At 54.9% G+C, this 57,671-nt stretch carries 50 protein-coding genes and 1 other annotated feature (1 of these 51 running past the window's edge); of the genes, 5 read left to right on the plus strand and 45 right to left on the minus strand.

The genetic code is table 11. The features are described 5' to 3' along the window. The 5 genes from EJQ19_RS16740 to EJQ19_RS16760 form a co-directional block, all read right to left on the minus strand. Positions 1-2,702 (minus strand): AAA family ATPase (locus tag EJQ19_RS16740; RefSeq protein ID WP_164716587.1); only part of this gene is annotated, 2,702 nt, incomplete at its 3' end. 75 nt (positions 2,703-2,777) lie between these two features. Beyond that, entirely contained in the window at positions 2,778-3,956 is a 1,179-nt protein-coding gene (locus EJQ19_RS16745; protein ID WP_126142456.1) for a metallophosphoesterase family protein, read from the minus strand. A gap of 16 nt (positions 3,957-3,972) precedes the next feature. Then, a complete protein-coding gene (gene addA, locus EJQ19_RS16750) occupies positions 3,973-7,917 on the minus strand; it encodes a helicase-exonuclease AddAB subunit AddA (protein ID WP_126142387.1) in 3,945 nt (1,314 codons plus the stop codon). After that, on the minus strand, positions 7,895-11,470 hold the full coding sequence (gene addB / locus EJQ19_RS16755; protein WP_126142388.1) for a helicase-exonuclease AddAB subunit AddB: 3,576 nt from the start codon (positions 11,468-11,470) through the stop codon (positions 7,895-7,897). Before addB ends, addA begins: the two co-directional genes overlap by 23 nt. A gap of 251 nt (positions 11,471-11,721) precedes the next feature. Next, positions 11,722-13,089, minus strand: coding sequence for a class I SAM-dependent rRNA methyltransferase (locus EJQ19_RS16760; RefSeq protein WP_126142389.1), 1,368 nt, complete (start codon positions 13,087-13,089; stop codon positions 11,722-11,724). A 150-nt stretch (positions 13,090-13,239) separates the two neighbouring features. Between EJQ19_RS16760 and EJQ19_RS16765 the strand changes: the two genes are divergently transcribed. Then, on the plus strand, positions 13,240-14,274 hold the full coding sequence (locus EJQ19_RS16765) for a Na/Pi cotransporter family protein (RefSeq protein ID WP_126142390.1): 1,035 nt from the start codon (positions 13,240-13,242) through the stop codon (positions 14,272-14,274). Here the strand turns inward: EJQ19_RS16765 and deoC are convergent. The 5 genes from deoC to prmA form a co-directional block, all read right to left on the minus strand. Beyond that, a complete protein-coding gene (gene deoC, locus EJQ19_RS16770) occupies positions 14,237-14,917 on the minus strand; it encodes a deoxyribose-phosphate aldolase (RefSeq protein ID WP_126142391.1) in 681 nt (226 codons plus the stop codon). The two genes, EJQ19_RS16765 and deoC, sit on opposite strands and share 38 nt — an antisense overlap. A 112-nt stretch (positions 14,918-15,029) precedes the next feature. After that, positions 15,030-16,370, minus strand: a complete 1,341-nt coding sequence (gene mtaB, locus EJQ19_RS16775; RefSeq protein ID WP_126142392.1) for a tRNA (N(6)-L-threonylcarbamoyladenosine(37)-C(2))-methylthiotransferase MtaB — start codon at positions 16,368-16,370, stop codon at positions 15,030-15,032. 5 nt (positions 16,371-16,375) lie between these two features. Continuing rightward, positions 16,376-17,143 carry a 16S rRNA (uracil(1498)-N(3))-methyltransferase gene (locus tag EJQ19_RS16780; RefSeq protein WP_126142393.1) on the minus strand — a complete coding sequence of 256 codons (768 nt, stop codon included), beginning with the start codon at positions 17,141-17,143 and terminating at the stop codon, positions 16,376-16,378. Positions 17,144-17,271: 128 nt separating this feature from the next. Further along, positions 17,272-17,943 carry a site-2 protease family protein gene (locus EJQ19_RS16785; protein WP_126142394.1) on the minus strand — a complete coding sequence of 224 codons (672 nt, stop codon included), beginning with the start codon at positions 17,941-17,943 and terminating at the stop codon, positions 17,272-17,274. Positions 17,944-17,954: 11 nt separating this feature from the next. Then, the gene (gene prmA / locus EJQ19_RS16790) at positions 17,955-18,929 is read right to left on the minus strand and encodes a 50S ribosomal protein L11 methyltransferase (protein WP_126142395.1); all 975 of its coding nucleotides are present in this window, start codon (positions 18,927-18,929) and stop codon (positions 17,955-17,957) included. Between the two features lie 221 nt (positions 18,930-19,150). Here prmA and EJQ19_RS16795 point away from each other — a divergent pair, with 221 nt between their 5' ends. After that, on the plus strand, positions 19,151-19,960 hold the full coding sequence (locus tag EJQ19_RS16795) for a glycerophosphodiester phosphodiesterase (RefSeq protein WP_126142396.1): 810 nt from the start codon (positions 19,151-19,153) through the stop codon (positions 19,958-19,960). 58 nt (positions 19,961-20,018) lie between these two features. Here EJQ19_RS16795 and EJQ19_RS16800 read toward each other — a convergent pair whose 3' ends face one another. From EJQ19_RS16800 to EJQ19_RS16825, 6 genes are all read right to left on the minus strand, one after another. Continuing rightward, positions 20,019-20,294, minus strand: coding sequence for a BRCT domain-containing protein (locus tag EJQ19_RS16800; RefSeq protein WP_126142397.1), 276 nt, complete (start codon positions 20,292-20,294; stop codon positions 20,019-20,021). Next, positions 20,294-20,443, minus strand: coding sequence for a YfhD family protein (locus EJQ19_RS16805; protein WP_126142398.1), 150 nt, complete (start codon positions 20,441-20,443; stop codon positions 20,294-20,296). The genes EJQ19_RS16800 and EJQ19_RS16805 overlap by 1 nt, the downstream gene beginning before the upstream one ends. Before the next feature lie 81 nt (positions 20,444-20,524). Further along, entirely contained in the window at positions 20,525-21,349 is an 825-nt protein-coding gene (locus EJQ19_RS16810; protein WP_126142399.1) for an LptM family lipoprotein, read from the minus strand. A gap of 10 nt (positions 21,350-21,359) precedes the next feature. Next, positions 21,360-22,577: an ABC transporter permease gene (locus EJQ19_RS16815; protein ID WP_126142400.1), complete on the minus strand. Its 1,218-nt coding sequence runs from the start codon at positions 22,575-22,577 to the stop codon at positions 21,360-21,362. Next, on the minus strand, positions 22,574-23,254 hold the full coding sequence (locus tag EJQ19_RS16820) for an ABC transporter ATP-binding protein (RefSeq protein ID WP_241242948.1): 681 nt from the start codon (positions 23,252-23,254) through the stop codon (positions 22,574-22,576). Before EJQ19_RS16820 ends, EJQ19_RS16815 begins: the two co-directional genes overlap by 4 nt. 83 nt (positions 23,255-23,337) lie before the next feature. Then, complete coding sequence (locus tag EJQ19_RS16825) at positions 23,338-25,077, minus strand: alkaline phosphatase (protein ID WP_241242949.1); 1,740 nt, start codon at positions 25,075-25,077, stop codon at positions 23,338-23,340. 226 nt (positions 25,078-25,303) lie between these two features. On the opposite strand from EJQ19_RS16825, the gene EJQ19_RS31865 reads away from it, so the two are divergent. After that, positions 25,304-25,462: a hypothetical protein gene (locus EJQ19_RS31865; RefSeq protein WP_164716588.1), complete on the plus strand. Its 159-nt coding sequence runs from the start codon at positions 25,304-25,306 to the stop codon at positions 25,460-25,462. Between the two features lie 81 nt (positions 25,463-25,543). On the opposite strand, the gene dnaJ is transcribed toward EJQ19_RS31865, so the two are convergent. The 11 genes from dnaJ to gpr form a co-directional block, all read right to left on the minus strand. After that, on the minus strand, positions 25,544-26,659 hold the full coding sequence (gene dnaJ, locus EJQ19_RS16830) for a molecular chaperone DnaJ (RefSeq protein ID WP_126142401.1): 1,116 nt from the start codon (positions 26,657-26,659) through the stop codon (positions 25,544-25,546). Positions 26,660-26,771: 112 nt separating this feature from the next. After that, entirely contained in the window at positions 26,772-28,616 is a 1,845-nt protein-coding gene (gene dnaK, locus EJQ19_RS16835) for a molecular chaperone DnaK (RefSeq protein WP_126142402.1), read from the minus strand. A gap of 80 nt (positions 28,617-28,696) precedes the next feature. Then, positions 28,697-29,278, minus strand: coding sequence for a nucleotide exchange factor GrpE (gene grpE, locus EJQ19_RS16840; RefSeq protein ID WP_126142403.1), 582 nt, complete (start codon positions 29,276-29,278; stop codon positions 28,697-28,699). Between the two features lie 87 nt (positions 29,279-29,365). Then, entirely contained in the window at positions 29,366-30,904 is a 1,539-nt protein-coding gene (locus EJQ19_RS16845) for a TCP-1/cpn60 chaperonin family protein (protein WP_126142459.1), read from the minus strand. Next, positions 30,901-31,929: a heat-inducible transcriptional repressor HrcA gene (gene hrcA / locus EJQ19_RS16850; RefSeq protein WP_126142404.1), complete on the minus strand. Its 1,029-nt coding sequence runs from the start codon at positions 31,927-31,929 to the stop codon at positions 30,901-30,903. Before hrcA ends, EJQ19_RS16845 begins: the two co-directional genes overlap by 4 nt. A 112-nt stretch (positions 31,930-32,041) precedes the next feature. Beyond that, positions 32,042-32,509, minus strand: coding sequence for an N-acetyltransferase (locus EJQ19_RS16855; RefSeq protein WP_126142460.1), 468 nt, complete (start codon positions 32,507-32,509; stop codon positions 32,042-32,044). Positions 32,510-32,671: 162 nt separating this feature from the next. Further along, positions 32,672-33,823: a radical SAM family heme chaperone HemW gene (hemW, locus tag EJQ19_RS16860; RefSeq protein ID WP_126142405.1), complete on the minus strand. Its 1,152-nt coding sequence runs from the start codon at positions 33,821-33,823 to the stop codon at positions 32,672-32,674. 146 nt (positions 33,824-33,969) lie between these two features. Next, entirely contained in the window at positions 33,970-35,784 is a 1,815-nt protein-coding gene (gene lepA, locus EJQ19_RS16865) for a translation elongation factor 4 (protein WP_126142406.1), read from the minus strand. Between the two features lie 76 nt (positions 35,785-35,860). Continuing rightward, the gene (locus EJQ19_RS16870; protein WP_126142407.1) at positions 35,861-36,250 is read right to left on the minus strand and encodes a DUF3679 domain-containing protein; all 390 of its coding nucleotides are present in this window, start codon (positions 36,248-36,250) and stop codon (positions 35,861-35,863) included. 41 nt (positions 36,251-36,291) lie between these two features. Continuing rightward, complete coding sequence (gene spoIIP, locus EJQ19_RS16875) at positions 36,292-37,521, minus strand: stage II sporulation protein P (protein ID WP_126142408.1); 1,230 nt, start codon at positions 37,519-37,521, stop codon at positions 36,292-36,294. A gap of 151 nt (positions 37,522-37,672) precedes the next feature. Beyond that, on the minus strand, positions 37,673-38,671 hold the full coding sequence (gene gpr, locus EJQ19_RS16880; RefSeq protein WP_126142409.1) for a GPR endopeptidase: 999 nt from the start codon (positions 38,669-38,671) through the stop codon (positions 37,673-37,675). 195 nt (positions 38,672-38,866) lie between these two features. On the opposite strand from gpr, the gene rpsT reads away from it, so the two are divergent. Then, on the plus strand, positions 38,867-39,118 hold the full coding sequence (gene rpsT / locus EJQ19_RS16885; RefSeq protein ID WP_126142410.1) for a 30S ribosomal protein S20: 252 nt from the start codon (positions 38,867-38,869) through the stop codon (positions 39,116-39,118). A 107-nt stretch (positions 39,119-39,225) separates the two neighbouring features. Here rpsT and holA read toward each other — a convergent pair whose 3' ends face one another. The 6 genes from holA to EJQ19_RS16915 all read right to left on the minus strand — a co-directional run bounded on the left by holA (position 39,226) and on the right by EJQ19_RS16915 (position 46,466). Next, the gene (holA, locus tag EJQ19_RS16890) at positions 39,226-40,245 is read right to left on the minus strand and encodes a DNA polymerase III subunit delta (RefSeq protein WP_126142411.1); all 1,020 of its coding nucleotides are present in this window, start codon (positions 40,243-40,245) and stop codon (positions 39,226-39,228) included. Positions 40,246-40,452: 207 nt separating this feature from the next. Next, positions 40,453-41,724, minus strand: coding sequence for a zf-HC2 domain-containing protein (locus EJQ19_RS16895; RefSeq protein WP_126142412.1), 1,272 nt, complete (start codon positions 41,722-41,724; stop codon positions 40,453-40,455). Further along, positions 41,721-42,269, minus strand: coding sequence for an RNA polymerase sigma factor (locus EJQ19_RS16900; protein WP_126142413.1), 549 nt, complete (start codon positions 42,267-42,269; stop codon positions 41,721-41,723). Before EJQ19_RS16900 ends, EJQ19_RS16895 begins: the two co-directional genes overlap by 4 nt. Positions 42,270-42,565: 296 nt before the next feature. Beyond that, positions 42,566-45,175 carry a DNA internalization-related competence protein ComEC/Rec2 gene (locus EJQ19_RS16905; RefSeq protein WP_126142414.1) on the minus strand — a complete coding sequence of 870 codons (2,610 nt, stop codon included), beginning with the start codon at positions 45,173-45,175 and terminating at the stop codon, positions 42,566-42,568. A 107-nt stretch (positions 45,176-45,282) separates the two neighbouring features. Then, positions 45,283-45,795 (minus strand): deoxycytidylate deaminase, encoded by a 513-nt coding sequence (locus EJQ19_RS16910; RefSeq protein ID WP_126142415.1) that lies wholly within the window; start codon positions 45,793-45,795, stop codon positions 45,283-45,285. An 89-nt stretch (positions 45,796-45,884) separates the two neighbouring features. Then, positions 45,885-46,466 carry a ComEA family DNA-binding protein gene (locus tag EJQ19_RS16915; RefSeq protein WP_206438441.1) on the minus strand — a complete coding sequence of 194 codons (582 nt, stop codon included), beginning with the start codon at positions 46,464-46,466 and terminating at the stop codon, positions 45,885-45,887. Positions 46,467-46,591: 125 nt separating this feature from the next. Between EJQ19_RS16915 and comER the strand changes: the two genes are divergently transcribed. Beyond that, positions 46,592-47,419 (plus strand): late competence protein ComER, encoded by an 828-nt coding sequence (gene comER / locus EJQ19_RS16920; protein WP_126142416.1) that lies wholly within the window; start codon positions 46,592-46,594, stop codon positions 47,417-47,419. A 62-nt stretch (positions 47,420-47,481) separates the two neighbouring features. Here the strand turns inward: comER and leuS are convergent, their stop codons facing one another. From leuS to EJQ19_RS16980, 12 genes are all read right to left on the minus strand, one after another. Next, entirely contained in the window at positions 47,482-49,941 is a 2,460-nt protein-coding gene (gene leuS, locus EJQ19_RS16925; protein ID WP_126142462.1) for a leucine--tRNA ligase, read from the minus strand. A gap of 91 nt (positions 49,942-50,032) precedes the next feature. Next, positions 50,033-50,271, minus strand: a binding site (T-box leader). A 67-nt stretch (positions 50,272-50,338) separates the two neighbouring features. After that, positions 50,339-51,100, minus strand: coding sequence for a class I SAM-dependent DNA methyltransferase (locus tag EJQ19_RS16930; protein WP_126142417.1), 762 nt, complete (start codon positions 51,098-51,100; stop codon positions 50,339-50,341). A 1-nt stretch (position 51,101) separates the two neighbouring features. Then, positions 51,102-51,992 carry a CvfB family protein gene (locus EJQ19_RS16935; RefSeq protein ID WP_126142418.1) on the minus strand — a complete coding sequence of 297 codons (891 nt, stop codon included), beginning with the start codon at positions 51,990-51,992 and terminating at the stop codon, positions 51,102-51,104. Then, complete coding sequence (rsfS, locus tag EJQ19_RS16940; protein WP_126142419.1) at positions 51,989-52,336, minus strand: ribosome silencing factor; 348 nt, start codon at positions 52,334-52,336, stop codon at positions 51,989-51,991. Before rsfS ends, EJQ19_RS16935 begins: the two co-directional genes overlap by 4 nt. Before the next feature lie 19 nt (positions 52,337-52,355). Continuing rightward, positions 52,356-52,922: a bis(5'-nucleosyl)-tetraphosphatase (symmetrical) YqeK gene (yqeK, locus tag EJQ19_RS16945; RefSeq protein ID WP_126142420.1), complete on the minus strand. Its 567-nt coding sequence runs from the start codon at positions 52,920-52,922 to the stop codon at positions 52,356-52,358. Continuing rightward, positions 52,912-53,499, minus strand: coding sequence for a nicotinate-nucleotide adenylyltransferase (locus tag EJQ19_RS16950; protein ID WP_126142421.1), 588 nt, complete (start codon positions 53,497-53,499; stop codon positions 52,912-52,914). Before EJQ19_RS16950 ends, yqeK begins: the two co-directional genes overlap by 11 nt. A gap of 204 nt (positions 53,500-53,703) precedes the next feature. Continuing rightward, positions 53,704-53,997, minus strand: a complete 294-nt coding sequence (gene yhbY / locus EJQ19_RS16955; RefSeq protein ID WP_126142422.1) for a ribosome assembly RNA-binding protein YhbY — start codon at positions 53,995-53,997, stop codon at positions 53,704-53,706. Between the two features lie 20 nt (positions 53,998-54,017). Continuing rightward, positions 54,018-54,881: a shikimate dehydrogenase gene (gene aroE, locus EJQ19_RS16960; protein WP_126142423.1), complete on the minus strand. Its 864-nt coding sequence runs from the start codon at positions 54,879-54,881 to the stop codon at positions 54,018-54,020. A 24-nt stretch (positions 54,882-54,905) separates the two neighbouring features. Then, entirely contained in the window at positions 54,906-56,021 is a 1,116-nt protein-coding gene (gene yqeH / locus EJQ19_RS16965) for a ribosome biogenesis GTPase YqeH (protein ID WP_126142424.1), read from the minus strand. A gap of 8 nt (positions 56,022-56,029) precedes the next feature. Further along, on the minus strand, positions 56,030-56,524 hold the full coding sequence (locus EJQ19_RS16970) for a YqeG family HAD IIIA-type phosphatase (RefSeq protein WP_206438442.1): 495 nt from the start codon (positions 56,522-56,524) through the stop codon (positions 56,030-56,032). A 90-nt stretch (positions 56,525-56,614) separates the two neighbouring features. Beyond that, positions 56,615-57,391, minus strand: coding sequence for an alpha/beta hydrolase (locus EJQ19_RS16975; protein WP_126142425.1), 777 nt, complete (start codon positions 57,389-57,391; stop codon positions 56,615-56,617). Between the two features lie 60 nt (positions 57,392-57,451). Further along, on the minus strand, positions 57,452-57,671 hold the 3' portion of the coding sequence (locus EJQ19_RS16980) for a transglutaminase-like domain-containing protein (RefSeq protein WP_126142426.1). Its footprint extends 2,018 nt past the window's final position; the window shows 220 of its 2,238 coding nt (coding positions 2,019-2,238); the start codon falls outside the window, past its right edge — the gene reads right to left on this strand; the stop codon is at positions 57,452-57,454.

Consider the following 57,671-nt stretch of genomic DNA (forward strand, 5'->3'; position numbering starts at 1 on the left):
CGGCGCTGCTCAGGCGCCAGCGCCGCCGCTGCGGCGGCTTCGCGCGACGCGAAGCCGCTCGCCTCGAGCGCGGCGCGCAGCGCGCGCTCGGCCTGCGCCAGCTGCCGCGCCGCGGCGGCAGCGGCTTCGGCGGCGGCGCTGGCGCGCTGCGCCGCCTGGGACTGCGCCGCTTGCGCATCCGCGTGCGCAAGCTTGGTCGTCTGCGCACGCCGGCGCAGACGTTCGAGCGCGGCGGTCTCCTCCGCGATCAGCTGCGCCACGTCCGCGCCGCCGGCGCGCGCTTCGAGCTGTCGCGTCTTGTCGGCAGCCAACTGTGCGAGCCCCTGCAAGCGCTCATCGAGTTGGAGCGCGAGGCGGTCCTGCTCCTGCGCCGTGCGCTGCAAAGCCTCAAGATTCGCCTGCAGCTCCTCGAGAAACGGCACGCTTTTCTCAATTCGTCCGCGCAGTTCCTCGGCCAGCCGCTCATTGGCGAGCAGCTCCTCGAGCTGCTGGTCCGCCTGCTGCCAATCCAGGCCTGCATACGTCCGTATCCACTCGCTGCGCTGCGCCTCCAGTGATACCCGAATACGCAAAGCATTCGCTTTCGCTTCTTCCAACGCAGCCAGCGCCGTCTCCTTTTGCGCTTGCAGCAGCACGGCTTCCTGTTCCAGCGCTCGCTGCACGCGTTGAAGCTCTCCGAATGAATATTCCAGTTGTTCCCATGCGCTACCCAAATCGTCTAACTCCAATTTAGCGGCCCGCCAAACGCGCTGCCACGCCGCAACCGAAGCGACCTCCGCTTCCGTCTCTCCATTGACGGGCGCCTCTAACAAGTCCGCATGACCCGCCGCAGCTTCATGCCGTGCCAACAGCTCATCGCCAGCGGCCGAGGCATCCACGTTGTTCTCCCAACGCATGCCCAGCGCAACAGCCTCTTGCCATAACGCTTCCTGCTTCCGATCCAATTGGGCAACTGAATACTGCCCTTCCCGAACCTGCAGCAGCAACTGTTCGGCAAGCTGAAGCTCATCTTCTCGCGACACAGCCGGCAACTGTGCGGTAACCCCTACCTTGACAGGGGAGTGGTCAGTCGAACCACACACCGGGCAAGGTTCACCGTCGCGCAGCTCGCTGGCCAGAAGCTCAGCCAGCGCGTGGCGCTCCTGCCGCTTCCACCGTTTGCGTTCTTCGTCCAGCCATGTCTGAAAACCGCTGAGCAGTCGGGAAAGAGCGGCAAGCCCGCTTTGCATCCGCTCCCTGGCGGACACAGCCTCGCTCCGCCAGGAAACAAGGCGGCGGCCCAAGGCGTCTTGCTTTTCCCCAAATGCTGCTTCCCTCGCCAACACGGCTTCAAACGCCATCTGCTTCGCAGCCTGATGTGACTCCATTTCCAGCTTCTGCTCGTTCTGCTGCTCAATCGATCGCTTGGCTTGAACCGCCGCTTGCAGCATCTGACGGGTCGCTGCACTCGTGCCAATCCCGCCAAGCTGCGCCTTGAGATCCGCTTGCTTGGCAAGCGCTTTTTGCTTCGTCTCCTGCGCTTTGCCGATTTTCGCTTGGACTTTGCCCCAAGCATCGCCGGCTTCCTTCCGCTGCGCGGTTACCGCCTGCATTTGCTGCTGCAAGCCGCTTAGCTCTTGCGCCAGCACGCGCGCCTGCTCCAATTGGTCCAGACGCAGCAGCAGCGGGCCTTCCTGCGCGCTTAGCTCCTGCTGTGCCTGTTCCGCTGCCTGAGCAGCGCCAGAATACGCCTGCTCAGCCTGCTTAAGAGCTTCGGTCGTCTCAAGCTGCTTGGCTTCGGCCGCCGCAATCTCCTTCACCGCCAGGTCATGCTGCGCCAAGAAGGGCTGTACCTGCTGCGCCTTCTCAGCGAGTTGCAGCAACACTTCTTTTTCCTTGATAGACGGCTCGCTCTCCTGCAGCTTCCGCTGCTGACTTTCCAAGCCTTCAGCTTCCGACTGCCAACCTTGGATCAGCTTGTGCTCCTCATAGACACGTTCTTGCTCCGCCACATGAAAACGGCTCTGAGCCTCTGCCTGCTCGGCTTCCTCCAGCTTGCGCCTGGCATCTTCCAGCGCCTGCGCAGATGCATCTCCAAGCCCTTGCTGCTCGGCAGCGAGCTGCTTGACGCTGCTGTCCGTTTCTTTTACCCTGGAGCTCACTTTCTGGCTTAGTTGGTCGCCGTAGGACTCCAAATGGAACAACCGCTGCAACATTTGCCTGCGGTCTTTGCCCGTCAACGTCAGGAACTCCGCGAACTTCCCTTGCGGTAGTACAACCGCTCTCGTGAAATCCTGCATCGACAACCCCAAAATATGCTGAACCTGCTGGTTCACCTCGCCTGCCTTATCCGCCAGTACGACGGTCTCTCCATCCGCTATGCGGACAAGACGCGCAATCGTGCCGTTGATCGAAAGCTCCGTTCCCCGCTTGAATTGGCGCTCGACCTTATATCGTGCGGAGCCCGCCGCATTCGTCAGCTCGAAGGTAAAAGAAACGAACAACGTCGTTTCCGCATGGTTCATAATCGCCTGCGTGCCTCCGCTCGCCCGCTCTACTTTCCCGTAAAGCGCCAGCGTAATCGCATCGAGAATCGAGGACTTGCCGCTGCCCGTAGGTCCGAAAATTCCGAAAACCCCCGCATCGATCAACCGGCTAAAATCAATCGTCTGCAGTTCCCGGTAGCTCTGTAACCCGGACATTTGTAATTGAACCGGACGCATGACGTCCCTCCTTCCTTTCCATTCATCCGCTCTCGGGCCAAAGTTATCCACAGTCATCCCTTTCGGATAACTCCCCTATTCGCCGGATGCTTCCTCCCTTGCACCATCCTCAAGCAGCTCCAGAAATAGCCGCACCAGCTCCGGTTCTGGTTGTGCGCCCCCTGTCTGCCTTGCATAGAATCTTGTAAAATGCTCCTCCATCGAGAGCGCCTTCTTCGGCAGCGCAATCCGGGCCACTTCCATTTCCGGATAGATCGGACGAATATGAATGAAGCCGTCATACGCCTTCCGCAGCGACTGAATCTGCTCCATCGACATTGCAGACGTCATGGATATCTCCAGATCAATCCAGGCATTGGCATCGCGTTTCTCATCCAGCCACTGATAGACTTGGCCAATGCCTTCTTTCGCTTTCCAGCTGACTAAGGACCTGCCCGAAGTCAGAAAAATCTCTTGCGGCTCCGCCACCTGCCCCGGCGCCAAATCAAGCAGCGTCACCGACTTCGCCTGCCCCGCTTCCGAGAAGCTGTACGCCAGCGGCGAACCGCTGTACCGCATGGGCGATGCCGCCTTCACCATTTGCGGGCGGTGCAGGTGTCCCAGCGCCACATACTGTGCGCCGCAATCCAGTGCCGTCGTATCGACGGTATAGGCGCCGCCGACTTGAATCGGACGCTCCGATTCCGTCTCTTGGCCGCCCAATACATAAAGATGGCTCATCAGCAAGTTGACTGTACCCGATTCAAAAGAAAGGGCTTGCCTGCGAATGAGCGAAGCCACCTTATCGGAATATTGGCCCCGCAGCAATTCTTCATCGGCAACATCGGACAGTAACTCTTTCAACCGGGATTCCGACGGATACGGCAGTGCAATCACGCGCGCCAGCTCACCGGTACGACTGACGCCGATTGACAAGCACTCGGAGATTGGCGAACCGACCAACGTTATACCCTGTGCAGCGGCAAGCGGCCCCGAAGCCGCAAGCCGATCGGGGTGATCATGGTTGCCGGAAATGACGGCGACCTGTCGCATGCCGCCATCCGACAATCTCGCTATGCCTTCATAGAACAGCTGCTCCGCTGCAGCCGGCGGGTTGACGCTGTCGTAGATGTCGCCTGCAATCAGCACAACATCGACACGCTCATGGCGCACCACATCCACAAGCTCGTCCATAAAAGCGACCTGCTCTTCCATCCGGCTGCGGCCTTCCAGCGTTCTGCCAAAATGCCAATCCGCTGTATGTAAAATACGAATAGCGTTCTCCTCCTTTTTACATTTCCAGCAATCTCGCACCGTCAAAAAAGTACAAGAACTTGCCGCGCACAGGCCGCTTCCAAATCTGTTCAACCGCGCGCGCATACAGTGAAATTTGCTTCTCATACCGCTGCTTGAGCTCCTCGTCGCCGCTGCCCCGAACCGCATCCGTTTTGTAATCGACGAGCACGAGGCCCAGCTCATCTTCAAACAGACAGTCAATGACCCCCTGAATCAGGACGGTTTCTCCTTGGAAAGCCGGATCATCATCGCCGTATACTTCCCCGGCCGGCAAGCCGTAGCTGAACGGCACCTCGCGCTGCACGTTCCGGGCAGCCAGCATGCGCTGCCCAACCGGCGTATCAAAGAACGTCAGCATAACCGGGATGTCAACCACTTCCCGCTGCGCAGGCGTGAGCGTCTGTTTACGCAGCATCTCATCCAGCGTCGCCTCAATGCCGGCTTGCGTCGGCTTGCTGTCCAGCGTAAGATTTTGCATCACGGCATGCACCACCGTACCGATTTCCGCAGCCGTCAGCTTCTTGTCGCTCATGAATTTGGGTCTTCGCCAAATTGTACCCGGCGCCCCCCTCTTCACCTTTGTCGCTTCCAACGCCTGACCAAGCGCCGCCGGAAACTCCTGTTCAGCAGAAAGGCGATTTAGCTCCGAGAGCCGCTTCATTTCGGAAACGGTCGTCTTGGCAAACCGCTTGGACGCCTCCGAGAACGCATATTGCCAGGAAAGGTTAGCTTCAAGCTGTGCCTGCCATTTCCCCTCAGTCTGCACATGCTCCCCTGCCCGAAGTGCTTCCAGCCGCATAAGATCAGGGACATCGTCAGCTTCGGCTGCCTCATCCTCGAATAGCAAGCTTTCCGGCGTATGGACGGACACCCGCCACGCCGAGCCGTCCTTCAACAGGCGGACGTCCGAAGTATCGTTCGAGATGCCGATACGCTCACGCCACGCCGCTGCATCCGGATGCCGCAGCACGGCCGGTCCTACCCAGTCCAGATAGCTTTTCGCTTTGGCAAGCTCGAAATCCGGCAAATACCACTCACGCCGGGTCAGCATCCGCCCCCAGTTCCGCAGCAGCTTGTCCAGCGACTTGACGGTGCCGACGAGATACAGCTTCTCCCGCGCCCGCGTCAGGGCAACGTAGAGCACACGCATTTCTTCGGCCAGCATCTCCAGCTTCAATCTTTTCTTAATCGCGAGCAATGGAAGCGTCGGGTAGCTGACACGCAGACGCGTATCGACATAACGGGGACCGAAGCCCAGCTCTTTATGTAGCAGGAACGGCTCGTTCAAATCGCGCTGATTAAACATTTTGGACATGCCCGCCACAAAAACGACAGGGAATTCAAGCCCTTTACTCTTATGAATGGACATAATGCGCACAACGTCCTCTTGCTCGCCAAGGGCCCGCGCCGTACCCAGATCGCCGCCGCTTTCCTTCATCCGCTCAATAAAGCGCAGGAAGCGGAACAAGCCGCGCAGCGACGTGCTCTCGTACTGTTTGGCCCGGTCATACAGCGCGCGCAGATTCGCTTGCCGCTGATTGCCGCCAGGCAAGCCGCCAACATAGTTGTAGTAGCCCGTCGTCCGGAAAATGCCCCAAATCATCGACGCCAACGAGCCCTGCCGCGCTTCATCACGCCAGGCTTCAAGCTGCACGAGGAACGAGGTCACTTTCGCATACAGCTCCCCCTGTTCCTGCTCAGCGCCCTGCTGCACCCAACTGCAGACCGACTCATAGAACGGAACGGATTTGTCGATCGCTCGAATCTGTGCGAGCTCCTCCGCATGCAGTCCGACGATCGGAGAACGCAAAACTGCGGCAAGCGGAATGTCTTGAAAAGGATTGTCGATCACTTTGAGCAAGGAAAGCATCACTTCCACTTCCGTTGCCGCAAAGTACCCGGTGCTTAGCTCCGCATAGGCCGGAATGCCCTGCTTCTTGAGCTCATCGATTAGAATTGGCGACCACGCTTGCGTGGCGCGCAGCAAAATCACAATATCCCGGTACGTAGCCGGACGATCCCCGCCGGTTCGCTTATCGAACACTTGGAACCTCGGCCTTCCGCCTTGTCCTAAAAGTTCCTTAATCTGCTTCGCGATCGTACGTGCTTCAAGCTGCGCCGTCTCCAGCTCCTGCGCTTCCGCAGCCGGATCGCCGGCACCATCCTGACCATCGCTCGCATCATCGATATCGCCGTCTTCAGCACCCTCGTGCTCCTTCTCTGCTCCCGCATCCAAACCGCGATCAATCAGCATGAGCTCTACTGCACAATCTGAGGCCGAAGGCGGATACCCTGCGCCATAAACCAATTCCGCACGCTCATCATAGGAAATTTCGCCGACAGTCTCGTTCATCACTTGCTTAAAAATAAAGTTAACCGCGTCCACGACTTCCACCCGGCTGCGGAAATTCCGCGCGAGATCGATTCGTCCGCCCGCTGCCGCCGGGAGCTTCATCGCATTTTTATCCGAGGTGTATGCCTTGTATTTCTCCATAAAGAGCCCCGGCTCCGCCAAACGGAACCGGTAAATGCTCTGCTTCACGTCGCCGACCATAAACCGGTTCCCCGGCCTCGCAGTTGAGATCAATTCTACGATGGCTTCCTGTACGCGATTCGTATCCTGATACTCGTCGAGCAATACCTCCGCAAACTGTCTGCGGTAGGCTTCCGCCGCCTCGGAAGGAATTAGCTCTCCCGGCATTGAGCCTGGCGCGCTGAGAATTTGCAAGCAGTAATGCTCCAGGTCGGCAAAATCGATCAATCCTTTTTCCGCTTTTGCTTGCTGGTACCGATCGCCAAAATCGACGACCAAATCAACAAGCGTATGGAGCAGCGGCGCCATATCCGCCACTTCCTGCTGGAACTGCTCCGGCGTTCGCCCAAACAGTTCTTCCTTCAGCTTGTTAATGCCGTCTTTGGCTTTGTTGCGAAGCTCTTTGACTTGCTCTTGCAGCGCCTTATCGTACCCGTCGCCCTTGCAGGCTTTCAGCTTGCCAAATTCAACCGTCTGGAACCCGCGATACAAAACGGACCACGGATATTCAATCGTTTCCAATAAATTATGAACGAGTTCCAAATCCTCGCGCAAATTGTCCAGGTACGGCGCGGGCCCGCCAGGACTATCGGCGATCGCCTGCGCCTGCTGCAGCAGATCCGCCGCACCTTGCAGCTCCAGCGACAAATCGCGCTTCAAGCTATCCTCCCACAGCGCAAAATCGACTGCTGCCGAAGACGCCGCAACGAGCGGCAGTGCCGCATGAAGCTCTTGCTCGGCTGTCACGCCCTCCGTTCCTTCCTGTGACGCCTGGCCGAACATCGAAGCCGTCGTCCGCAGCCAATGCTCCGGCCAAGGATGACTGCGCGATACATCGTACAGCTTCTGAATCAGCTGCATAATAGCGCTGTCGTTCCGTTCACCGCTGAACGAATCGACTAACCGCCAAAACGCGCTGTCTTCACCGCTCAATGCGTAATAGGACTCCAGCATCTCGCCGAGCAGATCCTGCCGGAGCAGATCCGCCTCCGTCTCATTGGCGATGCGAAAGCCCGGATCCAGCTGAATCAGGCTAAAATACCGCTGAACCACCTCAAGACAGAACGAGTGGAGCGTCGTGATCGACGCCTTGCCCATCAAGGCAAGCTGCTTGCGCAAATGCTGCGAGTTCGGCTGCTTAACCAGTTCTTTCTCGAGCGCTTCCCGAATCCGGTGCTTCATTTCCGAAGCCGCCGCCTTCGTAAAGGTCGCGACTAGCAATCGATCCACATCCAGCGGCTCCCACTCATTCGAGATACGGCGGATAATGCGCTCAACCAGCACCGCCGTTTTGCCGGAGCCGGCCGCCGCCGCAACGAGCATATGCTGACCTTTTAACGTAATCGCATCCCACTGGTCGTCCGTCCACGTGCTGCCCGCCGGTTTAGGCTCTTGAACTTGATTCATCGGGTAATCCTCCTTCCTGCCAAGCTGAATGGCCGCTCCTGCTCGCCATATCGGCCCAGAGCTGATCCTTGGACGGCTGACGCAGCACCTGAATGTCGTTGCCTTCAAACAAAGGGTCAATTTGGCAAATTGACGCATAGTCGCAGAACGTGCACGCTGTTTTCTTCCCTAAACGGAATGGCGCAATCTCAACGTGACCGTCCGTAATATCGGTGCCGATTCGCTTCACCTGCCCGCGCACATACTGGCGCAAGGTATCCCACTGCTCTTCCGTCGCCACGGAAGAAGTCGAATAGAAACTGCCATCCTTCTTGAGCGCCACCGGAATGAGCCGGGAATGACCCGCTTGCACCGTCAGCTCATCATCCATCAGGCCCGCCACTTCGGCATCCGCAGTGACAAGACCTTTCATTTTATATCGTTTGAACAGTTCTTTTTCGACTTCGTCCGAATAGAGCGCATTTTTACGCTGCAGCATCGGGTTGTGCACGTGGAAATAAAGCACCCCGGCCGGCTTCGCTTGGACGCCTAACCATGTCTTGGCATGCGTTAAAATGACATCCAGATACGTCAGCATTTGCAGCGACAACCCGTAATACACTTCCGACAGCTGCAGCGCTGTTTGACTCGATTTATAATCAATGACACGCAAAAGTACGCCTTGCTCACCTTCTGCACGGTCCACACGGTCAATTCGTCCGATAATTTCCATCGTGCAGCCATTTTCCAGCTGGAATGTGAGCGGCGGCAGCGTTTTGCCCGGCCCAAAATCAATTTCAAGTCCAAGTGGCGCAAACTTGCCATGTTTGGCATGCTGGCCCAGCATCACAACGGCTTTGCCGACCACCTGCTTTAGTTTTCGAGCAATATACCCATAACGGCTAGAGCTGAGCAAAATCTCGCTTTGCAAACGCGGCGTGAGTTCGTCCACGACAGCCGCCGAACGCTCCATGCATGCCTCTGCCGAAAGCTCGCCCCATTCCAACTGATCCTGCTGCAGCCCTTGCACAAAACGATTTAGCGCAGCGTGGAACAATTGCCCAATGTCCGGCGCTTCCAGTCGGTACACATGGCGATCCTGCAGCCGGAGGCCGTGAGAAACGAAATGGGAGAACGGACAGGCGACATATTTTTCCATGCGTGATACGCTGGCTCTTAAATGCTGTCCGTACAGCAGCTTGCTCGTCGATGCCGACAGCCGCTTCTCTGCGTTTGTATAATGCAGCGCCTGAATCAAGGTGTGCAGCTGCGGACGCCACACCGGATGATCGGCATACCAATTGTACGCCTCCCACCACAAGTCGGGCAGCTTGCCGCCCAGCATCCAATGTTTGAGCCTCGTCCCCAGATAAGCAATTGCCGGAACAGGGTGAGAAAGGTACTCCGCTTGCTCCTCAAGCGGCAGCTCCGGCGACGGCTCCGCCAGCAGCAGAGGCGCTTCCGTCCCTGGAAATAAAGTGCGCATTTGCTTGATCAGCTCGGAAGGGAGCAACGATTTGCCCTCCTCGTCGGCAAGCGGATAGCTGAGCCAGAGCCTGCGCCCTGGCACGGTCAGCGACGTGTAGATAATGAACTGCTCGTCCAGCAGCTTGCGCCGGCTCCCGTCGGCCATCGGCAAACCGGAAGCAAGCAGCGTCTCGCGCTCGGCTTCGGTCAGGACGCCTTTTTCCTCCATCTGAGCAGGAATGACACCGTCATTCACTCCTAAAATGTACGCATAGCGAATACCGCTTGAGCGCGTTCGATCCATACTGCCGATCAGCAGTTGATCCATCGATGGAGGAACAAGTCCCAGCTTCATGCTCTCCATGCCGGTTTCAATCAACGAGTTGAACAGCTCGGCCGACACCTCGTCTTCGCCCATCGTTTCGACCAACTGATCGAACATATCCATGATGGAGCCCCACATCTGGCTGTGTTCACGCGCTTTCTCCGGATGCCCGGCTTCCGTCGCTTCCTGGCCCCAAATCTCCAGCTTATCGGGCGCGTTCACATCGACGAGCAGCTCGTATACAGCCTCCACGCGCTGCTTGACCGTGCGGGCTTGCCCCAATCGTTTGGCAAACGCCTGCAACGGCTGTGCGACCCAGTTGCGGCTGCGGTGGATCGCCTGCTGCGCTTCATGATCTGAAGGCTGCGACTGCTCCTCCTGCTCCAAATTGGCACGCAGGGAATATGTCCAAGGCTTGTTATCCGTCCAGCGGTAGCCTTGAATACCGAAAGCCAGCACATAATTTTCCAGCTTATCCATGTCTGCGCGATGATCCTTCGCTTCAAGTGGCAGCAGAAAATCCGTCTTGATACAGCGGAACACGGCATCATAATGCCAGTTGTGCATCACGACCTCAAGCGCCGAACGAATAAACTCGACGAGCGGATGATGCAGCACAGAGCGCTTCTGGTCAAAAAAGTGCGGTATTCCTTGATCCGTCAGCACCATGTCCAGCAGATCCTGATAACCTTCCATGTTCCGTACCATGACAGCCATTTCGCGCCAGCGGACCCCATGTTCGCGAACGAGCCGCAGCATATCGCGAACCGCTCCCTCGACCTCTGCGCGCCTGTGCACCGCTTCCCGGATCACCAGCTGATCGCTCAGCTTCTCGCCGTCCCGCCCCTTATACTTGGCGGCGCGACCGCCAATGCGTCGGTCAAACTGCCGCTCCAGGTAGGCCAGCGCAGGAGCGCTTTCGTAGCGCGGAGATACTTCCGGCTCCAGCACGATCACCTCCGGCGCATCCAGGCCAAGCTGATGAATCAGCTCCTGCAGCCGCACCATCGTCTTCGCTGTCCCGTGAAACAAATCTAGTTCGTCCGGCGCATCCCCAGCCTGCAGCTCCCGATCCAGACAGAGGGTAATCGTCACTTGCTTGCTCGCTGCAAATAGCGCACCTAGCACCTGGAATTCCTGCGGGGTAAACCCGTGAAAACCGTCGATCCAAACTTCGGCGCTGCGCAAATATGACGATGCCGGCACCTGTTCGGCCAGCAGGGTCAAATAATCCTCGCCGTCCAAGTACTGCCGGGCAAGCTCCGCTTCAAACTGCCGGTAAATGAGCTGAATATCGTGCATTTTGCTGCGCAGCAGACCGCTTTCGCGAGCTGACGCCGCACGCCCGCTTTCATGCTTAGCCAAGTACTCAGCGCTGACGCAGTACCGCTTCATTTCCGTAAACAGTTGGTTCAACCTGTCGACAAAGCCCATTTGCTCGGCGGAATGACCGAATAAGCGCAGCTCGTCCTTATATTTATGTAAAATGCTGGTCAACAGCAGTTTCTTGCCGGTATCGTCAATCGGCAGGCGCGCTGTGCCGCCTTCTTCTTGCATCACGCGCCATGCCAGCCGGTGAAAGCTCAGCACCTGCGCTCGGATCATGCCGCGAATCGCGGGATCGGCCACAAGCGCATGCTCCGCTTGAAACGTCGCTTGCTCCGGCACGAGCAGAATGAGTGGCGCTCCTTCCTGCGACGCAGCCAGCTGAAGTTTCATCTCCGTCAGGCAGCGTTCACTTTTCCCGCTTCCGGCTCTGCCGATCACAAATCGTATAGACATACAGCGCCTCCTCTATCCTCGCATCAACCGTGATGCACGCTTGCCATCTACGGTTATCTTCAGCACCCCTGATATCGATTCTACCATTCTATCATAATTCATAACGGAACTAAGTGTGGTAGATGATGGGGAAATCCCAAAAATAGGAACATATATTCTATTCTATCATTGCAGCGAAAAAAAGCAAAGCTCGAAATAAGAGCTTTGCCCGTTCATTGGCAGCCCGCAGCTGCCGACAACCTTCACGATCACTACGCTTTGCTGCGCACCTCAAAAATCGCAAACTTTAAATAATGCCCCTCATCCACACCCAAAATGCGCGGGTGGTCCATCCCGGCTGCGCGGAACTCGACGAGACGCAGGATTTTTCCGGCATCGGTCGCAGCGGCATGAATCGTCTCCAGGAACAATTCCGGATGCATGTGGTAGGAGCAGCTCGCCGTAACCAGATAGCCGCCTTCATTCACGAGCTTCATGCCGTGCAAATTAATATCTTTATAGCCGCGGCAGGCGCCTTCGACGGCGCTTCTTGTCTTGGCGAACGCCGGAGGGTCCAGAATGACGACATCCCACGTCCGGCCGCCAGCAGCGATCGGCTTCGAGGTATCGACTTTCGCGCTGCCCGTGCTGCCCGCTGCAGCTCGCTGCTTGCGCTCATCCAGCCCTTTGACTTGCGTGCGCAAGTAGTCAAACGCATCCGCGACAACGAACTCGACGCGATCTTCAAAGCCGTTCAGCCCGACGTTCGTTCTCGCGCTTTCAATCGCATGCTCGGAAATGTCGAGACAGGTGACTTTTTTGGCTCCGAACTTGCACGCATTGAGCGTAAAACTCCCCGTATGCGAGAAGCATTCCAACACCGTAGCGCCGTCCCAATACGGAAACGTGACGACTTTGCCGTTGGCATTCACAGGCTGCAAACCGCTGCCTTCTACCTCTTGCAGTGCAATGCCGCTGCGGTGTCCCCAGCCGGTCATGAGCGGCGCAATCGCGGCGCGATTCTCACGCTGATCGAAGAAATAGCCGGTTTTCTGCCCCTCTTCAATGTCCACGCGAATGCGCAAACCGTTCTCCAAAATATCGACATGGCGTTCACACGTGCCGTACAACAGGCCTTTCGTCTGCTGCAAACCTTCCAACTCACGAACCGGCACATCACTGCGCTCGTAGATACCATCCGGTTTCATAACGGCCGCCAGTGCTTCAACGATACGGTCGCGGCAGCGGTCCATGCCAAGCGTAAGGATCTGGACGACGAGCGTCCCCTCAAATTTGTCCACAATCAGCCCTGGAAGGAAATCCGCTTCACCGTACACGAGCCGGTACGATGCAGCTCCCTTCACGAACCGCTCACGGTGCGCCAAACATTGCGTAAAGCGCTCGATAAAAAAGTCAGTCGTCATTTCCTCCAGCGGGTGATAGGCGACAACGCGCACCGTAATTTGCGATGCTTCGTTATAGTAGCCTGTCGCTACATATTTACCGGTGTGCGTATGAACCGCAACTAATTGTCCCGGAGCGATCTCGCCGTCTACACGCTCAATTTCGCTTTTATACACCCAAGGGTGTCCTTGCTCTAGGCGCGGTTTGCGCTTTTTATGTAAGAATACTGCTGACATAAGATTTAAGCCATCCTTTGCGTGAAGGCAGGCAGCCTCCGCCCTGCTAGCCAATCTTCTCAAGACCAGCTTGTCATGCTCGTCTGCCCCATCACATATATTGATGAAAACCGAAAAATCCGACACGCCTTTGAAAAGGAGAATCTCGCCATGATGCATGCGATTATTCTGCCTGTGCTCGCAGGCTTAGCTTTGTTCCTGCTTGGCATGAAGCTGATGGAAAACGCGCTTCAGGCCTGGGCAGGCCCCCGCCTCCAGCTGTGGCTGGAGCGGTTCACCCGAACGCCGGTCCGCGGACTCGCCACCGGCACTGTCCTCACCGCGGCGCTGCAAAGCAGCTCCGCCATCACCGTCATCGCCATCGGCCTTGTCGGCGGCGGCGTCTTGACTTTCCCGAGAACGCTCGGCGTCATTCTCGGAACAAACATCGGCACGTGCCTCACCACCGAGCTGATCGGGATCAGCCTCGGCGGCATCGGCGTGCCGCTGCTCCTCGCGAGCGCCGGCGTCTGGCTCGCGAGCTGGATCGCCGGTCCGCTGCCGCCGGCTAGCGGACCCGATCTCCCCGCCGCCAAGCCCGGCGCGGCGGCGGCAATCACCGCAGCCGCCTCCGCAGGCGGCCGGCCCTGGCTCCGCGGCGTGCGCTATGGCGCGCTCGCGGCCAGCGGGTTTGCTCTCGTGCTGCTCGGCATCGAGATTATGCAAACCATCGGGCCTGCGCTGCAGTCCCGGGGGCTTTTCGCCTGGTTCGTGCTCCAGGCGCAGTCCAGCCTGCTCTGGGGCATCCTCGCAGGCGCAGCCGTAACGGCGCTCGTGCACAGCAGCGCCGCCGTCATTGCGATGGCGATGGGCCTCGCCGCCGTAGGGGGCATCCCCGTCGAGCTCGGCGTCGCGATCACGATTGGTGCCAATGTCGGCACTTGTGTGACCGCGCTCATCGCCGGGATGAGCTCGACCCGCGCCGGCCGCTACGTCGCGTGGTCCCATATCCTCCTCAACGTCGGAGGAGCGGTCCTCTTTTACCCGTTCATCCACCAGCTCGTCGCCGTCTCCAGTCTGTGGGCAACGGACGCGTCCTCACAAATCGCGCGGTCGCAAACGATTTTCAACGTCGTCTGCTCCCTGGTGGCCCTGCCTTTGTGCTACCTCAATACGTGGAAGCGCCTTGAGTTCCGTTCACAATAGCGACGCCGGAGCTTGTGCCTAAGCGCGTTGCGCCCGCTTCAATCATCGCAATCGCCGTTTGCAGATCACGCACGCCGCCGGACGCTTTGACGCCGATATGGCTCGATACGTTTTGGCGCATCAAACGAACGTCTTCCACTGTCGCACCGCCAGGACCGAAGCCTGTCGACGTTTTCACGAAGTGAGCGCCGGCTTCTTCGGAAAGACGGCAAGCCTTCACCTTTTGCTCTTCGGTCAAAAAGCCCGTTTCCATAATCACTTTCACAATCGCCTGGTCTTTCACCGCTTCGACAACCTGCTGGATATCGGAGCGCACCGCATCATAGTTGCCTTCCATCAGCAGACCGATCGGCAGCACCGTATCGATCTCGGAGGCGCCGCTTTCCACAGCTTCAGCCGCTTCAAACGCTTTAACCTCGCTAAGGCTCGCGCCCAGCGGAAAGCCGACAACCGCCGCCACCTTAACCCCCGTCCCTTCCAGCGCCTTCGCTGCCGTTTCTACGAATTGCGAATTCACGCAAACGCTGAAAAATTGATGCTCCGCCGCTTCCGCGCACAGTTTCAAGATCGCTTCAGTGCTGGCATCAGCTTTCAATAGGGTGTGGTCGATATAGGATGCGATTTCTTTGGCACTTAATTTCATGATTGTTAATCTCCCTGTCGTTTTATGGAATAACCGTGAAAACCTCTAGGCCAGCCCTGTCCCGCAGCGACTTCACCTAGAGGTGCATACCGTCCCAGCGGGACGTCCATTCTTACAAATTCACAACAGCCACAGGCGCCATCACGCGAACCAGTTGGCCTTTATTTTCATTGACGCCGGCTTCCGTCACTTTCACACGGCATACTTCGCCGATCATCTCTTCCGAACCTTCAAAGACGAGCTGCAGATAGTTGTCCGAATAGCCCATGTACAAGCCGCTGTCCTCCGCGCCTTTATACGCGCGTTCCGGAATGACTTCAAGCACTTGACCAACGAACTTTTGCGCATAAGCGAGCTGCATTTTCTCGGAGAGATCGATCAGCTCATGCACACGCTGGTTCTTGATCTCTTCGTCGATCTGGTCGTCCATCCGTGCCGCAGGCGTGCCTGTCCGTTTGGAGTAAGGGAAGACGTGCATCTCGGAGAACTTCATACGCTCCATAAAAGCATAGCCGTTCCGGAACATCTCTTCCGTCTCGCCAGGGAAGCCGACAATAACGTCCGTTGTAATCGCCACGTCTGGCATAATTTCGTGCAGACGTTCGATTTTACGCGCGAATTCTTCGGTCGTGTATTTTCTGCGCATACGCGCAAGCACCTGGTCGTCACCGGCTTGCAAAGGGATATGCAAATGACGGCACATTTTATCCGAAGCTTTCAGCACCTCGATGACTTCGTCCGTAATTTGGCTTGCTTCAATCGAAGAAATCCGAATGCGCTTCAACCCCTCCACTTTGTCGAGATCCCAAAGCAGCTTCGCAAGGCTGTAGTCTTCCATATCTTCGCCGTATCCGCCGGTATGAATCCCCGTCAGTACGATTTCCTGATAGCCTGCGGCTACGAGCTGCTCCGCTTGCGCGATTACGCTTTGCGGTTCACGGCTGCGCATCAGACCGCGCGACCAAGGAATGATGCAGAAGGTGCAGAAGTTGTTGCAGCCTTCCTGGATTTTAAGAAATGCGCGTGTCCGATCCGCAAAATCCGGCACGTCCAGTTCTTCGAACTGGCGTGTTTTCATAATGTTGCGCACCGCATTGATCGGTTGGCGATCTTGCTCAAACTGCTTGACGAGCGGAATGATCTTATCCCGGTCCTGTGTCCCGATGACCATATCCACGCCTGGAATCGCCAAAATTTCGGCTGGCGACGTCTGCGCGTAACAGCCTGTCACCGCAACAATCGCTTCCGGATTACGGCGGATCGCCCGGCGAATCATTTGCCGGCTCTTCTTGTCGCCTGTATTCGTTACCGTACATGTATTCACAACGTAAACATCCGCGGTCTGCTCAAAATCAACCTGCTCATAGCCCTCGTTCTTAAATAGCTGCCAGATCGCTTCCGTATCATAAAAATTCACTTTACAACCCAATGTATGAAACGCTACCGTTGCCATCTTGCTTATCCTCCCATTTCTCCGGTTTCATAAAGCAGGCAGGTCAGCCCTACCATCGCAGCCGTTTCCGTCCGCAAAATGCGCGCGCCCAGCGACACCGAGCGAAAGCCCGCATCTTCGGCTTGCTGAATCTCCTGCTCGGTAAATCCGCCTTCCGGCCCTACCGCGATCAAAACAGACTTGCCGGGAGCTAACCGCCCCGCATCGACCGCCGCCTGAATCGCCGGACGGAGCTGCTGGCCATCTTCTTTTTCATAGCATATCCAAGCGACGTCCGCTTCCTTCGCTCGCTGCAGCAGTTGTTTCCATGTATAGACGGATTCAATCTGCGGCACGCGATTTCGGTGCGCCTGCTCCGCGGCTTCTTTGGCGATTTTTTGCCAACGCTCCGTCCGCTTCGCTTCTTTCTTCGCATCGTATTGAACGATCGTTCGCTCCGATAAAAAAGGAAGAAACCGGGCTGCCCCGATCTCGGTCCCTTTCTGAATAATAAGTTCCATCTTATCGCCTTTGGGCAGGCTCTGGGCGATCCATACCTGAACCGCGGCCTCCGCGTTCATCGGCAGCTCTTGCACGACCGTCCCCGTTACGCGCCCTTTGTCCAGCTCCGTAAGCCGCACGAGCACTTCACGATCCTGTCCGTTGCTGCAAATGACTTCGTCGCCCTCTTCTGCGCGCATAACCCGCATCAAATGATGGGCGTCATCGCCCTCAATCAACACGGTTAGTCCGTTCGCAGAAAACTGTTCAGGCGGTAAAAAATAACGCTGCATGTACAAGCCCCTCTATCTGCATTCATATCATTCGTTCAAGTAACGTGCGTTGTAAAACGTCCACTCACCATCATACTCTGTTTATCTCAGAAAAGCTATATGGGATTGGGTGGATGACGAATTTTTCACTACATCCCGAGCATAAAAGCAATGGGTTTCGCAAACCAGCGAACGATGTCATTCCCTAAACTTAAATATGGATCCAGGGTGACCTGTCGAAGCGGTCTAATAAATACGACCAGAAGGAAAATAACCGAAGCCCATTGTTCAAACTTTTGCAGTCCCTCCGAATACTTCAGATCGACTAAATCTTGAATAATCCGGTAGCCGTCAAGCGGCGGAATCGGGATTAGGTTGAACAAGAACAAGGTAAGGTTGATGCTCAGCATCAGACTCAGAAAAATCTGGATCGCATCGCCGCTTCCCGTGGACAGCCCGTCAAACCAGCCGTTCTTATGAAATAACGCCAATATAAACATCGAAATAAAAGCAAGAATCAAGTTGCTAATCGGTCCCGCAGCCGTTACGATAATCCCGTACAGACGCGGCTTTTTGAAATTCCCCCGGTTCACCGGCACCGGCTTCGCCCAGCCAAACCCCGCGAGCAGCAGCATAATCGTCCCGAATAGATCCAGGTGAACCATCGGGTTCAGTGAAACCCGGCCGAAATGCTGGGCCGTCGGATCCCCCAGCTTGTACGCGCTGTATGCATGCGCAAATTCATGCACTGTAAATGAAAGGACTAGCACTAAAATCACAAACGGCAGCGTATTCCAATCGTAAAACAGTAAGCCTCCCATGTGCGAACCACCTACATCTTTCTGGCTACAATCACGACCCAGTTGTTCTCATAGTTTTTCTCTACAATCGTAAACTGAGCGGCGACAAGCGCTTTTTCTACTAGCTCTTCTTTTTCCGTAATAATGCCTGACGTGATGTAGTAGCCGCCTCGCTCCAGCACCTCATACACATCGGAGACGAAGGTAACGATCACTTCCGCCAAAATATTCGCCACAACCAGCTGCACCGGAATCGTCACGCCAAGCTGAGAAGCGCTTTCCGTCTCGCTCTCTTTCAATACGCCGAGCAGATCGCTTTGTTTCACCGTGATGAGGTCTTGCAGATGGTTCTGTGCCGTATTCTCATTCGCACTGTCCACGGCAACCGGATCGAGATCGACCGCCAACACGTGCTTCGCGCCAAGCTTCGCCGCCGCAATCGCCAAAATACCGGAGCCCGTGCCGACATCAATGACGTCATCGCCGGGCTTCAATACTTTTTCCAGCGTCCGCAGACAAAGCGCCGTCGTCGCGTGCGTCCCTGTGCCAAACGCCATGCCGGGGTCAAGCTCCAGAATCAGCTCTCCTTCGGAAGCCTCATACGCCTCCCACGTTGGCTTAATTGTCAAACGGTCGGTAATGCGGAACGGTTTAAAATACGCCTTCCACGCGTGCGCCCAATCTTCATCGTCCACTTCTACAACCGCATAAGTTGGATCTCCCGTATCGATGTCGAACGTGCTGAGCTCAGCGACGGATGCCTTCAAACTCTCAAGAATCGGCTCCATCTCTGTCCCTTGATAAAAGTACGCTTTAATGACGGCCCGGCCTTCCGGAATATCGTTCAGCGGCGATTCGTACAACTGCCCATAGGACGTGTCCCGCTCTTTATTTAAGGTGCCGGACTCTTCGATGGAGACGCCTCCGGCTCCCAGCTCGTGTACAAAATTCGTAATCATTTCAATCGCTTCTTCTGTCGTATGTACGGTTAATTCCTGCCAAAGCATATGTACAGCTCCTTCTATAAATAATCGCCTGTGAAGCTTTGACCGAAACGGGCCTATTTTCACAAAAACCATTGTACTACACTTCGGTCATCGGGTAAAATAAAGGAGACATGTAAGCGTTTTATTTTTCCTGAAATACCTAAATCTTTTCTAAAACTTTTTTGCTACGATTCACGTATAGAGTTTATCCATTTCCCCCAAGAGAGAACGGTGACACACGTATGAACAAATTATTATCAGCCCTTTTCGTTGCGCTTTCCTTGCAGCTTGTTGTTCCTATGTCTACTCAAACGATGCTGGCTGATAATTATAGTCAAGTGACCGCCCATCGCGGCAGTTCAGCGGAAGCTCCTGAGAATACGATGGCCGCTTTCCGGCAAGCGATTAAAGACAGGGCCGGCCTCTCCGAGCTTGACGTTCAGGAAACATCCGACGACGTCGTGATGGTCATGCATGACGACAGTGTGTACCGGACAACGGGGATTCGCAAAAATATGTGGGAAGCCACATCGGCCGAGCTGAAGGCTGCGGATGCCGGCAGCTGGAAAAGCGCCAAATACAAAGGGGAACACGTCCCTACGCTGGAAGAAGTCATTCAAGCGGCAAAGGGACATATGAAATTAAACATCGAACTCAAAAACAACGGTCACAGCAAGCGGCTTGTGGAAAGAACCGTAGCCTTGATCGAAGCGAACGATTTTGTAAAGGATTGTATCATAACCTCCTTCGATGCGCAGTTTCTGCATCGGGTGAAAGAACTGAATCCCGCCATCAAAACCGGTCTCATCGTGGGGCAAAAGCCGTCCGACTGGGAGCCGATCCTCAGCAGCACCAATTATGATGTCATTTCAGCCGCCTATACGCTTGTGAATGGGCGTTTCGTCGACCAGTGTGCGGAACACCGCAAAGAGGTCTATGTCTGGACGGTTAATGACGCTCGCATGATGAGGCAGATGCTGGCACTCGGGGTGGCGAGCATCATTACGAATGAACCGGCTAAGCTCTCAGAATTGATGAGTCAAGAGTTGTGACAAAAAAATCACCGGCCCTGCGCGCCCTCAAGGCGATCCGCAAAGCCGGTGATTTTTTTCATATTTTGCCGCCTGCGTCTTCGATAACACGCGCCGCCTGCTCGCGCGTCTCCGCATCAACGACAGCGGTCAGCACGACGTCCAGTCCGACCGTATCCACGTCATGATCGCTGCTCACGATGCTATCTGCCATCGCGTTTTCCAGCTCGAAGCCGAGATTGTTCGTGAAGCGGTCAACTCGCACATCAATGGCGCGTAAAGCTTTCAGTTTGGCTGCCGCACCCTCTGCTTGCTCCGGGGAATGAAAATAAGCTAAAATCGCGACCTCAGCCATTACTGCTCTTCCTGCCGAAAGTCTGCTTCCTGCGCACGCTCCGCTGCCTCAAAATCGTCGGCGTCCGCTACCTCAGCGGAAAACTCGACGTCCTCGTTTTTTGCAACGGGCAGCTTATTGGTCGTTGTCTCGCGATTAGGCTGTTTCATGGCTATATTCCTCCTGCTGTCTGGTTTTGAACCATTTAGTAGTGTGCCTAACTGGGGAGGAATTATGCCGACAGATTCCCGCTATTCCTTGATCTTCTCAAACGAAGCGTCGTACAGCCGGAACATCGTTTTGTAGCCGGATTCGTCGAGCTTGATGCCGACGTCCAGCCTGCCGGTGATTTTCAGCGGCCCTGACGTATATCGCAGCTTCACACTGTCCGGCACGAAGACAATCATAATTTTGTTCCAATACGTCTCGTCCCCGTTATCGAACGGGCACTCGGCACCGGGCTTTGGAATAAGCAGGAACCAGTGCTTGTCAAAAGAGAGCACTTCGCCCATGAATCCTTTGATCTCAACGGTTTTTCCGCTCAAATCCCAGAAGCGGTTTGAAGGCGTATCCTGCTTCTCCGTGTCAAAAAATTGATCCCACGTGATCTCGTTCCCCGTGTGAGCAGGCTTCTCCGGCACGGGTGTCGCCGCCGGCGAAGCCGCAGGCTTGCTCGTCGGCGCGGCTGTCGGCGACGAAGCCGTCGCCGGGCTCGCTGCGGGCGCCAAGTCCACCGCCTGCGGCGCGGCGGATGCGGCGGGCGCGGCGCTCACCGCCGGCACAGACGCACGCGCCACGGGCGCTGCCGACGCCGCAGGCGCCACGGGCGCCGCAGCGCTCGCTAGCGGCGCGCTATCAACGGCCGCCGAGCTTGTCGGCACCGGCGCCGGGCTGCTGCTCGCAGCCGCGCTCACGGCGGCTGTGGACGCATTTGCCGCGGCGGGCGAAGCCTCAGCCGACGCCGCTTGCAGCGCGCTCCCGAAGGATTCGCCTCGGGGCTCCGCCGGCTTTTGCCCGCAGCCTGCCAAAAGACTGAGGCTCATCATGACGCTGATCCAACCGATAGTCTTGTTCATAGCCCCCTCCTTATGATCGGAACAACTGCAACGGCTCGACGCGATACGCCTGCCAGGACGGCCCTAATGTTGCCGCAACCGCCACGAGCAGCGTCCCGCCGATGAGCCACCATTCGCCAGGCAAGAACTGCCACGACTGAATTTGCAGCCCCATCCAGTCAAAAATCGCCTCCCGGCTCACATAACCGCCAAAATGCCCGAGCGCGAGTCCGAGCAGCAAGCCGACCAGCGTCAGCAGCAGCCCTTCGCCCAGCAGTGAAAACCAGATAAATCGCCGTGATTTGCCGATCAGCCGCAGCAGCGCAACGTCCTTCTTCCGCTCCTGCACCGCCGCCATCAGCGACAGCAGGATCGAACAAGCGGCAAGCACCACGCAAATCACCGTAACGCCGCTCACCGCCTGTGAGCCTTTATCCAGCACGTTCACTACGTCAGCGACCGCTTTGCTCGTGTAGATGGCCTGGACGTTGCTGACCCCACCGTAGGTCGTTTTAACCGCTTGCGCGCCAAGCAACGACCTTGGCTTTACCAGAATCGTCGTCACTTCCTTTGGCTTGTCGGGATCCAGCGCGTGAACGGCCCAGGCATAATCCAACGTCGTGAAAATCGCTCGATCATCCGCCGTCAGCAGCGGCGGCAATATACCTACAACCGTATAGGCAAAGCTGTGGTGATGCGCCTCTTCTTCACCGTCTTCGTCATCGTCGTCTACCGCTTCCGCGCCTTGAACCAGGCCGTGCGCGCCTGTGAACGTATCGCCGATATGAAGTCCGAGCGCCTTCGCCACATGGGCGCCAACCACCGTATCGCCCAGCTTCGCATACAGCTTGCCACTTGCCATCGCAGTCTCCGTCCCGTACCTCGTCGCAAAATACCCCGGTTCCATGCCAACAATCGGATACCCGTTATAATTGTCACCGGTCGTCATCGCATAAGCGGCTTCTACCTGATGATTAGCGCGCACCTCCTCCAGCAGCGAATAAGGAATATTTCCCGTCGGCGCGCCGAGGTGGTAGTACGTGTTCAATGCAAGCTGCGTAGCGCTTCCCTTCGCCCCGATCGTCACTTCGAAGGGGCCGTACCCTTTCTCCGCACCAACTTCCACACTCTGCCGATACAGAAGCAGCAACACAATAACGGCAGCCGTCACCGCCACAGAAAAGATCGTTAGCAGCGACAGCGTCTTACGATGCCAGACATTGCGCCAAAGCAGAATCAGCACACTCATGCCGTCACTCCTCTGCGGATCGCGTTCAGATCCTCAATGTGCACCTGACGCGGATAGGAGGCTGCCAAATGCACATCGTGCGTCACCGTCAGCAGCGTCAGGCCCTCCTCCTCGCAGATCTGCAGCAGGAGCGACATCATGGACGCCGCCGTCTCATAATCCAGACTGCCGGTCGGCTCGTCGGCAAGCACCAGGCTCGGCTTCCCGATCAGCGCACGAATCATGGCCGCCCGCTGCTGTTGACCCCTGGACACCTGCGAAGGCAAGCGATGCTGCTGCGTCGTCAGTCCTACGCGCTCGAACCATTGCGCGGAAACTTCGGCGGCCTCCTTGTTCGACATGGAAGGCTGCATAATTAATTCCACGTTCTGCTTCAAGGTCAAGGACGAAATCAAATGAAATTCCTGAAAAATATAGCCGACCGACTTCGCCCGATACTGGTCGCGCTGCGATTCGGACAGCCGATGAATCGGCTGATCCTCGATCCAAATCTCTCCGCTGTCCGGCTGCATCACACCGCTTAGCAGGTGCAGCAGCGTGCTTTTGCCGCTTCCGCTCGGCCCGAGAAACGCGATGCGCTCGCCCCGTTTCACCTGCCACTGTTCAATGTGCAGAATCGGGATATGCTCTCCATTTTGCTTAAACGATTTGCGAACTTCTTTAAGCGTTATCATCATCCAACCCCGCTTCTCATCCAAAGTTGAAAAGAGGACACCGCAGGCCAAAGCCCCAGTGTCCCGCTTCACATTAACAAACGCACTTATTGCACAATGCGCTCATTGAAAGAATCCCATGTCAACGTCTTGCCTGTCAGTTGATTGAACGCTTCGATGGCCAGGTACAGCTTGCCGTTGTCCACTTGACCGACAATCGTGCTCGCTGCGCCGTTCACTGTAACCGCACTTGTCGTAACGTCAACAACCAGCTTCTGGGCATCCTTGTTCAGCGTGACCGTTTTCGAAGCTTCGTCCCACTCAACTTTTGCACCCAGCGTTTCCGCCAGCGATTTTGCCGTAAACAGCGTTTTGCTGTCTCTTGTTACTTTGAACATCGGGTACAAGTACTTGTCTTGCAGAGCTTTCGTAGCAGCGGCAAGATCTGCACCGATGACTTTTGCTCCGCTTTTCGCAATGTCCGTGTTGTCAACGTCACCTTTTACCAAGGAAGCGATCGGCCCGTATGCCCATACGCCTACGTCCACACCGGTATGACCGTGTCCCGTCCAACCAACAGCAAGACGTTTGGATATAACTGCGTTATAACCGCCTGCACGGCCATAGGAAGAGCCGTCACCTTTCAGAATCAATTGCACCTCGTCGTCGGTCAGATCGGTAAAGCCGATGTTGTCTGCCACGATTTGGCGAACATCTTCAGCTGTTTGCGCTTTTTTCAGAATGCCATCCAGATACTCATAGGAATGCTTTTCTTTGTTAAACAAATCTACATTCAACTCGTAAACGTTATTAATCGCGAGGGAGAGGCCGCCCGTCTCATGGTCAGCGGTCACGACAACGGAAGTGTTGCCATCTTTTTTTGCAAAATCAATCAACGTTTTAAACGTAGCGTCCAGCTCCAGCGTTTCTTGAATGTTCGCTGGAAGATCGTTCGCATGACCTGCATGATCGATACGGCCTTGTTCCACCATCAAGACGAAGCCATCTTTATTTTGGGATAAAATATCAAGCGCCTTCTGTGTCATTTGCGGCAAGCTTGGGTTCGATGCTGTCCGATCCAGCACATAGGGGATTTCAACGTCCGCGAAAAGCCCAAGCGCTTTGCCCGCTGTTGCCGGGATTGCCTCCAGACCCGCTTTATCGAATGCCGTTTGGTACCCTTTGGCCTGGAAGTCAGGAATGATGTTTTTATCCGTCCGTTTGCCCTTCTCTTCCTTGGTCACGAAATTCACTTTGCCGCCGCCGAAGAACACATTGACACCGCTGTCCAGGAACTGCGAAGCGATCGCATTTTGATTGCTGCGCTGACGAACGTGGGAAGCCCACACCGCAGGCGTCGCGCCGGTAATCGCATCTGTCGTAACAAGACCGGTCGCTTTGCCTTGTTTCATTGCCGCTTCAATCACGGATGCAAAAGGCTTGGCCACATCGCCGTTAGATACGGAGATCGCATTATTGTAGGTTTTGTTCCCGGTGGAGAACGCCGTACCTGCTGCGGCAGAGTCCGTAACTGCACCGGATTCTGTCGTGTATGGGCTAGCTTGAGAATACGTCGTAGCTTTACCAACGTAGTAGCCGCCGTCCAACTCCAAGCGGTCTTTATGTAAAAATTGTTTGGAATAGTAACGAGCCGCCGTCACTTCGGCAGGACCCATGCCATCCCCGATCAGGACAATCAAATTTTTGGAAGCAGGTACCGATGTTGTTGTCGTTGCAGGCGATGCAGTTGTCGTCGTGTCTGCCGCAGCCGCCGTTCCCGCCAAACTCATCGCAAGCACAGAAACAGTGAGGCCTGAGCTCATTAGATGCTTGAATACTTTTTTCAACGGAATCCCTCCACGATATAATGTCTCACCTCTCTAGCATAAGGATGTCAGATTCGGAGAGCATCAGAGGGACATGGAGGAAATGTAAATTTGGACGGATTTGTAAACTGTCTGTAAAAACAAAGACTCACGTCACCGAAGCGGGAAATTCGGCATGTGTCGATGGGGGTCAATTGAGGTATAATATAGGAAAACTGAGGTTTTCAGATGAGGAGGCGTCCCCCTGATGAAGATCATGATTACCGCACAAGAAGCCATGAACAAAGGCGTTTGGCCGCAGCTTCTGCTGCTTTTCGGTAGAGACAAGGACGAAGAAGTGTGGCCGGGCGAACAGTTTATTTTGACGGAGCAGCAGGCGATTCAGTTAAAGCTGATCAAGGTTTAGTACGGACAGACGCAAAAAAAAGCACCCGCAGATCGGCTCGAAGATTCATCCCTTCAAGCCCCTTGCAGGTGCTTTTCCTATTTATTCGCCACGAAAGGCGCGCTTCATGCGTTCAAAGATCGATTGGCTCTGCTCATGCGTATGCTCGCCGTTTTCCTTGCCGAATTGGCGCAGCAGATCTTTCTGCTCCTCGGACAAATTCGTCGGCGTCATGACGATCACTTTCACATGCTGGTCGCCTTGACCGAAGCCGCGCAAATGCGGAACGCCTTTGCCTTTCAAGCGGAAGTACGTGTCCGTCTGCGTGCCGGCTGGAATTTTCAGCTTCACTTTCTCCGTCAGCGTCGGGATTTCGATTTCATCACCCAGCGCCGCCTGCGTAAACGTAAGCGGAACCTCGCAATAAATGTCGTTTCCTTCGCGGTGGAAGAACTCGTGCGCTTTCACACGAATGACCACATACAAGTCGCCGGACGGGCCGCCGCGCGTGCCTGCTTCCCCTTCGCCGGAAACGCGCAGTTGTGCGCCGTCGTCCACGCCTGCCGGAATTTTAATATGAATCGTGCGCTGCTTCTTCACTTTGCCTTGACCGTGACACGTGCTGCATTTATCTTTGATGATTTTGCCGGTGCCGTTACAGGACGAGCAGACGCGGCGGTTCACGATGCGGCCGAACGCCGTATTCTGAACCACTTCCTGCTGACCCGTACCATGACAGCCGCCGCACGTTTCCGGCTTGGTGCCAGGTTTGGCGCCGGTGCCGCTGCACGTATCGCAATTCTCTGTCCGTGGAATGTGAATGTCCGTTTCTTTACCAAAGACGGCTTCCTTGAATTCAATGGACATCGTATATTGCAGATCGTTCCCGCGCTGAGGCGCGTTCGGATTTCTGCGACCGCCGCCGCCACCGCCGAAGAACATATCGAAAATATCCCCGAAGCCGCCGCTGAAGTCTTGCCCGCCGCCGAAGCCCTGATTCGGATCGACATGCCCGAATTGATCGTATTGAGCTCGCTTCTGATCATCACTCAGTACATCGTAAGCATCCTTCGCTTCTTTGAACTTGTCTTCGGCATCAGCCGCTTTATTCACGTCGGGGTGGTACTGACGCGCCATCTTGCGGTACGCTTTTTTAATTTCATCCTGCGAAGCGCCCTTGCTTACGCCAAGCACCTCGTAATAATCTCGTTTACTCATCGTTCCACTCCCATGTCCAAGACTACAAACGGAAAGTCAAAGCCAGTGGAGACTTCTCCGGCTGGCTTTGACTCGTTCACTTACGTGATCATACCCTTACGTTAGGATATGTTTATTTCTTCGATTCGTCAACGACTTCGTAGTCAGCGTCAACGACGTTTTCTCTGCCTTTCGGCGCTTCGCCTGCACCGGCGCCTGCACCTTCTGCTGCGCCTTGCGCCGCGGAAGCTTGCTCATACAGCTTCACGGACAGTTGTTGAATCACTTCTGTCAGTTCAGCCGTTGCCGCCTTGATTGTTTCCAGATCGTTGCCGGCAAGAGCTTGCGTCACTTTCTCTTTTGCTGCATTCGCTTTATCGATTTCGCCTTGGTCGACTTTGTCGCCGAGGTCTTTGATCGTTTTGTCAACGGAATATACGAGTTGATCCGCTTCGTTGCGAGCTTCAACCATTTCTTTGCGTTGACGGTCTTCTTCCGCGTGCGCTTCCGCGTCTTTCACCATTTGTTCAACTTCCGCGTCGCTCAGGCCGCTGGACGATGTGATGGTGATTTTTTGGCTTTTACCTGTACCTTTATCGAGTGCGGATACGTTTACGATACCGTTCGCATCGATGTCGAAGGAAACTTCGATTTGCGGTACGCCGCGCGGAGCCGGAGGAATGTCGCCAAGCATAAAGCGGCCAAGTGTTTTGTTGCCGGAAGCCATAGAGCGCTCGCCTTGCAGAACGTGGATTTCTACGCTTGTTTGGTTATCCGCATAGGTGGAGAACACTTGGGATTTCGTTGTCGGAATCGTCGTGTTGCGGTCGATCATTTTCGTGAACACGCCGCCTGCCGTTTCGATACCAAGGGAAAGCGGAGTTACGTCGAGCAGAACGACGTCCTTCACTTCACCTGTCAATACGCCGGCTTGAACGGCTGCGCCAAGGGCAACAACTTCGTCCGGATTAACGCCTTTGTATGGCTCTTTGCCTGTCAATTTTTTGATCGCTTCAACAACAGCTGGAATCCGTGTGGAACCGCCGACCAGTACGACTTTATCGATGTCGCTTGTGGACAGGCCGGAATCTTGCAGCGCTTGACGAGTCGGACCAAGCGTTCTTTCTACGAGATGAGCGGAAATCTCTTCGAATTTCGCGCGCGTCAAGTTCAGCTCCAAGTGCTGAGGAACGCCGTCTACTACCGTAATGAACGGCAGGGAGATCGTTGTTGTCAGGACGCCGGAAAGCTCTTTTTTCGCTTTTTCCGCAGCATCTTTCAGACGTTGAACAGCCGCTTTATCTTTGGAAAGGTCGATGCCGTGCTCTTTTTTGAACTCAGCTACCAGATGGTCGATAATCACTTGGTCGAAGTCGTCGCCGCCCAGCTTGTTGTCCCCGCTAGTCGCTTTTACTTCGAAGAAGCCGTCGCCCAGCTCAAGGATGGATACGTCGAACGTACCGCCGCCAAGGTCATAGACGAGGATCGTTTGGTCTTCCGCTTTCTCCAAACCGTAAGCCAGTGCCGCAGCCGTTGGCTCGTTCACGATACGAAGCACTTCAAGACCTGCGATTTTACCGGCATCTTTCGTTGCTTGACGCTGGGAGTCATTGAAGTAAGCCGGTACGGTAATAACCGCTTGGGATACGGTTTGACCCAGGTAAGCTTCTGCGTCGGCTTTCAGCTTTTGCAGGATGATGGCGGAAATTTCTTGCGGCGTGTACTCTTTGCCGTCGATATTTTCTTTGTGATTGGTCCCCATGTAACGTTTGATGGAGATCACGGTTTTGTCCGGATTCGTGATCGCTTGGCGTTTCGCTGTTTCACCAACGACACGCTCGCCGTCTTTTTTGAAACCTACAACGGAAGGTGTTGTTCGGTTGCCTTCAGGATTTGGGATAACAACAGCTTCCCCGCCCTCCATTACGGCTACGCAGGAATTTGTTGTCCCTAAGTCAATACCAATTACTTTACTCATGTAAAGCTGCCTCCTTTAGTTCACTCGGAACTTATTCATATATGGAAATGGTAAATGTAATCATCGTTGAGTGAGGTCAGCTACATGCTGACTTTCACCATCGCCGGGCGGATGACTTTATCCTTCAAGACATAGCCTTTTTGCAACTCTTCCACGACGATGCCTTCTTCATGATCCTCAGACTCCACTTGCATGACCGCTTGGTGGAATTCCGGGTTAAACGGCTGGCCAACCGATTCAATCGGCTTGAGACCTTCCGCAGTCAACAGTTGGTCGATGCCGCGGTACGTCATGTCAAGACCTTTGGCCAACGCGTCGAAGTCTTTGTTTTCTTTGCTGGAAGACAACGCGCGTTCAAAGTTATCGACGATCGGCAGAAGCTGCTCAATCAATTTAAGCGAAGCGTACTTCGCGAAATCTTCTTTTTCGGCTCTTGCGCGGCGGCGGAAGTTGTCAAAATCCGCTTGCACGCGCAACATGCGCTGATAATTCTCTTCAGCTTGCATACGCGCTTTCTCAAGCTCGCCGTCTACCTTTACTGCCTCTTCGGAAGCCTCAATGTTGTCGCCGGCTTCTTCGGGAGCTGCGGTAGCTTGCTCTTGATCGGCTGCGTATGTAGAGTTCGTTTCTTGTTCTGCAGTTGGGTTGTCATTTGTACTCAATGTGCTTCACCTCCTAAACATAATCCATAAATCCGTAAAATGAGAATTGAATTGCCTCGTAATTGGATCTTAGCTTGCCCATTTTGGCTACTCATCACCAAGCGTCTTCATCTTGATGACCGTATGAATGCGCAGGACAGCCGCAGCGACTTCGCCTGCCGCTTGCAAGGCATGAATTTTCACATCGGTCGGGTCGACGATCCCTGCTTCCAGAAAATCGGCGATTTGACCTGTATCACAGTCAATGCCTAACCGGTCGGAGCCGTGCGCAATTTGGGCCGCCTTTAGCTCCTCCACCTTTTCCAAAGGGTTGTACCCTGCATTCACGACAATTTGCGACAGGGGCTTCCGCAGCGCGCCAGCGACAGCGGCAACGCCGAAGCCTTCCATGCCCTTCATCGTCTCGCGCATGCGCTCCAGATCGTGCGCCACTGCCATCTCTGCGGCGCCGCCGCCGGGCAAATACCCGCCGCGCACCGCGGCCTGTACCGCCGAAGCGGCATCCTTCGCGATGCGCGAGCGCTCATGCGCCGCTTCGCGCGTCGCGGCGCCGACGATCACGGTCACGTACGCTTCGCCGTGACCCTGCGCCACGCGCACGCGCTCCAGCCGCTCATCGTAAGCGGCATGGCCCGCGCGGCCGAGTGCGTCGCCGAGCTCCGGCGCGCTCTTGCGCAGCGCCGTTCGGCGCACCGGCCGGGCGCCGGTGTGCTCGCTGAGCTGCAGCAGGTCCCGGCGGGACACGCGCTGCAGCACGAGAATGCCGTGGTCGGAGCAGAACTGCTCCGCCTCCGGGTCCACCCCGCGGTCTGACGCGATCAGACCGACGCCGAGCTCCAGCAGCTTCCCGAGGGAGCTGCGGAACTGCTCGCGCAGCTGCATGTACCGCTGGAAGCCGGCCTCGGTGACGAGCGATTCCTCGCTCACCGCCTCCGGCTCCAATGCATCCTGCAGCACAAGCACTCGGGCATCCCGGCGCTCCAGCGCGGCATGCAGGTTCGCCGGCTTCTGGCCGAGCAGAATGCCGGTCCAGACCTCGCTGCTCGCCTCTTCGTGGGCGAGCACGCTGTCCGCGAAGCGGTAGCCCTCTTCGCGCAGCTTGGCCTCGCCGACGGCCTCTGCCGCCTGAATGACGAGCTTCGCGATGTCCGCTTGCTCCCGGCCGGCGGTGTACGCGATGCGGTACAGCTCGCGGTCGTCCAGCCCCTGCACGGCGCGGCTGCGCTCCCGCAGGGAGGCGGCCGCCAGCTCAATGCCCGTCTGCATGCCGGACACCACTTTGGCGACCGGCACGCCGCGCGTTACCTGCGCGACGCCTTCCTGCACCAGCGCGCCGGCCAGCACTGTGGCCGTCGTCGTGCCGTCGCCGATCTGACGCTGCTGGCTGCGCGCCACCTGAATCATCAGGCGCGCGGCAGGATGCGTGACGTCCATCTTTTCCAATATCGTGACGCCATCGTTCGTAATAATGACGTCGCCCTGCTGTCCGACGAGCATCGTATCGAGCCCTTTCGGACCGAGCGTGCCCTCAACCGCCGAGCAAATAGCGCGGACAGCCGCCGCATTATTCACGAGCGTGGAATATCGTTCTTCGTTTTCGCCTGGGACACCTTTGATTCCGGTCATTTGCCGTACCAACGTCCGAGGACCCCTTCAAGATGCCTTGACAAATAATCCATGAGCGTAATCACGCGCCCATATTCCATGCGGGTCGGACCCAGAATGCCAATCGTGCCGAGCGGTGTGCCGTTATGCGAATAAGAGGCCGTAATCAAGCTGCAGTTCGAAATCGCTTCAAGGCTGTTCTCCGTGCCGATTTTAATCTCAATGCCCTCGTTGGACGGCGAAATCAGCTTGATCAGCGTCGGCGCTTCTTCCAGCAGATCAAAAATGCTCTTCACTTTCTCAACATCCTTGAACTCCGGCTGCTTAAGCATATTCGTCATACCACTTAAGAAAAGCCGGTCCTTCTCATTGCTTTGCATAACGCCTTCAATAACACCCAATAACTCTTGATATCCCGTAACATACTTGCTTAGTTCCTGTGAAATTTCATTATAGAGCTTTGATTTAAAATGAATGAGCGGCACGTTGTGCAGTCGCGTATTGAGCAGGTTCACGACCTTCTCAATCTCCGACATCGCAATGCCCTCAGGAATCGTAATCGTTTTGTTCTCTACATGCCCGGTATTCATCACGAGGATGGCAACAGCCGTCGTCTCGGACAAAGGCACGATCTGCAAATGCTTCAGCGTCGTGCTGAACACTTCCGGACCAAGCACAATCGACGTGTAGTTCGTCATGGAGGACAAAATGCCCGCCACGTGCTGAATGACGCCCTCCATCTCTTGAATCCGATTGGCAAACGCGCCTTTCATCGAATCGAGATCTTGGGTTTGAAGCGTGCCGTGCTGGAGCAGATGGTCCACATAATAGCGATAACCTTTATGCGAAGGAATCCGGCCTGCGGACGTATGGGGCTGCTCCAGAAAGCCCATCTCTTCGAGATCCGACATTTCATTGCGGATCGTTGCCGGCGAGAATCCGACATTTCCCCGTTTAGAAATACTCCGCGAACCGATCGGCTCTGCTGAACGAACGTAATCGTCAATGATTGCACTCAGAATCATACGCTGACGCTCTGTCAACATGCTTACCCCTCCTTCAAGATTATCCCATCTGATTTCGTTTTCGTTAGCACTCGTATTTAGTGAGTGCTAAATCCTAATACAAAAATAACAGACCCTAAGGTCTGTTGTCAAGTCAATCCAATCGTTTGAGCACCGCGATTTCGTCGCAGCAGTACTGTTTTTTGCAGTGCATGCAATCCCGCCATACCTTCTCCGGAAAAATCTCTTTCGGCACGAGCGTAAAGCCGTTCTTTTGGAAGAAAGCCACTTCATACGTCAGCGCCATCACTTTGCGAATCCCCATGGCTCTCGCTTCTTCCACAAGGAAATCCACCAGTCTGCCGCCGATCCCCTGACCCTTGTAACCAGGCGTCATGCCGAGCGAGCGAATTTCCACCAGATCCGGCCCGAGTTGAGTTAAAGAACCGCAGCCTATCAGGGCTCCTTCATGCTCCGCCACGACAAAACTGTCGATGTTCTCCTGCAGCATCTCCCTGCTGCGCGGGAGCATAATCCCTTGTTTCGCATAACCCTGTATAATATCGTAAAGCTTCTCCACATCATCCAAGGAAGCTTTACGGACAGTAATCGTTGTTGACATCATCACGCCTCATCCCACCAATCGCAAGAAAATGCATAAAGGCCACAGGAGAAAACCGCGGCAGACCGCTTTTCCGCTTGTGGATTATTGTATAAATATACAACAATCCGTATACTTCCACAAGACCTATTTTGCATATTTGCGGCACGATTTGGCGCCTGATCAGCTTAGAAACGAAGCGAATACCTCATTCCCGAGCAAAACGCCCTGTTTAGACAACCGGTAACCGCCCGGCACGCGTTCCAGCAGCTTTTTCTCTACCCAGCCTTGCAGTGTCGGCCCAAAATGGTCTTCCATCTCCGAACCGAACTGCGCCCGGAAATCGTTAGCCTGCACCCCATCCATCATACGGAGGCCGACCATCATAAAATCCTCCATCGCCTCCTGCGGCTCCACGGCAAACTGCTCCAGCACCGGCAGCCCTTGTACGGTGGCATCGATATAAGGCTGCACGCCTTTGATATTGATGTGGCGTTGTCCGCCGATATAGCCGTGAGCTCCCGCGCCTAGCCCATAGTATGTGCGGTTGCGCCAATACTGCGTATTGTGCCGGCTCTCGCGGCCCGGACGGGCGAAGTTGGAGATTTCATATTGTTTGTATCCTGCGGCTTCCAGACGGTTCATAATGAGCTCATACATCTCGACTTCTTCATCTTCGCTCGGCAGCGGCAGTTGATTTTTATTGTAAAGCGTATGGAAAAGGGTGTTTTCCTCGACCTTGAGGCTGTAAATGGAATAATGCTGCAAATCCAGCGCCAGCGCTTCGTCCAGCGTCGCCTGCATGATGTCTACCGTCTGCCGCGGCAGCCCAAACATCAAGTCGATGGACAAGTTGTCGAAGCCGAGCTTTTTCGCATTCTCAATGCTTCGGTACACGTCATCTGTATTATGAATGCGCCCGATTGCCGCAAGCAGGTCATTGTTAAACGACTGCACGCCGAACGAAATCCGGTTGACGCCGCCTGCTTTCATGACCGCTAGCTTATCCTCGTCCGTCGTTCCAGGGTTCGCTTCCATCGAGAACTCGACTTCGTTAGCATCCGCCGGGAAGTACGTCCGAACCATCGAGAGGAAGCGTTCCATTTGATCAGGCAGCAGGACAGTCGGGGTTCCGCCGCCTACGAAAATCGTCTCTACTTTCTCTGGAGGCATGCGCTTCACCGTTTGCTCCATTTCTCTTTCCAGCGCATCCAGGTACGCCATCACGGGCTGACCTTTCAGAACGTAGGAGTTGAAATCGCAGTAGTGGCATTTATTCGTGCAAAACGGAATATGAATGTACACCGCTGTCGGCGTTTTATAGGAAACTAGCATAGGGTGTTCCTTCTTTCTAACCAAAGTCCATACGGTAGAAAAAGCCGAGGGGCAGAAACGTCTGCCACCCCAGCTTTTCCTCCGGTCTGCGCATCTGCGCAGCGTTATCTATGCGCGATCAAAACCGTCTGCTTTTTGGATCGCGCCTATTCGTCGATTTTCAGAACCGCCATAAACGCTTCTTGCGGCACCTCAACGCTGCCGACCTGCTTCATGCGCTTCTTGCCTTCTTTTTGCTTATCGAGGAGCTTCCGTTTCCGGGAAATATCCCCGCCGTAACATTTCGCGAGAACGTTTTTGCGCATCGCTTTGACCGTTTCGCGGGCAATGATCTTTTGACCGATCGCCGCTTGGATCGGCACCTCGAACATTTGACGAGGAATCAGATCCTTCAGCTTGTCGCAGATGATTTTACCACGTTGGTACGAGGAATCTCTATGCACGATGAAGGAAAGGGCGTCCACTTGCTCTGCGTTAAGCAGAATGTCCATTTTCACCAGATTCGACCGTTTGTAGCCCGAAAGCTCGTAGTCGAAGGATGCATAACCTTTCGTTCTCGATTTCAGCATATCGAAGAAGTCGTAAACGATTTCCGATAGTGGAATATCGTACGTCAATGTGACACGATTCGTATCGAGATATTCCATGTTGATATACTCGCCGCGCTTGCCTTGGCACAGTTCCATGATCGTTCCGACATAATCGTTCGGCACGATGATGGAAGCTTTGACGTATGGCTCTTCTACGTAATCGATCCGCTGCGGATCCGGGTAGTTGGACGGGTTGTCGATGTCCATCACGTCCCCGTTCGTCAGCGTAACGCGGTAAATAACGCTCGGCGCCGTCGTAATCAGCGGAATGTTGAATTCGCGCTCGATCCGCTCTTGAATGATCTCCATGTGCAGCAGGCCGAGAAAGCCGCAGCGGAAACCAAAGCCAAGGGCTGTTGACGTTTCCGGCTCAAAACGAAGCGATGCGTCGTTCAGCTCCAGCTTTTGCAGCGCTTCGCGCAAATCGTTATAGTCCGTCGTTTCGATCGGGTACAAGCCGCAGAAGACCATCGGATTAATCCGGCGGTAGCCTGGCAGCGGTTCAAGTGCAGGCCTGTCGGCCTCTGTCACCGTATCCCCGACGCGTGTGTCGCCGACATTTTTGATACCGGCAATGATGAAGCCTACGTCGCCGACTTCCAAGGAAGGCACAGTCGACATGCGCGGTTTGAATGCGCCGACTTCGATGACCTCGAACGTTTTGTTCGTCGCCATCATTTTGATTTTCGAGCCCGGCTTGATCGAGCCGTCCACGACACGCACGTACACGATGACACCTTTATAGATATCATAGTGCGAGTCGAAAATGAGTGCCTTGAGCGGGTTGTCCGGATCGCCCTGCGGCGGCGGCACCTTCTGGCAGATCTGCTCGATAATGTCCTTAATCCCGATTCCCGCTTTGGCGGAAGCCAATACAGCTTCGCTTGCATCAAGGCCGATTACGTCCTCGATTTCCTGTTTTACTTTGTCCGGTTCTGCACTCGGCAGGTCAATTTTATTGATGACAGGCAAAATCTCCAGATTGTTCTCCAGCGCCAGATACACGTTCGCCAGCGTCTGCGCTTCAATCCCTTGCGCCGCATCGACAACAAGCAGCGCGCCTTCGCATGCCGCCAGGCTTCGGGAAACTTCGTATGTAAAGTCGACGTGTCCCGGTGTGTCAATCAGATTCAAAATATAATCGACGCCATCATCCGCCCGGTAAGCCAGTCGTACCGCTTGCAGCTTGATGGTGATGCCGCGCTCCCGTTCGAGATCCATTTGGTCGAGCACCTGCTCCTGCATCTCGCGCGTCGTCAAAGCGCCGGTGTATTCCAGAATGCGATCGGCCAGCGTCGACTTGCCGTGGTCGATATGAGCAATGATTGAAAAGTTGCGAATCCTCTGTTGTCTTTCACGAATATCCGTCATGCTACCGACATAACCCCCACTACAAATAATTTTCATTATAACAGTTGTGGGGGGTTGGAGCAATGCAGGCACAATACTAGCCTTTGCCGAGGACTGCATCGAACAGCGAAACAAACAGCTTTATGCCGTGATGCATCGTAATTTGCAGCAAATCTCCGAGTTTATTTCCTACGCGGTTCAAGGAGTTATCGTGATCGGCGATAGGCTCTTTTGTGGGCGCCGGCGTCGGTGTTGGCTGAGTCTTCGCGGCTGATTTGGCAACGGGCGATGCGGACGGTTGTATCGCAGTAGCTTGGCCCTGAGCCTGGGCGACCGCCCCCTGGACGGCGGATTTGGACGGCGGGGATACCGACGTGCCCTCAATGCGCTGCGTGCCGCTCGATGCCAGCGAAACGCCGAACAAGATGCAGAACATAAGCAGCAGTGCGAACAACCCCACTTTTAAATAAAACTGTCCGAGCCTCATCCGACCCGCCTCCTCCAAATTTATTTGCTTCGCTTGACTGTTTAAGATTTGTTCGTCGTATCCTTAGGCGAATCAACCTTTTTCGCGTTCAAAATCACTTCCGAAATCGCCTCGGCCAACCAATCAGTCGTGCGATAGCATTCTTCCAACGTATTGTACGGGCCGCCGACTTCGATCAGAATGGCATTCGGAGAAACGTTTTGATTGTAGAGGCCGTTGCCTTCGCTCGCTTCCTTCGCATGAATGCCTTTGGAAACCCCGGGATGCTTGGCTTCCAGCGCTTGGTGAATTTGATTCGCAAACTCCTCGTTCTTCTTCCAGCTCGGGTTCTTGCCGCCGATAATGAAATACACCTGTGCGACGTCTAGACCGTCAACTGTTGCGGTCGTTTTGCTGCGAGCCGCTGAATCACGGTGAATATCAAAGAAATACTGCAGGTCTTTATGCGCGGCCATCGCTTCTTGCAACGTTTTTAACGAATATTTGTAGGAGAACGGATACTCGAAATTTTTCACCGTGCTCGGGTACACCGTGTTATCGTGAACGGCGCCGATGCCGTCCTTCTCCAGATTTTGCGCGAGCCGCTCTCCGACGGAAATAACGTTGACTTTATCGCTGTAAGCCTTGTCTGGATCTGTCACGCCCTTAAGCTCAGGAAGGAATGACTCGTTACTATGCGTCTGGTAGATGAACGCGATGTTGTTTCCCGCTGTTTTGGGCGGTTGTGCGGCTGGATTGGCACTTGGTGCGGCAGAGCTTGACGGCGACGGCTGAATCGTCGGTGTTGGTGTTGGAGGCTGCTTGACCTCAGCTTGGAGATCCGTTGTTGTCGGGTTGAGATCGTAGGGAGAGCTTGGATTCGTCGCGCTGCCCTGCACAAGAACCGTAGACGCCTTGGCGTCCATGCCCGGCACCTCGCTCGCCACCAGACTTTTAGGATCGTTGGGATTGACGTCTGTGACCATTTGGAACGCAAAATGAAAAATGTTATGCTGCGAGAACGTGAATTTTTTTTGATCCTTATTTAAATGAGGAACTTCCATTCCCAGCATGTCGATAAAAAATTGGTTGGTGACCGACGCCGCGAGCCCTTTCATAGACGAAACCGGTGAAGTGGTAAGCCGCGTTTGCAGAAAACCGCCGATCCCGATGAAAACAAAGAGAGCTAGGGTCGATGTGCTGAGAATAAACAAAGTTTTTCCGACGGAACTTGCGCTCTGAAACGTTTTCCGAACGTGGCTGAAATTCAAAGTGGCTGTTGTCCATTTCATCGTCTGATTCCTCCTAATCTAGCTTACTTTACTCTATGAAACGAGCTTCGGAAGTAGAACCCGTTCGCTAGAAGTTTTAATAGAAGAAATCTCGCAAGTCGTGATCAGCCGCGAAAAAGCCTCCCCTCTGGCTCGAAGGAAGGCTCGTCTCTTAATGGGTATAGGCCGCGACGTTATCCACATCTACCGCGTCATGCAGGGCCGCATTCAGCCCGCTGGCGATGATATTCGCAATATCCTCGATGAACTGGTCGATCTCCTTCGGCGTCACCAGCAGGTCGTGGCCGACAGGATTCAAAACCTCTTTTACCAATTGAAGCCGTTCATCCTCATGAATATTGTCGAGGAGTCCGAAAATTTTGCCCGTATTCTGCGTCTGATCGCTGAAATGCTTCTGCATCAGATCGAATGCATTATTGACGATTGTGGAGGCGTAGACCACTGTTGGCACACCAATCGCGATAACCGGAATGCCGAGGTTCTCCTTTGTCAGTCCCTTCCGTTTGTTGCCGATGCCCGAGCCTGGATGAATGCCCGTATCCGCAATCTGAATCGTCGTATTCACCCGCTCCAGCGAGCGGGAAGCGAGCGCATCAATCGCAATAATAAAATCCGGCTTGGACCTGTCCACGATCCCTTGCACGATGTCGCTGCTCTCAATTCCCGTCGTGCCGAGCACGCCCGGCGCAACCGCACTCACCGCTCTATATCCTTCACCGACGTCGTCCGGCACGAGCTCAAAATAATGCCGCGTCACCATCACATTATCGACCACAAGCGGGCCCAGCGCATCGGGCGTCACATTCGAGTTTCCCAGCCCAATAATCAGTGCCTTGGCATTCTTCGGAATACCGATTTCAAGCAGGAACGCCTCAAATTCCTGAGCCAGCTTCGTGGCAACCCGGTCCTGAAGCTGTGTATCCTTTTCACGCAGCGCTGGCACTTCCATCGTTATATAATGGCCCATCAGCTTACCCATCGCCTTGGAGCCTTCTTCGTTCAGCACATTAATTTTGGTCACGCGAATGCCGTTTTCTCTCGTCGAGACCTGCTCGATGCCGGGAATCGGCTGCCCTTGATTGGCCTGCTGCGCGATATCCCTTGCATCCAGCGCAAGGTCCGTATGCGTCGTAAATGAGCTTAAATCCATCTCAGTGCCCCTCTCTGAAAATGTAGATACGACATAGTGTGCGACGAAAAAGGAGGCATTATACGAGATCCGCCGCCTGCAAAAGCCTATTGACAGCTCTTGCAATTTCAAATATTGCGTGGTAGAATACTTAAAGTTGTCAGCAAACATACAAATGTAACGTTGAACGTGTTTTGTAAGTAGGAGGTGAATTTCATGCCAAACATTAAATCCGCTATTAAACGAGTAAAAGTTAGCGAAAAGCGTCGTCTTCGTAACGCTTCCCAAAAGTCCGCTCTGCGTACTGCTGTGAAAGCTTTCGAAACAGCTTTGACCTCTGAAGCACTTGTTGCCGCTTCTAAGAAATTGGATCAAGCTGCTTCCAAAGGTTTAATCCATAAAAATGCCGCTAACCGCAAGAAGTCCCGTCTGGCTAAAAAGCTGAACGCTCTTACGGCTCAAGCGTAATTACGGACATAGAGCAAAAGCCCAGTTCTCTGCGGAGAGTTGGGCTTTTTTCGCTGGGCGGCGTCCCAAGCTAACACTGCCGCTATGCCAAAAAAGCCTGCCGCCTCTTACGCGGCAAGCCCTAATAAAAACAACTCCAAGCCCAACACTTTATCGATTTTCCCCGATTTCATCTGCAGGTCGAGATCCGCCAGCTGCCCCATGATGCGGCTCAGCCGCTGCATATCATACTTGCGTGCCTGGCCCTCGGCTACCTTCACTGCAAACGGATGCAGGCCGATCTGCGAGGCCATCTGCTGCTGAGAATAGCCTTGCTTGGCCAACTCCTTCACTTGCAGCATGATGCGGAACTGCCGCGCAATCAGGGAAGCGATTTTGATCGGCTCTTCACGCTGCTTGAGCAGCTCCTCCAGGATGACAAACGCCCGGTCCAAACGAACATTTACAATATCTTCGATCAGCATAAATACATTCTGCTCTGTGCTCCGAGCAACGAGTTGGTCGATTGTATCCGGAGTCGCTTCGCCACCATGCCCCACGAACAGCGAGATTTTCTCCAGTTCAGCCGATAAGGCCTGCAAGTTGCCGCCGGTATAGAGAATCAAATTGTCCGCAGCGTTGCCGGTAAAAGAAAACCCAAGCTGCGCAGCCTGGCGTGCCACCCAACCCGCCGTTTCTTCCGGACTCAGCGACAAGAACGGCACCGTCGCCTCCATCTCTTTCAGCGCTTTCACGATCTTTTTGCGCTCGTCGAGCTTGTCTGCGTCTACCGTAAAGACAATCACCGTATGCTCGGCCGGTGCTTTCAAATAACTGGATAGCCTGTCCAGATCGTGCTCCAGCTTCGTGCTTTCCTTGGCTCCGGTAAAGAACAACGCATTTTTTGCGATGACCAGCTTGCGCGGGACCATAAACGGCAGCGTCTCCGCATCGTCCAGCACCGCAGCAAGCGGCATCTCGCTCAAATCGAATTTGCTTACGGCAAATTCGCGGTCCTCCGGCGCCATCAACGAGTCCGTCAGGACGTCGATAAATTCTCTCATTTTATATTTCTCAGGCCCAAAGCACAAATACACAGGTGCTTGACGTCCTGCTGCAATATCTTTTAACGCACGCTTGGCATCCATTCTGGCTCCACTCCTTCCTTTCATTGTAACAACAACAAAGGGATTACGTCAAAGCCCGCAGGCCCTGAAGCAATCCCTCTGCCAGTCTATTTAAACACCGATAAAAGGCTCTAGAAACCTTGAATCGAGTGGATGAATCCCGACCGCGTCGCTTGAACTACTATAACATACGCAGACACAGGCACAGTGGTGCATAAGATTCATACCTCATTTCACGCTTTCTTTCATTTCCTTCAGGTCAATCATGAGCATTTGCAAAGCGCCACCCTGACTTTGAACCTGATAAAAGAACTTCTCGTCGCCCGACCATTCGAGGAGCATAATCTGATCCCCGGGCTGCCATTCCAACTTCGACGTGAAGACAACGTCATGCGCAGCCGAATTCCGGATCACAACATGACGACCCTCGATGGCCGCTGCGTAAATCCCTGATGTCGATTGCAAAACGTTGGCGGCGGCAATCGAAAAAAGTCCTGCGTTTGGCGCGAAGCCGCGATCGGCGGAATCGCCGGTATTCGGAGCCAAGCTATTCTTCCTCTGCGCTTCGGCATCCTTTGCGGAAGGCGCAGGTGCCTGCGTGTCCGCTGTCGATGTGGGCGCAGGTGTCTCGCTCGGCGTTGCTGCAGGCGTTGACAACGCAGCCGCGGAGCTTCCCTTGTCCGCTGCGGCAGGGGCTGTCTCGCTCGGCTTCTTCATCCGCTCAGGCGCTGTTGGAGAGGGCGATATCGCCATCGCTTCTCCCTTGTTTACAGGGCCAACGAGCGTCGTCGGCTGCTCAAGCTTCGCATCCGGCTTCTCTTGCAGCACGCTGCCTGAGCTGCCGGCAGCCGCGCCTCCTCCGGTTGTTGCGCCCTCCGTTGGCGCTGACGATGACTGCGCAGCCGGCTCGGTTGTCGGCGGCACAGCATCTGACGTAGCCCCCGCAGCGGCTTGCGCCTTCGGCGCTTGATCGTTGGCAAGCCCGGTAACTGCGCTCGACTCCGTGCTCATTTGCTTGGACTCCGCACTCGATTTCATCGGCAGAAGTCCGTCAGCATTATCCAGTACCGGATGCTGCATATTAAAAGCGAAGAACCCTAGAATCAACCCGGCTGCGACAACGCCTCCTGCGATTTTCCAAGAAAATTGCTCGCGATAGCGCTGCTGCCAGGACGGTTTGCGACTTGGCGTCGGAACTTCCGCTGCTGGTCGAATCGCCGCAGGAGCCGACAACGATGACAAGGAAGCTGCATCGCCTCCGTTACGCACAGCGGCACGGTCGATTTCTTCAATTTGCGGCAAAATGGCGTCTACTAAAGAGAAAGGAGGCGTCACTTTCGGCAGTTGGGACAACTCATCGGACAACCGCTGCAAGCGCTCGAACATTTGCGCGCACGCCAGGCAATCCATCAGGTGAGCATGCATCTCATCCTCTTCTTGGGAATCAAGATCCCCGTCCAGCTGTCTTTGCATGTATATCATCACCTCTTGACAATTCATCCCCGAACACCCCCTTTCTGATAATCTTGGAGCAATGACTGCAAGGTGTGTCTCGCTCGAAATAAATACGATTTTACGGTATTCAGCGGCAAATTCAGTGATTCCGCAATTTCATGATAAGAAAAATCCTGCAAATAGCGAAGAATCACAACAGATCGGTGATGCTCGGGCAATTTATCGATCGCTTCTCGAATATCTTGGGCCAAATAGCCATTTAACATCTCATGTTCCACATTGTGATCCGCTGTAAAGATCATTTCGTGCTCATCAATCGAAACCGTCGGCTTCGTTTTGCGAAATTTATCGATGCAGATGTTCGTCACAATCCGCTGCACCCACGTCTTAAAGAGCGCTTTTTCTTCATAAGAATGAATCTTGGTATAAATTCGCAGCAGTGCCTCCTGTGAAGCGTCCAGCGCATCCTGTTCATTATTAAGAATATAAAAAGCGGTTCGATAAACATGAGACTCAATTTCTCGCAATAGGGTAATGAGCGCATCACGATCACCGGCTTGAGCTGCTCTTACCAGTTCGGGTGCTATCACTGGGATCCCTCCCTTTGCACACTTATAGACGAGGCTTCGTCTTCTAAGGTTGCAAGACTATTAAAAAATTTTCATACCAACGTATTAGACGCATGGAGCGGCATTTGGTTTCATGATGGCGATGGCCAAAATGCGGAAAGCCTCGGCCGCGCGCTCCCGGGCAGGAGACATCAACCGAGGCTACCATCTGACAAGCGCTCTCTCTACTTTAGAACGAGACAGCGAAGTTTGCAAGGCATGCGACAGCATTAATTCTATCCATGTAAAATGAACCACCCTGCTCGCAATTAAAAAAATCAATTTGCTTCAAGCTTTGTCCTCGATTTGATCCCTTGCACGTCAATTTCCATTTGAATTTCTCCACTGCGATCCGTACGAAACACCTGCGCGCCTCCATCCTCCAAACGTCCGACAACGTCCGGCGAGGGATGGCCGTATACGTTCTTCTCTCCGACTGAGATGACTGCTGCCGCCGGTTGCCAGAACGTCACCCATTCGGGTGTGGTTGACGTTTTGCTGCCATGATGCGCGACTTTTAAAACGTCGATTTTGCGCCCGGTGGTGGTGCTGCTGCTGCTAAAACCGTCATCGCGGCCGTCCGGAGAACTCGGGGAACCCCAAATGTCTGCCGGCTGGTCACGCAAATAGCTCAGCACCTCAGCTTCCGACGCCTTTTCCATGTCCCCGGTAAACAGCCAGCGCGTGCCTTGCATCTCCAACAGCAGGACGACGGAGAGGGCGTTTTGCTCACTTGCCAAGCTGACTTCTGTCGGCATCGTTTGCAGCGGATACAGAATCTTGATCCGGGTCTGCGGATCAATGACAAGCCAGTCTCCGAGACCGGCGGGCAGCAGGGGGACATGCTTGGCCAGCAGTGTGCCGAATAATTTGGCGATGCCCGGGGATGACTTGAGCGTACCATTGAACAGAAATTGCTTGATCGGGATTTGCTCCGCTACCGCTTGCAGGCCGCCGCTGTGATCTGCGTCTTCATGCGTCAGGACAAGGAAATCGAGCTGATGAACGCCTCTTTTTTTCAGCAGCGGAACGAGCAGCTTGGCTCCGACTTCATAAGGGTCTTTTCGGAGCTTCCAAGCCTCGCCCGGTTTGCCGAAGGTGACCGTTCCTCCGCCATCGATAAGCAAATGCTTATTGTATGGCGTTCTAATCAAAATCGCATCGCCTTGCCCGACGTCAAGAAACTGCACACTGCCCTTGCGGTGAAACCGATCCGGCGAGTAGCCGATCCATAGCAGGAGAGCAAATGTGCTCAGGCTTAGGAGCAGCGCTGTGAGCGGGGATACCCGGAAACTGCGGCGTTTCCCTCGTCGCTTGTCATACGTGAGGAGCGGCCTCGGCTCCCCGGCCGTCGCAACGCTCCGCCACAGCGCATAAATCGCAAGCATGCAGAGGTAATAAGCGGCCATCCAGGTCAAGCTGGGCGTAGGCCAAATCGTTTTGTAAGTTTGGAAGCTTTGCAGCCAGTCTGTAACCCGGAAAATCCCCTGATTCAACCAACCGATCCCCGTACCGATCGCTTTTCCCGCCGGCATATAAAGAAAGCCGATCAACAGCGCCGCCAGCCCCGCCGGAAACACCACCATCGAAATGATCGGCACCAAGACTGCGTTCGCCGCCCAGGAAATGAGCGAAAATTGATTAAAATAATAGATCGACACTGGGAATGAAATGAGTTGGGAGACGAGCGTAATTGCAGCAGTATTGCGCAGCAGCGTATGGGGAATCCAAGGCTCAAGCAGCTTGCCGGTACGTTGAACGCCGACGATCAGACCCAACGTGACGAGAAAGGATAGCTGAAAAGAAACGTCCAGCACATAGTACGGATTCCACAGCAGCATCGCCCACGCGACGATCGCCATGATGTGCAGCACATCCTTCATGAAGCCTTTCCGCGCAGCGATCAAGGCGATCATCGACATCAGCCCTGCCCGCACAATGGAGGGGGAAGCCCCCGTGACGAGGATATAGCAGGGCAGCAGCCAAATGCAGACGAGCAGAATCGTCTCTCTCGTCAGCTTGAACCGGCGCAGAAGCCAGATGACGGCACCAAGGAATACGGCCACATTGAGGCCTGAGATGGCCAAAATATGCGTAAGCCCCAGCTCGGAAAATTGCTGGAAGCGGTTCGGGTCCAGATCGTCGGTGTAGCCGATCAGCATGCTTTTCATGAACCCGGCCTGCTCGGCCGCCGGGAAGATGCGGTCCATGCGCGCGCTGAGCGCAGCCCGCAGCGCATCGTTCCAGCGCAGCAGCCCCGTGGCGCTGATGCGCGCAGCCGCAGGCTGCACCAGCGCCTGGTCCACCCCGCTGGCCGTCAGCAGCCAGTGGGTGTGGTGCAGGCGCAAATATCGGCGGTAGTCGAAGCCGCCGAAGTTGCGCGCCGGGGCGGGGCTGCGCAGCACCCCGCCCAACGTCACGGCGTCGCCGCGGCGCCAGCCGGCGACGACGCCCTGCTGCGCCTGCTCCGCTAGGCGCAGCGTGACCTGCACGCTTTCCCCGCGGAGCGGGAAAGCGGTGTCGTCCTGGAAGCGGAGGGACGTCGCTTCCAGCGTAAAGCTGGCCCTGTCCCCGTCGACGGAGACAGGGCTGGTGAACCGGCCGTGCAGCGTGACCTCGCTGCCGTCCAGGTTCGCTTGCTGCTGGGCGAGCGACAGCAGCGCGGATACGTTCCGCTGGTCGTTCCACTGGTAATAGCCGAAGGCGATCCCGACCAGCAGGACAAGGCTCAGCGGCTGTCGTCCCGGCAGCCGCAGCACGTGCAGGCTGATCAGCGCAGCCAGCAGCCCCGCGCCGATCAGCCAGCTTCCATCTTGGTTGGGCACGGCCATCGCCAGCACGTACCCAGTTATCCACAGACAGCATCCTAGAACAACTGGCCTATTCATCTTTTCCCTCCTCTGATCGGATTTCCCAAACTCTCATGCCAACAAAAAACCTCTCCCCGGCACGCCGTGATCGGCTGCCAAGCGAGAGGTGCTTCCTACTCCGTTATTTAATTCACTACATCCGTCATCGTGCCCGGAGGCGGTTCATACCCCGCCAATTGCCGAAAGACGATTCCCCGCGCCTGCATCAACTCGCTAACCTTGATGTGATCCTTCGGATACCCCCGGTGGAACACAATTTCTGTCACGCCGCTGTTTGCCAGCATATTGGCGCACGTCCAACAAGGCTGATCCGTCACATACACCGTCGAGCCCTCGCGGTCCTCCCGATCCGTAAACAGCAGCAAGTTCTGCTCCGCATGGATCGTCCGGATACACCGCTGCTTGCGCACGACCTCTTCGGTCTCGCCGACCATTTTCAGCTCAATCTCCTCTACCAGCATGCAGCCTGCTTCCGTACAATCGGCAACGCCCATCGGCGCTCCGTTATAAGCGGTGCCGAGCAGTTTTTTCCCCTGAACCAGCACCGCGCCAACATGTCTCCGGTTGCATCTGGAACGCGTCGACGCCATATACGCGATATCCAAAAAATACGTATCCCAATCTTTTCGTACGCTCATGCTCTCTATCTCCTTACCCGTTTAGCCAAATTGTGCTATTTCTCGTATTCTCTCATATTTCCTCACAGTTGAAAAGATTTGCTAGGCTGCTACGCCCCCGACACATAAAGATAGGGCCGCAATTTCTCGAAAATTTTATCCCCGATCCCTTTCACTTCTTTCAGCTCTTCCAGCCGCTTAAATTTTCCCTTCTGGTTCCGATATTCCAGAATCGCCTTCGCCTTGCTCGGGCCAACGCCAGGCAAGCTGTCGAGCTGCTCAAGCGTGGCGTTGTTCAAATCCAGCAAATTGGATTGCGCAATACTTTGCGGCGACGGTTGTATAGACGGTGAAGCGGGAGTCGGCGAAGCTAGCGGCGGCGCCGTTTCTTGCGCAGGAGCATTCGCCCCAGGCTTCGCCTCAGATCTCGCCTTCCCGACTGATTCCCCCAAAGCTGCTCCCTGCTGCTGCGCCCCAGTCGCCGGCGAGACAGCTGTTCTTGGCACGTTCGCAGCCTTTTGCCCGGCCGTTCCCGTCTGATCTGCCAGCGCTGCCTGCATCTGCGTGTTCAGCGGAATGAGCCCGGTGTAACCGCCGGACGTACCGCCTCTCACAAAAGGGATCACGATCCCAAATACAAAACCGAGCACAGCGGGGATCAGCAGCAGCTTCCCCAATTGAACCTTTGTCAATGGACATATCACCTGCCTTTTTGGCATATTTGCCTGTACCGGGCCATATACTCAAAGATAAACGGCCTTACGCCGTCCTATTGCGCTAAGAGACTAAAGACTGATCATTCAGGAGGGAAAACTTGATGAAAGCAGGATTCATCGGTACTGGGAGTATGGGAAGTATTCTGATTGAAGCGTTCATTCATTCAGGGGCATTCAATCCGGAGCAAATCATTGCCGGCAATCGTACCATTCGCAAAGCCCAGCTGCTTGCGGAGACGTATCCTGGTCTTCAAGTAGCCGAGACAAATAGAGAAATCGTGCAGCAAAGCGATATTATTTTCCTTTGCGTGAAGCCGTCGGAATATAAGAAAGTTATTGATGAAATCAAAGAGGACGTGCATTCCTCGCACTTTTTGATCTCAATCACAAGCCCCGTGCTGATCAAGCATTTAGAAGAGGTTTTGCCGGCCAAAATCAGTAAAATTATTCCAAGTATAACGAACTATGTCTTGAGCGGTGCAACGCTCTGTATCCATGGCAACCGGATGCAGCCGGAGGACAAAGAATGGCTTGAAAACATTTTGACGCACATCTCCACACCCATTCGGGTATCGGAAAACTACACAAGAATCTCATCGGATTTATCGAGCTGCGGTCCGGCTTTTCTTGCCAGCTTCATTCAGGCTTTTATCGATGCTGCGGTGGAAGAAACGGGTATTTCAGTGGAGGAAGCAACGCTGCTTGCCAGCGAAATGACGCTGGGTACAGGCAAACTGCTGACAACGGGAGGCTTTACACCGGCGGCTCTGCAAAAAAGAGTATCCGTTCCCGGCGGGATTACAGCGGAGGGTTTGCGCATTCTGGACAAAGAGCTTGCGGGTGTGTTCTCTCAAGTCATTTGCGCGACGCATGCCAAATACGAAGAAGACATCGAGAAGGCTGAGCAGAGTTTCACGCTCAAGCAGTAGCCTTCTCGGGTTTCTTCTTTTTCTTTAAAGTTCGCTGCGGTTCGTTCCGGTTCCCCAGACGTTTAACCTACAACAATGTTCACTAACTTGCCTTTCACAACAATCTTTTTGCGAACGGCCTTTCCGGCGGTCGCTTCTTTGACTTTGTCGAGATCGAACGCGATCTTCTCCATCTCGGCTTCATCGGTATCTTTGGAAATCATGACGCGATCCACGATTTTGCCGTTGATCTGCACGACGATTTCGATTTCGTTGTCGACGGTCCAAGCTTCATCGTACGTTGGCCAAGGCTCGTAGGTGATCGACTCTGTTCCGCCCAGCTTCTCCCAAAGCTCTTCCGCCAAGTGCGGCGCCAGCGGCGACAGCATTTGAACGAAGTTTTTCATCGCGGCCAGCGGCAGGCGTTCGGTTTTGTACGCTTCGTTGACGAAAATCATCATTTGCGAAATCGCCGTGTTGAAACGCAGACCTTCGAAGTCTTCGGTAATCTTTTTGATCGACCGGTGCCATGTGCGTTTGAACGTATCGCTGCCGAGCGTTTCGTCCGCAGAGATTTTGCTGTGCACTTGACCGTTATCGTCGATGAACAAGCGCCATACACGGCCCAAGAAGCGGAAAATACCGTCTACGCCGGTCGTATTCCAAGGCTTCGTTGCTTCGAGCGGCCCCATGAACATTTCGTACATACGCAGCGTATCTGCGCCTTGGTTGCTCACGATGTCGTCCGGATTCACGACGTTGCCGCGGGATTTACTCATTTTCTCCATGTTCTCGCCGAGAATCATCCCTTGGTTAACCAGCTTATGGAATGGTTCTTTCGTCGCCACAAAGCCCAGATCGTACAGCACTTTATGCCAGAAGCGCGCATACAGCAAGTGAAGCACAGCATGCTCGGCGCCGCCGATGTACAAATCTACAGGCAGCCATTGCTGCTGTTTCTCGTGCGAGCAGAACGCCTGATCGTTGTGCGGATCGATGAAGCGCAAGTAATACCAGCAGCTTCCCGCCCATTGCGGCATCGTGTTCGTTTCGCGGCGAGCTTTCATGCCCGTTTCCGGATCGACGGTGTTCACCCACTCGCTAACGTTAGCCAGCGGTGATTCGCCTGTGCCGGACGGCTTGATTTCATCAACCTGAGGAAGCAGCAGCGGCAATTGATCCACCGGAACCGGCTTCATCGTGCCGTCTTCCAGGTGAAGAATCGGAATCGGTTCGCCCCAGTAACGTTGACGGCTGAACAGCCAATCTCTCAAACGGTACGTTACTTTGCCGCGGCCTTTGCCGTTTTGCTCCAACCATTCGATCATATGCTTGATGCCTTGCTCAATGTTCAAGCCATTGATCGGACCCGAATTCACGTGAGCGCCGTCGCCGGCGTATGCTTCCTTGGACAAGTCCCCGCCTTCAACCACCTGAATGATTGGCAGGTCAAACTGCTTCGCAAACTCCCAGTCCCGTTGGTCATGACCAGGAACCGCCATGATGGCGCCTGTACCGTAGCCGCCAAGCACATAGTCCGCAATCCAGACCGGCACTTTCTCACCGTTAACCGGATTGATCGCATAAGCGCCCGTGAAGACACCTGTTTTGTCTTTCGCCAAGTCCGTACGCTCGAGATCGCTCTTGCGCGACGCTTTTTCTTGGTATTCCTTAACCGCTTCCGCTTGGTCCGCCGTCGTAATGACCTTCACCAGCTCATGTTCAGGCGCAAGCACGCAGTACGTCGCGCCGAACAGCGTATCTGGACGCGTCGTAAACACCGTCAACGCTTGATCTGCATGACCGTCGATCGCAAAAGTGACTTCCGCGCCCGTCGATTTGCCAATCCAGTTGCGCTGCATATCCTTGATGCTTTCGGACCAGTCCAGCTCTTCCAAATCCTCCAGCAGGCGCTCCGCATACTCCGTAATTTTCAAAATCCACTGACGCATCGGCTTGCGGATGACCGGATGGCCGCCGCGCTCGCTCAAGCCGTCGATGACTTCTTCGTTCGCCAGCACCGTGCCCAAAGCCGGACACCAATTCACCGGCACTTCGTCAACATAAGCCAGCCCTTTATTGTACAGTTGGATGAAAATCCACTGCGTCCATTTGTAATACTCCGGGTCCGTCGTGGAAATCTCACGATCCCAGTCGTACGAAAAACCAAGCGATTTGATTTGACGGCGGAACGTGTCGATGTTCTTCTTTGTGAACTCGCGCGGGTCATTCCCCGTATCCAGTGCGTACTGCTCCGCCGGCAAGCCGAATGCGTCCCAACCCATCGGGTGAAGCACGTTGAAGCCTCTCATCCGTTTGAAACGGGAGACGATGTCTGTTGCGGTGTAACCTTCCGGGTGACCTACGTGGAGTCCCGCACCGGACGGATAAGGGAACATATCCAGGGCATAAAACTTCGGCTTATCCGAGTTTTCCAGCACTTTGAACGTCTTCTTGTCATCCCAAATTTTCTGCCATTTCGGCTCAATCGCTTGCGGATTGTAACCTTGCTGTTCTCTTGTTTCTTTCAATTCCTGCGTCATGTTACGCGACCTCCAATAGCTGACTCTGATCTGATCATCTTTCATTTTCACGCCATTCACGCCAAAAAACCTCCCATCCCTAGCGGATTTCGCTAGGGACGAGAGGTCTATTCCCGTGGTACCACCCTAGTTAACAGCAGACAGGCTTTGTCTGTGTTCACTCTTCCCCTTAACGCGGGGGTGACGATCCGGCTAACGCTTCGCTACTTACAAAGCGGTTCACCTTCTGGCTCCGAGGCGAGTTCTCAAGTTTGCGGTCTGCCGGTTTCCACCCCTGCCGGCTCTCTGGAAGACGCTCTTCCTGATACTGATCCTCATCAATGCGCTTATGCAACCTAATTAGGTATGATTATATGTAAAATAATGCCGAACTGTCAAGCCACGGACAGGCCCATCCTTATTTCTTCGCGATAAAGAAGGCTCGCTCCGTCAGCAGCGTCGGCGTCTCCCACGTAAAATCAGCCGCCATGTATACCTCGCTGAAGCCTGCCTTGCGCAGCGTCTGCTCCAGCCAAGCCAGCGGATAAGCGCGCTGCTCATGCGTTTCGTCGATCCGGCGAAACATCTCTGATTTGCCTTCAGCTTTGACAAAGATCGTCAAGTCATGCGTAATCTGCACGCGCTCCTCGTCAAGCTCGCTCGTCCAAATGTACGCAACGTCATCCTCGTTCAGATAAAACGGCTGCGCCTCCGCGTACGCAAACAATTGCTCCGGCGTGTGTACGTCGAAGACGAACAAACCGCCGGGCTTGAGCCCCGCATACGTTTGACGGAACGCCTCAGCGATCTCTTCCTTTTCCAGCACATAGTTGAGCGTGTCGCAGAAGGAATAAGCCGCATCGACTGGCTCCTCAAGCTCCCATTCACATACATCCTGCTGCAGCCAGCGCACCGAGCCCGCACGTCCACCGCTCAAGAGCTCCGACGCTTTGTGCTGGGCAACCGCGAGCATGTCTTCGGATAAATCGATGCCCGTCACCTGGTAACCGAGACGCGCCAAAGGAATGCTGAGCGTGCCGGTGCCGCATCCCAAATCAACGAGCGTGGACGGTTTCACGCCGTAGCGCTCGAAGCTCTCCAGCAAGAAGCGCTGCCAGTCCTCGTATGGCATGCTCTCCATCAAGCGGTCATACGTATACGCGAATTGTTCGTAGCTCATCTTACTCCTGCGTCTCCTCTTGCTTCATGTACGTCCAGTCGTCCTCTTGGTACACAAGGCCGTCCTTCATCAGCTTGCCCAGCGCCCGCTTGAATGCGGATTTGCTGAGTCCAAAGCGACTTTGGATGAGATCGGCCGACGTCTTGTCCGAGAACGGCATGGCATGGCCAGGACGCTCCCTCAAAAAGGCGAGAATCACCTCGGCATCATCGTCGCGGCCTTTTTCCTTCGGCTGGCGCATCGACAGGTTCACGCGGCCGTCTTCCCGTACGTAGGCGACCCGTACATCCACTTCTTCGCCTGCGCGCAGCAGCCTTGTCCGCTCGGTCGGCGCGATCAGCCCGATCACACCAAAACCAAGCACGCCCGCATCGCAAATGACGAATGTGCCCATCTGAAGCGGACGATATACGCGGGCTTTCACCCATTGGTGCTGCCAGCTGGAAGGCGCACGCACGCATAGAGGCGCGAGATCGTCTTCCAGTGCCATTTTAGCGATCAGGCGGCCTTGTCGGTCGTGGGCGAGCGTCACAAATACTTTGTCTCCTACCAGTGGACGAAGTTCTTCCATCTCCGGCACCTGGCGGTACGGCAGCAGGAGATGTCGGCCGAGCCCCATTTCGAGGAAATACCCGAATCGCGGATGGATGTCCACGACTTCAAGCAGCCCGACTTCGCCCATGACGAGCTTCGGGCGCTTCATCGTCGCCATCATGCGGTCCTGCGTGTCGTGGAAGAGGAATACCTCCACCTTGTCCCCAACTTTAATGCGGCCGACAATCTCGGCATAGGGCAGCAGATAGTCCTGATACCCATCATTCAGAAAATAGCCGTTAGGCGAAACTTCCCTCGCTACGTCTAACGTAACGAGGGAGCCTGCTTCCACTCTCATACGCGCTCCACAACCTTGGCGTCAGACCAAAGTCTCTCAATGTTATAGTAAGAGCGGTCGTCGCGATGGAACACATGCAGGACGACGTCCCCAAGATCGAGCAGCACCCATCTGGCGGTGTCGATGCCTTCATAGCTGCGGATATTCACGCCGTACTCATGCGCTTTTTTTCTAGCTTCCGTGGCAATCGCCTGCACTTGCGTCTCCGAGTTCCCGTGGCAGATCACGAAATAATCGGCGATCAACGAGATGCCGTTCAAATCGAGCGTCACGATGTCCATCCCTTTTTTATCTTCAACCGCATTAATGACAAAGTTTAATACTTGTTCAGGTGTTTTACTCATCCAATCAACCTCCAACATTTTAGGATTGTAGTTGTTGCAGCAAATCGTTGCGCGTCAAGACGGTCAGCGGGTAAATCCGCTTTCCTTTGGCCAGCAGGAACGAGATCGTGGAATCGAAGCCCGCGATGAGCGCCTGCTCCAAGCTCGTCTTCGCCAGCTCGCGGATGTTATCCACGCCGGGAAAATCGCGCCCAGGCTCCATGTAGTCGGCAAGACAGACGATTTTATCGAGCAGCGTCATGTTCTCGCGGCCCGACGTATGGTAGCGAATCGCATCCAACACCTCTTCGTCGTCGATCCCGAACTGGGAATGGGCGATAAACGCCCCGGCATGCGAATGCCACAGTTCTTTGTCATAGTCCAGCAGGTCCTGCGGCAAGCCGTTCTCACGGATAATCTTAGCTTGCTCTTGTACGGGCCAATATTTGCAATAATCGTGTAAAATAGCTGCCAAATCCGCCTTCTCGGCGTCGCCTCCGAAACGTTCGGCTAACATGACGCTCGTCTCCATCACGCCCAGCGTATGCAGCCAGCGGCGCTCCGGCATTTGCTCTTTAACCGCGGCAATCAAAGCCTCACGATTCATACAGCCGGTTCACCTCCATGTAATGAAGCACCTTATCCGGCACGAGATATCGCACCGACGCCTGCTCAGCCCGGTACTTACGAATGGCGGTCGAAGAAATTTCCACCATCGGCATCGGCACCAGCTGAACGCGCGTCCGAATCGCCTCGGGCAGCGCGTTCAGTTCAAGCGAATAGCCCGGCCTTGCGAGGCCGATAAAATGAATTAGCCGCACGATGTCATCGATGCGATGCCACTGCGGCAAGTACTCTACCATGTCTGCTCCGATGATATATGCGAATTCGTGCTCGGGATACTGCCGCTGAAGAAGCTCGATCGTATCGATACTATAAGATACGCCGCCTTTGTGAATTTCGATATCGATCCCCCGAAAAAATGGGTTGCCTTCCGCGGCGAGACAGACCATTTCCCACCGCTCATGGCTTGTTGCCCTCGGCTTGTTCGTCTTATGCGGCGGCACATTGGCAGGCATGAGCCAGATTTCGTCCAACCCTGCTTCCACCCTAGCGCGCTCCGCGGCGATTAAATGACCCGTATGAATCGGATCGAAGGTGCCTCCCATGATTCCGACACGCATGTATCCACCTCTTTTAGAGGAAGTTCAAAAAGTAGTCTTTTGATCACGAAGCAATCCAAGAAGCGTACTCGACATCAAACCTTGCGTTCAGCTTCGAAGGAAGGTAGCCATGTAGGTTTTGCCTACACTCCGCTCCTCCTTCTTCAGCTTCTCACAATCTTCTCGGTGCTGAAAACCCTACTTTTTGAACACTCACTTATAGTCTTATACCGGAAGTTCGATCTTTTTCTTGTCTTTCGATTCCTTGTACAGCACGACGATTTTACCGATCACCTGAACCAGCTCCGCGCCGGCTTTCTCGGATAATTCGGCGCCGACCTCTTGGCGGTCTTCCCCGCTGTTGTTAAGCACGGTCACTTTAATCAACTCGCGTACTTCCAACGCTTCTTGAATGTGGCGGATCAAATGATCATTGACGCCGCCCTTGCCTACTTGAAAAATCGGATCAACATGATGCGCAAGTGAGCGCAAGTATCTTTTCTGTTTGCCTGATAGCATGGAAGTCCCTCTATTCATTCTTATTCAGCTAATGACTGTTCTACAACCTGTCTCATCGCTTCAACCGGTGCCGGCTTGCCCGTCCAGTATTCAAAGGCGTATGCGCCTTGATAAATAAACATCCCGAGCCCGCCGTGTATGCGCGCGCCAATCGCCTCCGCTTCCCGTAGGAAACGCGTGATGCGCGGATTGTAAATCAGATCGCTCACGAGATGCTGCGGACGCAGCAAGGCGACAGGCATTGGCACGTCCTCCACATGCGGATGCATCCCCGCGGAGGTCGTGTTCAGCACGAACGCCACCTCGTCCACAACGCCCTCCAGCTCATCCATCCCGACCGCAATCGTGGTCGTGAATGCGCTGATGGTGGCCGCCAGCTCGACAGCCCGCTCCTTCGTGCGGTTCGCGATATAAATCGTGCCTGCGCCTTCCTTCGCCAGCGCATAAGCCACGCCGCGCGCCGCGCCGCCGGCGCCGAGCACAAGCACCTTTTGCCCCCGGAGGTCGATACCGGTCTCTTCTTTCAACGAGCGCACATATCCGATGCCATCGGTATTGTAGCCGATCAGGCGGCCGTTCTCGTTCACGACCGTGTTAACCGCACCGACGATGCGCGCACCTTCGTCAATCTCGTCCATATAGTTCATGACGTCGACTTTATGCGGAATGGTCACATTGACACCGCGGAAGCCGAGCGCACGGAGGCCGCGAATCGCTTCGCCAAGCTCCTCCGGCTTCACGTGAAAAGCCGCGTACGCACTGTTCATTTCCGCTTCTTCAAACGCGCGGTTCAGCATAATCGGCGAACGGGAATGCCGAATGGGATCCCCGAAGACGCCATATAAAATCGTATGACTGTCGATCGTCCGGTTCTTCTTCTCCATGTTGCTGCGTTTCCCCCTGTCTCGCTAAATCAAAGCTTCACGCAAAATCACTTTAACGCCTTTCGGCGCATGGACAGCAAGCTGAGCCCCCGCCATGCTGTTGAGCTTGATCCAGCCGAGCCCGGAAATCAGCACGTCGAACGCCTTGCCTTTCGGCACGTTAAGCGGCGTCTTCACAAGCGCCGGCAGTTCATCAAGATCCGCTTTCCCCGGCGGCTTCAGCAACTCGCCTTTATGCTCCGCGTACAGCTCGTCCGCCTTGTCCAGCTTCGTGCGGTGAATCTGAATCGCATTCGACGTATAGCACGTAAATGACTGATGCTCGCCGCGCACAAAATCAAAACGCGCCAGCGCGCCGAAAAACAGCGTCTGCGCCTCGTTCAGCTGGAACACCATCGGCTTAAGCGGCTTGTCCGGCATAAGCGGACCGAGATCCCGCTTTTTCACGACTTCCGTCAGTCTGTGCGTATACACAATGCCCGGTGTATCGATAATGTAGTGGCCGTCGTCCAGCGGAATTTTGACCAGATCCAGCGTCGTGCCCGGATACTGGGACGTCGTAAGCTCCGCTTCCAAGTCGCTGTAGTCGCGAATCAGGCGATTGATCAATGTCGATTTGCCCACATTCGTAGCACCGACCACATAGACGTCCATGTTGCCGCGGTGTTCGGCAACCGACGAAATGACCCGGTCGAAGCCGATATTCTTTTTCGCGCTGCATAAAACGATGTCAACGACCCGCAAATTCGCTTCTTTGACTCTACGCTGTACCCAATTAATAATTTTGTTCGCATTCGTCACCTTCGGCAGCAGGTCGATCTTGTTGACGACGAGCAGCACAGGATTCGAGCCGACAAAGCGGGCAAGGGACGAAATCATACTGCCTTCAAAATCGAATATATCGACAATTTTGACTACGAGCGCCTTCGTTTGCCCGATATGCCCCAAAAGCTTCAGAAAATCATCCTGCTGCAGCGTGATGCTCGACGATTCGTTATAATGTTTAATCCGATAGCAGCGCTGGCAAATCAACGGCTCTTTCTGCAAGGCCGCCTCCGGGATAAATCCCAACTTGGCTTTATCCTCCGTCTGCAGTCCAACGCCGCAGCCCGCACAATGGAAGTCTACTCTTTCTGTCATGAATCCTCCTATTTCTTCATCCTGGCAATGGCCCATTTCTCAATCAGGCGGTTCACCCGGGTGAACACGCCTTCGTCCTGCCGGGAAATCGGCTGTACCAGAATGGTATAAAGCCCCATCCGATTGCCGCCCAATACGTCGGTCAGCATCTGATCGCCGATCACAGCCGTCTGGCGGGCATTTGTGCCGAGCAGCCTCATCGCTTTCGTAAACGAAGCGTTCGTCGGCTTCTTCGCCCGATAAATAAACGGCATACCTAGCGGCTCCGCGAAGGTGGATACGCGCAGCTTGTGATTATTGGAGACAATCACAACTTTGAAGCCGATTTTTTGCATACGCGCTAACCACTCGATCAGCTCCGGCGTCGCATGAGGATCGCGCGCGCCGACGAGCGTATTGTCAAGATCCGTAATGATGCCCCGAATTCCGAAGCTCCATAAATGATCCCCATCGATGTCATAAATCGTCCCCACCGATTGTCTGGGCACTAGCTTATTCAGCAAACCTTTTCCCTCCACGACTTCCTTGAGATATACGTGAAACTATACCATAGAGACACCATTGTTGCAAAAAGAAAAGAACATATTTTCCCACTACGCGCGGTTTGGAAGCGGCAGCCATTCCAGGACGTTCTGAATATGCCGATCCCAGAATCCCCATTCATGCTGGCCCGGCTCTTCCTCGTACTTCGCTTCCAAACCGATCGAGCGCAAATAGTCGCGGAACCGAACATTGTCTTCATATAAAAAGTCTTCCGTGCCGCAAATCTGATAGAGCTGCGGCGAAGGCTGCGAGGAACGCACCACCTGCTCCGCAAGGTGGAACAAATCACTTGCTGTGCCTCGAACTTCAGCGCCTTCCCCAAAAATCAGCATCGCATCCTGCGGAAAAGCTTGCATCCGGTTGGCAATGTCGACCACGCCGGACAAGCTTGCTGCCGCCGCATAGCGATCCGGATGCGTCAGCGCCAGCTTCAAGGCGCCGTAGCCGCCCATGGACAGACCCGCTACGTAGTTCAGCTCGCGCTCTTCCGCGAGCGGAAAGAACGAGCGTGCAATCGCCGGCAATTCTTCGCTGATGAACGTCCAGTATTTCGGCCCATACGCCATATCCGTGTAAAAGCTCCGGTTCACCGCCGGCATGACCACCGCAATGCCGTGCTTGGAGGCGTAACGCTCAATCGACGTTCTGCGCATCCAGATGGAGTGGTCGTCGGACAAGCCGTGGAGCAGCAGGAGCGTCGGGTGCTTGGCGCCATGCTTCTGAGCAGCCATTCCGATTTGACTCGTGGACGGCTGCGGCAAAATAACGTTCATTGTAGCTGCGACGCCAAGCGCGTCGGAGTGAAAGTGACAATCAAAAAAAGCCATGACAAATAATCTCCTCTCAGTTCGAAACCACCCCCAATAAAGGCGAGTGGCTCATTGTCGTTATTTCATTTGTTGTTTCACACGGGTAATCAAATCGCTGGCGGTTTGATAATCGATTTCCGTCGCTGCCCGCTGGCTGTACTTCGCCTTCTCGAACAGTTCCAGCAGCAGCTCGAGCTCGTTCTTCAGCCACTTGCTCTGCTGGCTCCAACGGGTCGTTGCTTCACGCAGCGTTTCATGCTCCAAACGGGTGTAGCCTCTGCGGCGTGAGCTGCGCAGC

Origin of the sequence: Paenibacillus whitsoniae (assembly GCF_003955665.1) — a bacterium.
GTDB classification, from domain to species: Bacteria; Bacillota; Bacilli; order Paenibacillales; family NBRC-103111; genus Paenibacillus_E; species Paenibacillus_E whitsoniae.

Bases quoted from the DNA above. Each gene is read 5' to 3' on its own strand.
- yqeK (WP_126142420.1), bottom strand. From the start codon at position 52,922: ATGAATCGTGAGGCTTTGATTGCCGCGGTTAAAGAGCAAATGCCGGAG.
- addA (WP_126142387.1), bottom strand. From the start codon at position 7,917: ATGAATCAAGTTCAAGAGCCTAAACCGGCGGGCAGCACGTGGACGGAC.
- EJQ19_RS16905 (WP_126142414.1), bottom strand. From the start codon at position 45,175: ATGAATAGGCCAGTTGTTCTAGGATGCTGTCTGTGGATAACTGGGTAC.
- leuS (WP_126142462.1), bottom strand. From the start codon at position 49,941: ATGACGCAGGAATTGAAAGAAACAAGAGAACAGCAAGGTTACAATCCG.
- deoC (WP_126142391.1), bottom strand. From the start codon at position 14,917: ATGAAATTAAGTGCCAAAGAAATCGCATCCTATATCGACCACACCCTA.
- EJQ19_RS16780 (WP_126142393.1), bottom strand. From the start codon at position 17,143: ATGCAGCGTTATTTTTTACCGCCTGAACAGTTTTCTGCGAACGGACTA.
- gpr (WP_126142409.1), bottom strand. From the start codon at position 38,671: ATGGATTTAAGCTCATTTACGACGCATACGGACCTTGCGCTGGATGCA.
- EJQ19_RS16950 (WP_126142421.1), bottom strand. From the start codon at position 53,499: ATGCGTGTCGGAATCATGGGAGGCACCTTCGATCCGATTCATACGGGT.
- spoIIP (WP_126142408.1), bottom strand. From the start codon at position 37,521: ATGAAATGGACAACAGCCACTTTGAATTTCAGCCACGTTCGGAAAACG.
- EJQ19_RS16910 (WP_126142415.1), bottom strand. From the start codon at position 45,795: ATGAGCGTACGAAAAGATTGGGATACGTATTTTTTGGATATCGCGTAT.
- yhbY (WP_126142422.1), bottom strand. From the start codon at position 53,997: ATGCTATCAGGCAAACAGAAAAGATACTTGCGCTCACTTGCGCATCAT.
- EJQ19_RS16870 (WP_126142407.1), bottom strand. From the start codon at position 36,250: ATGAGGCTCGGACAGTTTTATTTAAAAGTGGGGTTGTTCGCACTGCTG.
- prmA (WP_126142395.1), bottom strand. From the start codon at position 18,929: ATGCTTTGGCAGGAATTAACCGTACATACGACAGAAGAAGCGATTGAA.
- EJQ19_RS16855 (WP_126142460.1), bottom strand. From the start codon at position 32,509: ATGTCAACAACGATTACTGTCCGTAAAGCTTCCTTGGATGATGTGGAG.
- EJQ19_RS16800 (WP_126142397.1), bottom strand. From the start codon at position 20,294: ATGGCTGAGGTCGCGATTTTAGCTTATTTTCATTCCCCGGAGCAAGCA.
- EJQ19_RS16815 (WP_126142400.1), bottom strand. From the start codon at position 22,577: ATGAGTGTGCTGATTCTGCTTTGGCGCAATGTCTGGCATCGTAAGACG.
- addB (WP_126142388.1), bottom strand. From the start codon at position 11,470: ATGTCTATACGATTTGTGATCGGCAGAGCCGGAAGCGGGAAAAGTGAA.
- aroE (WP_126142423.1), bottom strand. From the start codon at position 54,881: ATGGAGAAGAAGAACCGGACGATCGACAGTCATACGATTTTATATGGC.
- hrcA (WP_126142404.1), bottom strand. From the start codon at position 31,929: ATGTTGACAGAGCGTCAGCGTATGATTCTGAGTGCAATCATTGACGAT.
- holA (WP_126142411.1), bottom strand. From the start codon at position 40,245: ATGGATGCCAAGCGTGCGTTAAAAGATATTGCAGCAGGACGTCAAGCA.
- dnaK (WP_126142402.1), bottom strand. From the start codon at position 28,616: ATGAGTAAAGTAATTGGTATTGACTTAGGGACAACAAATTCCTGCGTA.
- hemW (WP_126142405.1), bottom strand. From the start codon at position 33,823: ATGCTAGTTTCCTATAAAACGCCGACAGCGGTGTACATTCATATTCCG.
- lepA (WP_126142406.1), bottom strand. From the start codon at position 35,784: ATGACGGATATTCGTGAAAGACAACAGAGGATTCGCAACTTTTCAATC.
- mtaB (WP_126142392.1), bottom strand. From the start codon at position 16,370: ATGGCAACGGTAGCGTTTCATACATTGGGTTGTAAAGTGAATTTTTAT.
- EJQ19_RS16820 (WP_241242948.1), bottom strand. From the start codon at position 23,254: ATGATGATAACGCTTAAAGAAGTTCGCAAATCGTTTAAGCAAAATGGA.
- rsfS (WP_126142419.1), bottom strand. From the start codon at position 52,336: ATGAGTAAAACACCTGAACAAGTATTAAACTTTGTCATTAATGCGGTT.
- dnaJ (WP_126142401.1), bottom strand. From the start codon at position 26,659: ATGAGTAAACGAGATTATTACGAGGTGCTTGGCGTAAGCAAGGGCGCT.
- EJQ19_RS16785 (WP_126142394.1), bottom strand. From the start codon at position 17,943: ATGGGAGGCTTACTGTTTTACGATTGGAATACGCTGCCGTTTGTGATT.
- EJQ19_RS16845 (WP_126142459.1), bottom strand. From the start codon at position 30,904: ATGACCGGAATCAAAGGTGTCCCAGGCGAAAACGAAGAACGATATTCC.
- EJQ19_RS31865 (WP_164716588.1), top strand. From the start codon at position 25,304: ATGAAGATCATGATTACCGCACAAGAAGCCATGAACAAAGGCGTTTGG.
- EJQ19_RS16805 (WP_126142398.1), bottom strand. From the start codon at position 20,443: ATGAAACAGCCTAATCGCGAGACAACGACCAATAAGCTGCCCGTTGCA.
- EJQ19_RS16765 (WP_126142390.1), top strand. From the start codon at position 13,240: ATGATGCATGCGATTATTCTGCCTGTGCTCGCAGGCTTAGCTTTGTTC.
- EJQ19_RS16975 (WP_126142425.1), bottom strand. From the start codon at position 57,391: ATGGCTTTTTTTGATTGTCACTTTCACTCCGACGCGCTTGGCGTCGCA.
- EJQ19_RS16930 (WP_126142417.1), bottom strand. From the start codon at position 51,100: ATGAGCTACGAACAATTCGCGTATACGTATGACCGCTTGATGGAGAGC.
- EJQ19_RS16895 (WP_126142412.1), bottom strand. From the start codon at position 41,724: ATGAATTGTCAAGAGGTGATGATATACATGCAAAGACAGCTGGACGGG.
- EJQ19_RS16810 (WP_126142399.1), bottom strand. From the start codon at position 21,349: ATGAACAAGACTATCGGTTGGATCAGCGTCATGATGAGCCTCAGTCTT.
- rpsT (WP_126142410.1), top strand. From the start codon at position 38,867: ATGCCAAACATTAAATCCGCTATTAAACGAGTAAAAGTTAGCGAAAAG.
- EJQ19_RS16795 (WP_126142396.1), top strand. From the start codon at position 19,151: ATGAACAAATTATTATCAGCCCTTTTCGTTGCGCTTTCCTTGCAGCTT.
- EJQ19_RS16760 (WP_126142389.1), bottom strand. From the start codon at position 13,089: ATGTCAGCAGTATTCTTACATAAAAAGCGCAAACCGCGCCTAGAGCAA.
- yqeH (WP_126142424.1), bottom strand. From the start codon at position 56,021: ATGACAGAAAGAGTAGACTTCCATTGTGCGGGCTGCGGCGTTGGACTG.
- EJQ19_RS16935 (WP_126142418.1), bottom strand. From the start codon at position 51,992: ATGAGAGTGGAAGCAGGCTCCCTCGTTACGTTAGACGTAGCGAGGGAA.
- comER (WP_126142416.1), top strand. From the start codon at position 46,592: ATGAAAGCAGGATTCATCGGTACTGGGAGTATGGGAAGTATTCTGATT.